This window comes from Tistrella bauzanensis, from assembly GCF_014636235.1.
Classification (GTDB): domain Bacteria; phylum Pseudomonadota; class Alphaproteobacteria; order Tistrellales; family Tistrellaceae; genus Tistrella; species Tistrella bauzanensis.
Window position 1 is genome coordinate 1 of sequence record NZ_BMDZ01000024.1, and the last position, 55,790, is coordinate 55,790.

58 protein-coding genes and 4 tRNA genes (1 of these 62 running past the window's edge) are annotated in these 55,790 nt (G+C 66.6%); 53 read left to right on the plus strand and 9 right to left on the minus strand.

The genetic code is table 11. The features are described 5' to 3' along the window. Positions 1-13 precede the first annotated feature (13 nt). The 8 genes from IEW15_RS11330 to IEW15_RS11365 form a co-directional block, all read right to left on the minus strand. Entirely contained in the window at positions 14-565 is a 552-nt protein-coding gene (locus tag IEW15_RS11330) for an FAD-dependent oxidoreductase (protein ID WP_188577905.1), read from the minus strand. A gap of 16 nt (positions 566-581) precedes the next feature. Then, positions 582-2,084 (minus strand): cryptochrome/photolyase family protein, encoded by a 1,503-nt coding sequence (locus IEW15_RS11335; RefSeq protein WP_188577906.1) that lies wholly within the window; start codon positions 2,082-2,084, stop codon positions 582-584. Positions 2,085-2,192: 108 nt separating this feature from the next. After that, positions 2,193-3,164 (minus strand): DMT family transporter, encoded by a 972-nt coding sequence (locus tag IEW15_RS11340; RefSeq protein WP_188577908.1) that lies wholly within the window; start codon positions 3,162-3,164, stop codon positions 2,193-2,195. A gap of 232 nt (positions 3,165-3,396) precedes the next feature. Further along, positions 3,397-3,570 carry an RSP_7527 family protein gene (locus IEW15_RS11345; RefSeq protein ID WP_188577910.1) on the minus strand — a complete coding sequence of 58 codons (174 nt, stop codon included), beginning with the start codon at positions 3,568-3,570 and terminating at the stop codon, positions 3,397-3,399. Between the two features lie 210 nt (positions 3,571-3,780). Further along, positions 3,781-4,395 (minus strand): hypothetical protein, encoded by a 615-nt coding sequence (locus tag IEW15_RS11350; RefSeq protein WP_188577912.1) that lies wholly within the window; start codon positions 4,393-4,395, stop codon positions 3,781-3,783. After that, a complete protein-coding gene (locus IEW15_RS11355; RefSeq protein WP_372402626.1) occupies positions 4,392-6,326 on the minus strand; it encodes an ABCB family ABC transporter ATP-binding protein/permease in 1,935 nt (644 codons plus the stop codon). Before IEW15_RS11355 ends, IEW15_RS11350 begins: the two co-directional genes overlap by 4 nt. Positions 6,327-6,342: 16 nt before the next feature. After that, positions 6,343-8,847 carry a molybdopterin-dependent oxidoreductase gene (locus tag IEW15_RS11360; protein ID WP_188577914.1) on the minus strand — a complete coding sequence of 835 codons (2,505 nt, stop codon included), beginning with the start codon at positions 8,845-8,847 and terminating at the stop codon, positions 6,343-6,345. Positions 8,848-9,313: 466 nt separating this feature from the next. Beyond that, a tRNA-Thr gene (locus IEW15_RS11365) sits at positions 9,314-9,389 on the minus strand. Positions 9,390-9,637: 248 nt separating this feature from the next. Here IEW15_RS11365 and IEW15_RS11370 point away from each other — a divergent pair. From IEW15_RS11370 to IEW15_RS11380, 3 genes are all read left to right on the plus strand, one after another. Next, entirely contained in the window at positions 9,638-11,206 is a 1,569-nt protein-coding gene (locus IEW15_RS11370; RefSeq protein WP_188577916.1) for a DegQ family serine endoprotease, read from the plus strand. 266 nt (positions 11,207-11,472) lie between these two features. Continuing rightward, positions 11,473-12,225 carry a response regulator transcription factor gene (locus IEW15_RS11375; protein ID WP_229708027.1) on the plus strand — a complete coding sequence of 251 codons (753 nt, stop codon included), beginning with the start codon at positions 11,473-11,475 and terminating at the stop codon, positions 12,223-12,225. Then, the gene (locus IEW15_RS11380; protein ID WP_188577917.1) at positions 12,212-13,855 is read left to right on the plus strand and encodes a sensor histidine kinase; all 1,644 of its coding nucleotides are present in this window, start codon (positions 12,212-12,214) and stop codon (positions 13,853-13,855) included. Before IEW15_RS11375 ends, IEW15_RS11380 begins: the two co-directional genes overlap by 14 nt. Here the strand turns inward: IEW15_RS11380 and rlmB are convergent. Further along, the gene (gene rlmB / locus IEW15_RS11385; protein WP_188577919.1) at positions 13,744-14,670 is read right to left on the minus strand and encodes a 23S rRNA (guanosine(2251)-2'-O)-methyltransferase RlmB; all 927 of its coding nucleotides are present in this window, start codon (positions 14,668-14,670) and stop codon (positions 13,744-13,746) included. The genes IEW15_RS11380 and rlmB overlap by 112 nt on opposite strands. A gap of 247 nt (positions 14,671-14,917) precedes the next feature. On the opposite strand from rlmB, the gene IEW15_RS11390 reads away from it, so the two are divergent. From IEW15_RS11390 to IEW15_RS11635, 50 genes are all read left to right on the plus strand, one after another. Further along, positions 14,918-15,003: transfer RNA gene (locus IEW15_RS11390), tRNA-Tyr, on the plus strand. A gap of 88 nt (positions 15,004-15,091) precedes the next feature. After that, a tRNA-Gly gene (locus IEW15_RS11395) sits at positions 15,092-15,165 on the plus strand. Positions 15,166-15,289: 124 nt separating this feature from the next. Further along, positions 15,290-16,480: an elongation factor Tu gene (tuf, locus tag IEW15_RS11400; RefSeq protein ID WP_188577922.1), complete on the plus strand. Its 1,191-nt coding sequence runs from the start codon at positions 15,290-15,292 to the stop codon at positions 16,478-16,480. Between the two features lie 362 nt (positions 16,481-16,842). Beyond that, positions 16,843-16,917: transfer RNA gene (locus IEW15_RS11405), tRNA-Trp, on the plus strand. 78 nt (positions 16,918-16,995) lie between these two features. Beyond that, entirely contained in the window at positions 16,996-17,193 is a 198-nt protein-coding gene (gene secE, locus IEW15_RS11410; RefSeq protein ID WP_188577923.1) for a preprotein translocase subunit SecE, read from the plus strand. 20 nt (positions 17,194-17,213) lie between these two features. Then, positions 17,214-17,747, plus strand: coding sequence for a transcription termination/antitermination protein NusG (gene nusG / locus IEW15_RS11415; protein ID WP_188577925.1), 534 nt, complete (start codon positions 17,214-17,216; stop codon positions 17,745-17,747). A gap of 183 nt (positions 17,748-17,930) precedes the next feature. Then, complete coding sequence (gene rplK / locus IEW15_RS11420) at positions 17,931-18,359, plus strand: 50S ribosomal protein L11 (RefSeq protein WP_188577927.1); 429 nt, start codon at positions 17,931-17,933, stop codon at positions 18,357-18,359. A gap of 4 nt (positions 18,360-18,363) precedes the next feature. Continuing rightward, positions 18,364-19,089 (plus strand): 50S ribosomal protein L1, encoded by a 726-nt coding sequence (gene rplA, locus IEW15_RS11425; protein ID WP_188577928.1) that lies wholly within the window; start codon positions 18,364-18,366, stop codon positions 19,087-19,089. A 367-nt stretch (positions 19,090-19,456) separates the two neighbouring features. After that, positions 19,457-19,978: a 50S ribosomal protein L10 gene (rplJ, locus tag IEW15_RS11430; RefSeq protein WP_188577930.1), complete on the plus strand. Its 522-nt coding sequence runs from the start codon at positions 19,457-19,459 to the stop codon at positions 19,976-19,978. Between the two features lie 141 nt (positions 19,979-20,119). Next, on the plus strand, positions 20,120-20,491 hold the full coding sequence (gene rplL / locus IEW15_RS11435; protein ID WP_188577932.1) for a 50S ribosomal protein L7/L12: 372 nt from the start codon (positions 20,120-20,122) through the stop codon (positions 20,489-20,491). A gap of 695 nt (positions 20,492-21,186) precedes the next feature. Then, positions 21,187-25,275, plus strand: coding sequence for a DNA-directed RNA polymerase subunit beta (gene rpoB, locus IEW15_RS11440; protein ID WP_188577934.1), 4,089 nt, complete (start codon positions 21,187-21,189; stop codon positions 25,273-25,275). Between the two features lie 119 nt (positions 25,276-25,394). Next, entirely contained in the window at positions 25,395-29,633 is a 4,239-nt protein-coding gene (gene rpoC, locus IEW15_RS11445; protein ID WP_188577936.1) for a DNA-directed RNA polymerase subunit beta', read from the plus strand. A 562-nt stretch (positions 29,634-30,195) separates the two neighbouring features. Further along, the gene (gene rpsL, locus IEW15_RS11450) at positions 30,196-30,567 is read left to right on the plus strand and encodes a 30S ribosomal protein S12 (protein ID WP_014746152.1); all 372 of its coding nucleotides are present in this window, start codon (positions 30,196-30,198) and stop codon (positions 30,565-30,567) included. Between the two features lie 24 nt (positions 30,568-30,591). Continuing rightward, on the plus strand, positions 30,592-31,062 hold the full coding sequence (rpsG, locus tag IEW15_RS11455) for a 30S ribosomal protein S7 (RefSeq protein WP_188577939.1): 471 nt from the start codon (positions 30,592-30,594) through the stop codon (positions 31,060-31,062). A 43-nt stretch (positions 31,063-31,105) separates the two neighbouring features. After that, positions 31,106-33,187 carry an elongation factor G gene (fusA, locus tag IEW15_RS11460; protein ID WP_188577942.1) on the plus strand — a complete coding sequence of 694 codons (2,082 nt, stop codon included), beginning with the start codon at positions 31,106-31,108 and terminating at the stop codon, positions 33,185-33,187. Positions 33,188-33,240: 53 nt separating this feature from the next. Continuing rightward, positions 33,241-34,431, plus strand: coding sequence for an elongation factor Tu (gene tuf, locus IEW15_RS11465; RefSeq protein ID WP_188577943.1), 1,191 nt, complete (start codon positions 33,241-33,243; stop codon positions 34,429-34,431). A 197-nt stretch (positions 34,432-34,628) separates the two neighbouring features. Next, entirely contained in the window at positions 34,629-34,937 is a 309-nt protein-coding gene (gene rpsJ / locus IEW15_RS11470) for a 30S ribosomal protein S10 (RefSeq protein WP_041606294.1), read from the plus strand. 14 nt (positions 34,938-34,951) lie between these two features. Next, positions 34,952-35,668, plus strand: a complete 717-nt coding sequence (gene rplC, locus IEW15_RS11475) for a 50S ribosomal protein L3 (RefSeq protein ID WP_188577945.1) — start codon at positions 34,952-34,954, stop codon at positions 35,666-35,668. A gap of 10 nt (positions 35,669-35,678) precedes the next feature. After that, a complete protein-coding gene (gene rplD, locus IEW15_RS11480; RefSeq protein ID WP_188577947.1) occupies positions 35,679-36,302 on the plus strand; it encodes a 50S ribosomal protein L4 in 624 nt (207 codons plus the stop codon). Continuing rightward, on the plus strand, positions 36,299-36,592 hold the full coding sequence (locus IEW15_RS11485) for a 50S ribosomal protein L23 (RefSeq protein ID WP_188577949.1): 294 nt from the start codon (positions 36,299-36,301) through the stop codon (positions 36,590-36,592). Before rplD ends, IEW15_RS11485 begins: the two co-directional genes overlap by 4 nt. Positions 36,593-36,596: 4 nt before the next feature. After that, on the plus strand, positions 36,597-37,421 hold the full coding sequence (gene rplB / locus IEW15_RS11490; protein WP_188577951.1) for a 50S ribosomal protein L2: 825 nt from the start codon (positions 36,597-36,599) through the stop codon (positions 37,419-37,421). A 19-nt stretch (positions 37,422-37,440) separates the two neighbouring features. Continuing rightward, positions 37,441-37,719 carry a 30S ribosomal protein S19 gene (gene rpsS / locus IEW15_RS11495; RefSeq protein ID WP_188577953.1) on the plus strand — a complete coding sequence of 93 codons (279 nt, stop codon included), beginning with the start codon at positions 37,441-37,443 and terminating at the stop codon, positions 37,717-37,719. Positions 37,720-37,721: 2 nt separating this feature from the next. Beyond that, entirely contained in the window at positions 37,722-38,102 is a 381-nt protein-coding gene (gene rplV, locus IEW15_RS11500) for a 50S ribosomal protein L22 (RefSeq protein WP_188577955.1), read from the plus strand. Beyond that, the gene (gene rpsC / locus IEW15_RS11505) at positions 38,102-38,779 is read left to right on the plus strand and encodes a 30S ribosomal protein S3 (protein ID WP_188577957.1); all 678 of its coding nucleotides are present in this window, start codon (positions 38,102-38,104) and stop codon (positions 38,777-38,779) included. The genes rplV and rpsC overlap by 1 nt, the downstream gene beginning before the upstream one ends. Positions 38,780-38,817: 38 nt before the next feature. Then, a complete protein-coding gene (gene rplP, locus IEW15_RS11510) occupies positions 38,818-39,237 on the plus strand; it encodes a 50S ribosomal protein L16 (protein ID WP_188577959.1) in 420 nt (139 codons plus the stop codon). A 4-nt stretch (positions 39,238-39,241) separates the two neighbouring features. Continuing rightward, positions 39,242-39,445, plus strand: a complete 204-nt coding sequence (gene rpmC / locus IEW15_RS11515) for a 50S ribosomal protein L29 (RefSeq protein WP_188577962.1) — start codon at positions 39,242-39,244, stop codon at positions 39,443-39,445. A gap of 4 nt (positions 39,446-39,449) precedes the next feature. Next, entirely contained in the window at positions 39,450-39,686 is a 237-nt protein-coding gene (rpsQ, locus tag IEW15_RS11520) for a 30S ribosomal protein S17 (RefSeq protein WP_188577964.1), read from the plus strand. A gap of 31 nt (positions 39,687-39,717) precedes the next feature. Continuing rightward, positions 39,718-40,086: a 50S ribosomal protein L14 gene (gene rplN, locus IEW15_RS11525; protein ID WP_188577966.1), complete on the plus strand. Its 369-nt coding sequence runs from the start codon at positions 39,718-39,720 to the stop codon at positions 40,084-40,086. Next, positions 40,086-40,403: a 50S ribosomal protein L24 gene (rplX, locus tag IEW15_RS11530; protein WP_188577968.1), complete on the plus strand. Its 318-nt coding sequence runs from the start codon at positions 40,086-40,088 to the stop codon at positions 40,401-40,403. The genes rplN and rplX overlap by 1 nt, the downstream gene beginning before the upstream one ends. 17 nt (positions 40,404-40,420) lie before the next feature. After that, positions 40,421-40,960 (plus strand): 50S ribosomal protein L5, encoded by a 540-nt coding sequence (rplE, locus tag IEW15_RS11535; protein WP_188577970.1) that lies wholly within the window; start codon positions 40,421-40,423, stop codon positions 40,958-40,960. A 21-nt stretch (positions 40,961-40,981) separates the two neighbouring features. Further along, positions 40,982-41,287 carry a 30S ribosomal protein S14 gene (gene rpsN / locus IEW15_RS11540; RefSeq protein ID WP_188577973.1) on the plus strand — a complete coding sequence of 102 codons (306 nt, stop codon included), beginning with the start codon at positions 40,982-40,984 and terminating at the stop codon, positions 41,285-41,287. A 16-nt stretch (positions 41,288-41,303) separates the two neighbouring features. Next, complete coding sequence (rpsH, locus tag IEW15_RS11545; protein WP_188577975.1) at positions 41,304-41,702, plus strand: 30S ribosomal protein S8; 399 nt, start codon at positions 41,304-41,306, stop codon at positions 41,700-41,702. A gap of 11 nt (positions 41,703-41,713) precedes the next feature. After that, a complete protein-coding gene (gene rplF / locus IEW15_RS11550; protein WP_188577976.1) occupies positions 41,714-42,247 on the plus strand; it encodes a 50S ribosomal protein L6 in 534 nt (177 codons plus the stop codon). A 14-nt stretch (positions 42,248-42,261) separates the two neighbouring features. Further along, a complete protein-coding gene (rplR, locus tag IEW15_RS11555; RefSeq protein WP_188577978.1) occupies positions 42,262-42,621 on the plus strand; it encodes a 50S ribosomal protein L18 in 360 nt (119 codons plus the stop codon). Positions 42,622-42,635: 14 nt separating this feature from the next. Further along, positions 42,636-43,199 (plus strand): 30S ribosomal protein S5, encoded by a 564-nt coding sequence (gene rpsE, locus IEW15_RS11560; protein ID WP_188577980.1) that lies wholly within the window; start codon positions 42,636-42,638, stop codon positions 43,197-43,199. Between the two features lie 5 nt (positions 43,200-43,204). Further along, the gene (gene rpmD, locus IEW15_RS11565; RefSeq protein WP_188577982.1) at positions 43,205-43,399 is read left to right on the plus strand and encodes a 50S ribosomal protein L30; all 195 of its coding nucleotides are present in this window, start codon (positions 43,205-43,207) and stop codon (positions 43,397-43,399) included. A gap of 54 nt (positions 43,400-43,453) precedes the next feature. Beyond that, positions 43,454-43,936, plus strand: a complete 483-nt coding sequence (gene rplO, locus IEW15_RS11570) for a 50S ribosomal protein L15 (protein WP_188577984.1) — start codon at positions 43,454-43,456, stop codon at positions 43,934-43,936. A 242-nt stretch (positions 43,937-44,178) separates the two neighbouring features. Next, positions 44,179-45,522, plus strand: a complete 1,344-nt coding sequence (gene secY / locus IEW15_RS11575; RefSeq protein WP_188577986.1) for a preprotein translocase subunit SecY — start codon at positions 44,179-44,181, stop codon at positions 45,520-45,522. Then, positions 45,519-46,172: an adenylate kinase gene (locus IEW15_RS11580; RefSeq protein ID WP_188577988.1), complete on the plus strand. Its 654-nt coding sequence runs from the start codon at positions 45,519-45,521 to the stop codon at positions 46,170-46,172. The genes secY and IEW15_RS11580 overlap by 4 nt, the downstream gene beginning before the upstream one ends. A 105-nt stretch (positions 46,173-46,277) precedes the next feature. Then, the gene (gene rpsM / locus IEW15_RS11585; protein WP_188577990.1) at positions 46,278-46,646 is read left to right on the plus strand and encodes a 30S ribosomal protein S13; all 369 of its coding nucleotides are present in this window, start codon (positions 46,278-46,280) and stop codon (positions 46,644-46,646) included. A 9-nt stretch (positions 46,647-46,655) separates the two neighbouring features. Beyond that, the gene (gene rpsK / locus IEW15_RS11590) at positions 46,656-47,048 is read left to right on the plus strand and encodes a 30S ribosomal protein S11 (RefSeq protein WP_014746124.1); all 393 of its coding nucleotides are present in this window, start codon (positions 46,656-46,658) and stop codon (positions 47,046-47,048) included. Positions 47,049-47,222: 174 nt separating this feature from the next. After that, positions 47,223-48,239 carry a DNA-directed RNA polymerase subunit alpha gene (locus tag IEW15_RS11595; protein ID WP_188577992.1) on the plus strand — a complete coding sequence of 339 codons (1,017 nt, stop codon included), beginning with the start codon at positions 47,223-47,225 and terminating at the stop codon, positions 48,237-48,239. 226 nt (positions 48,240-48,465) lie between these two features. Continuing rightward, entirely contained in the window at positions 48,466-48,885 is a 420-nt protein-coding gene (gene rplQ, locus IEW15_RS11600; RefSeq protein ID WP_188577994.1) for a 50S ribosomal protein L17, read from the plus strand. 279 nt (positions 48,886-49,164) lie between these two features. Continuing rightward, a complete protein-coding gene (locus IEW15_RS11605) occupies positions 49,165-50,655 on the plus strand; it encodes a Do family serine endopeptidase (RefSeq protein ID WP_188577996.1) in 1,491 nt (496 codons plus the stop codon). A 46-nt stretch (positions 50,656-50,701) separates the two neighbouring features. Then, a complete protein-coding gene (locus tag IEW15_RS11610) occupies positions 50,702-52,048 on the plus strand; it encodes a replication-associated recombination protein A (RefSeq protein WP_188577998.1) in 1,347 nt (448 codons plus the stop codon). Beyond that, positions 52,045-52,440, plus strand: a complete 396-nt coding sequence (gene crcB / locus IEW15_RS11615; RefSeq protein ID WP_188578000.1) for a fluoride efflux transporter CrcB — start codon at positions 52,045-52,047, stop codon at positions 52,438-52,440. The genes IEW15_RS11610 and crcB overlap by 4 nt, the downstream gene beginning before the upstream one ends. Next, positions 52,437-53,465 carry an RluA family pseudouridine synthase gene (locus IEW15_RS11620; RefSeq protein WP_188578002.1) on the plus strand — a complete coding sequence of 343 codons (1,029 nt, stop codon included), beginning with the start codon at positions 52,437-52,439 and terminating at the stop codon, positions 53,463-53,465. Before crcB ends, IEW15_RS11620 begins: the two co-directional genes overlap by 4 nt. Further along, positions 53,465-54,193 (plus strand): HAD-IA family hydrolase, encoded by a 729-nt coding sequence (locus IEW15_RS11625; RefSeq protein WP_188578004.1) that lies wholly within the window; start codon positions 53,465-53,467, stop codon positions 54,191-54,193. The genes IEW15_RS11620 and IEW15_RS11625 overlap by 1 nt, the downstream gene beginning before the upstream one ends. After that, entirely contained in the window at positions 54,190-54,933 is a 744-nt protein-coding gene (locus tag IEW15_RS11630) for an ATP12 family chaperone protein (RefSeq protein ID WP_188578006.1), read from the plus strand. The genes IEW15_RS11625 and IEW15_RS11630 overlap by 4 nt, the downstream gene beginning before the upstream one ends. Before the next feature lie 274 nt (positions 54,934-55,207). Next, positions 55,208-55,790: the 5' end (the start) of an acyl-CoA carboxylase subunit beta gene (locus IEW15_RS11635; RefSeq protein ID WP_188578008.1), read on the plus strand. Its footprint extends 950 nt past the window's final position; 583 of the gene's 1,533 nt are visible here — the first part of the coding sequence; its start codon is at positions 55,208-55,210; the stop codon falls past the right edge of the window.

Here is a 55,790-nt window from a genome sequence, read left to right on the forward strand (position 1 = left end):
AGGACGGGCCGCCTCACGCCGTCCCAGGCGACGGTGACGCTCTAAACCAGCCCGCCGCGCTCATTGCGCGACAGCCTCCCAGGCTCTGGCCGGGCTGCGGCGGCCGCATCCGCGCCTGACGGTTGAAACGGTGCATGTCGCGCAGCATCCGCCAGTGGCCGGGATCGATCAGGTTGCGGGGGGTGACGAACAGCCCGGCCGGGCTGCCGCGATATTCATAAGTGCCGTCGCTCAGGCTGACCGCGAACGACATCTCGCTGGCGGTGGTCTCGGTGCCGATGGCATCGAACAGCCGGACCAGATTGGGGTAGTTGCGCTCGTTATAGACGATGAAGCCGGTATCGACCGGCACCGGATGATCCAGGCCCAGCGCCGGCCCGGCATCCCGCGTGTTGATATGGCCGCCGGCGCGGGGGCAGCGTTCCATCAGCACCACGGGCCGGCCCGAACGGGCCAGCGCCCAGGCCGCGGCAAGCCCGGCCCCGCCGCTGCCGATCACGGCGGTTGCAACCGCAGGGTCGTTGCCGCCGCCGGCGGCACTGGTGTCGCTCAAAGGCTGGTACATGGTCGGGGGCAACTCCTCAGAGCGCTGCGGCCGGTGTGTCGGCGGGGCCGGTGGTGGCGCGCAGGCCCGCGAAGGCCGCAAGGGCACGGTCGCGGGCATGGGCGTGATCGACGATCGGATGGGGATAGGTGGTGCCCAGAGTGACGCCGGCCGCCGTCAGCACGGATGCGGGGGCCGTCCAGGGCTTGTGCAGAAAGCGGTCGGGCAGGCGGGCGAGTTCGGGCACGAAGCGGCGGACATAGCGGCCGTCGGCATCGAATCGCTCGCCCTGAAGCACCGGGTTGAAGATGCGGAAATAGGGGGCGGCATCGGCGCCGGTGCCCGCCACCCACTGCCAGCTGGCGGTGTTGCTGGCCGGATCGGCATCGACCAGCGTGTCCCAGAACCAGGCTTCTCCCGTCGCCCAGTAGATCATCAGATGTTTGACAAGGAATGAAGCGGTGACCATCCGGACGCGATTATGCATCCAGCCGGTCTGCCACAGCTGGCGCATGCCGGCATCGACGATCGGATAGCCGGTCAGACCCCGCTGCCAGGCGGCGAGGCCCGCCGGATCGTCGCGCCAGGGAAAGGCGTCGAACTGGTGTTTCAGATTGCGCGTGGGCAGATGGGGAAAGTGATGCAGCAGGTGATAGGAGAATTCCCGCCAGCCAAGTTCGCCCAGGAAACCCTGCGCCGATGCCCGCGCCGGGCCGGACAGGCCCTCGGCCTCGATCCGATGGTGGACCGCATGCCAGATGGTGCGCGGCCCGATCTCGCCGAAACGCAGATGGGGCGACAGCCTTGAGGTGATGTCGGCGCCGGGGTGGTCGCGATCGGACTTGTAATCGGGCAGATGCCGGTCGAGGAAGTCGCCCAGACGCCTGCGGCCATCGGCCGATCCTGGTGTCCAGTCGCGGGCGATGCCGCCAGCCCAGTCGATGACCGGGGCGAGGCCGAATGCCGCCAACGGCACGCCGGCCGGTGCGGTCCCGGCCATGTCGATCTGCGCGGGCGCCGGCAGCGGTGCCGGCACCTGGCCCAGCGCACGGGCGGCGCGCCAGAACGGCGTGAACACCTGATAGGGCCCACCGGTCCTCGTGCGTACCGTCCAGGGTTCGTGCAGCAGCAGGGCGTTGTGGGACAGAAGCCGCACCCCGCGCGCCGCCAGCCGTTCGGTCAGCATCCGGTCGCGTGCAGCGCCTTCGGGGTCGTAGACCCGGTTGACCAGCACGCAATCGGCACCGGTCCGGTCGATCAGCCGATCGAGTTCGACCGCGGCCGGTCCTTTCAGGTACAGGAGATGCCCGCCGATGGCTCGCAGATCCTGGTCGAGTGCGGCCAGCGCATGATGCAGCCACCAGCGCGCGGCGCCGCCCGGTTTGCGGGGGGATGGCATGCCCTCCACCGCCGGGTCGTCGTCTTCGTGGATATAGACGCAGATCAGCCGGCGGCCGCTGGATGCGGCGCGGTGCAGGGCCGGATTGTCGGCGATGCGCAGATCCTGGCGGAACCAGACGACGGAAGGGCGGTCGTTCATCGGGCCTCGGATGCCGTGTCGGACAAGGGGCACGCCCAGGCATGGGCGCGGGTGGCGGCCGTGATGGCCGCTCCTTGTCCGACTATACGGACGGGCTCCGGCGCCGGATCACCGATCCCGTCGCGGGGCGTCGTCGTGTCGCGCCGGCGGTGCCGGGCGTGCCGACGGCGCCCGGCTGGTCAGCACCAGCCCGGCCAGAATGGCGATACCGCCCACCAGATGATGGACACCCAGCCGTTCCCCCAGGAACAGCATGCTCCACAGCGGCGTCAGGATCGGCATCAGATGCATGAACAGCCCGGCGCGGTTGGGGCCGATCGCCGCCACCGACCAGTTCCACAGGATATAGGCGATGATCGAGGGGAAGATCGCCACATAGGCGACCGCCGCGATGGTGGCAGGCGTGACCACCGGCAGGTGGCCGGCGATCGCCTCCGACGCGGCCAGCGGCGCCAGCGCCAGCATGCCGACCAGCATATTGGCCGCCAGCAGCGCGAAGGGGTGGACATGGGCCGGCTTGAAGCGCAGCGCCACGGAATAGATGCCCCAGCAGACCGTGGCGCCCAGGATCCACAGATCGCCTGCACCGATCTGAAGCGACAGCAGATGGGCAGGGTTGCCGCCGGCGACGATATAGGCGACGCCGCCGAACGACACGGCGACCCCCAACGCCTGGAAGCGGCTCATCCGTTCCACCCCGGCGACCGCGGCCATGATCGCGATCACGATCGGCATGGTGGCGTTGAGCAGAACCGCGTTGATCGCCGTGGTTCGTTCCAGCGCCAGATAGACGAAGGTGTTGTAGCCGGCAACCGAGGTGAGCCCCATCAGAAGCAGCTTGGGCCAGGCGCGGAGCAGCGACGGCCAGTCGCGGCGCAGATGCCGCCAGGCAAAGGGCAGAAAAATCAGCAAGGCGCCCAGCCAGCGCAGGAAAGACAGGGTCAGCGGCGGAATCTCGCCGGCGACGGCCCGGCCGACGACGAAATTGAACGACCAGAAGGTAACCGTCAGCGCCAGCGCCGCCATGGCGCGACGCCGGGTTGTCGCATCGGCGGCGGCGGGACTGGGATGTGCGGACACCGGCTGGAACCTTGGCAGGGGTGGAGGCAGAGATGGACGCGCGCGACTGCGGATGCCTGAACGACATGAGGCGCCGAACCTTAGCGGTTCGGCGCCTCATGGTCGAGTGCGTGCAGGGCTTGTTGCCGCTCGCGGTCGGCGGGCGCGTGGATCGGGTATATTGCGATGCAACATGATGCCGCGGTCCGCGCGAAGCCGGCGCGCCTGACGAGCCAGCCGTCAGCGATGGCGATCAGCGGGCGGCGAGGCCACCATGATGGCCACCGAACAGCCGCCCGATGCGGGCGGTGAGGGCGTCGATGCCGGCGGTGAAGGTCTGGGCGCGCAGCTGGCGGGCGTCGCGAATCAGCTGCTCGATCTCGTCCTGCGTGGGGATCTGGGCGATCTGGGTCTGAGTGTTGGCCATGGGACGGCTCCGGAGGTCGGCACCGGGGTGTCTGCCATGGGGAGGAGGAAGCTGGCAGGCGCCGCACCGGTGCGGGGTGTTTCGATACACCAAAGCTAGGCGCGGTCACCGGGTTTTCCCAATGCGGTTTTTGCAATGCAGCACACGCATTGCAGCGCACGCATGGAAGGCGTGCGGGGGTCGTCGCCGCCGGGCGGGCCGATAGCCCGGTCAGGCGCGCGGATGGCGGGATTTGGAGCGTGTCGCCGGCGCCTTGTCCCGCCCGCCCGCGACACCCGCCGCCGCCAGGGCCGCCGGTACATGGCGATGCATGATCTGGGCGATCAGATACTCGCGGCCGCCGGCGAAGATGTTGGGCAGCGCGATATCGGCTTCGATGCGGCCATCGGGCAGTTGCCGCTGTGGGCTCGGCCTGTGGGGGAACAGGCCGGCCGGGCCGGGCCGGGCGCCATGCACCGCCGGATCGATCCGCACCGCCAGCACGATCCCCATGAACCAGGCGCCCAGTGCCGAGCGCCGCATCTGGACATCCGCCCAGGGGATGGGGCGAGTGCTGCCAAGGAAAGGCGCCACCAGCCCGTCATCGGTCAGCAGCAGCACGGGCCCCGGCCGGCGGGCAAGATCCACCACCGCCCAGACCAGCGCGCCGGCGGCCCCCCCCAGCAGCAGCGCGAAGATCACCAGTGCCGCCGGATCCTCGATCGCGCCGCGCGCGGCCTGGACCACCAGCCACAGACAGGCGCCGATCCAGGCCGCCGAGACCACCAGAAGGCTGGCGATGCGCATCGGGCTCTTGTGGACGGCAACGGCCGGTGTTGCGGTCATGGGATGATCCTGTCGTCGTCATCGTCGGTGCTGGGGGCCGGCGGCTCAGAGGGCGTCGGCTCAGAGGGCGCCGGCTCAGGGGGCGTCTGGGGTTCGGCGCTCTGGCGTGCCCAAAGCCGGGCATAAAGGCCGCCGGCCGCGACCAGCGCCTCATGCCGCCCCTGTTCCACCACCCGGCCATCATCCAGCACCACGATCAGATCGGCATCGACCACGGTCGACAGGCGATGGGCGATGACCAGCATGGTGCGGCCACGGCCGGCGGTTGTCAGCTCATCGCGGATCAGGCCATCGCGGATCAGGGCCTCGGTGCGGGTGTCGAGGGCGGATGTCGCCTCGTCGAAGATCAGGATCGGCGGGTCTTTCAGCAGTGCGCGGGCAATGGCCACCCGCTGCTTCTCGCCGCCTGAGAGCTTCAGCCCGCGTTCACCCACCCGGCTGTTCAGACCATCGGGCAGCGAGGCGACCAGCGGCCCCAGTGCCGCCCGCTCGATCGCGGCCATGATCTCGTCGGTGGTGGCGTCGGGCCGGCCATAGGCGATGTTGTAGCCCAGCGTGTCGTTGAACAGCACAGGGTCCTGCGGCACCATGCCGACCGCATCGCGCAGGCTGGCCTGGGTGACCGCGCGCAGATCCTGGCCGTCGATCAGGATCGCGCCGCCATCCGGATCGAAGAACCGGAACATCAGCCGTGAAATTGTCGACTTGCCGGCGCCTGATGGCCCGACGATCGCGACCGTGGCGCCGGCGGGGGCGGTGAAATCCAGCCCCTTCAGGATCGGCCGGCGCGGGTCATAGCCGAAATCGACCGCCTGGAAGCGGATCTCGCCACCAGCGACCGCCAGCGCCGGGGCATCGGGCCGGTCGGCGACATCCGGCCGCACCGCCGCCAGCGCGAACATGGTTTCCATGTCGGTCAGCGCCTGACGCAACTGGCGATAGACGAAGCCCAGCACGTTCAGCGGCACATAAAGCTGGATCAGATAGGCGTTCACCGCCACGAAATCGCCAACCGTCATCTCGCCATCGGCGATGCCGCCGGCGGCCAGCATCATGATCGACACCAGACCGCCGGCAATGATCACCGCCTGGCCGACATTCAGCGCCGACAACGACAATTGCGACCGCACGGCCGCGACTTCATAAGCCGCCAGTGCCTGATCATAGCGGCCAGCCTCGCGCGCCTCGGCCCCGAAATACTTCACGGTCTCATAGTTCAGCAGGCTGTCCATCGCCCGGCCGCCGGCTTCCTGGTCGCGGGCATTCATCTCGCGCCGATGGATCACCCGCATCTCGGAGACGCGGATGGTGAAGGCCACATAGGTGCCGACGGTGGCCAGGGTAACGGCGGCGAAACGCCAGTCATACAGCCGCCACAAGACGCCAGCGACCAGCAGCATCTCGATCAGGGTGGGCACGATGCTGAACAGCACCGTCGACAGCAGGAACTGGATGCCCTGCACGCCGCGTTCGATGGCCCGCGCCAGCGCGCCGGTGCGCCGTTCCAGATGAAAGCGCAGGCTGAGCCGGTGCAGATGGCGGAAGACATCCAGCCCGGCGGCGCGGGTGGCATGCTGGGCGACGCGCGAGAAGATCGCGTCGCGCAATTCCCCCATCGCCTGCCCGGCAAGGCGGGCGACGCCATAGGCGACGATCAGCCCCACCGGCACCAGAACGGCGGTTGCCGCCGCCCCGCCTTTGGCACCCAGCGCATCGACCGCCTGCTTGTAGAACAGCGGCACGGTCAGCATCGCGGCCTTGGCCAGCAGCAGCGCCAGCACCGCCAGCACCACCCGGATCTTCATGTCGGGCCGGCCGCGCGGCCACAGATAGGGCAGCAGATCGCGGGTGGCGGCGAATTGCGGGCGCTCCACCGGTGTTGGCGGCAGGTCGGCGGGCATGCCGCCGCCGCGGCCCATACCGCGGCTCATGACAACGGGCCTCCGCTCATGCGCGCGGGTCGCTTCGGCGGGCCAAGTCGCGTCCGGGCACCAGGTCGCGTCCGGGCAATGGTGTGGGTCGATCGATCAAGACGGGGATCCTGTACGGGGCCGGGGCGAGCCTGCGCGCCATCTCGGGGGCGACGCGGCGGATCTCGACCAGACAGCTTTGTGCCGAGGGCGCCTGGGCGATCGGCGAGGTGCCGGCGTCCAGCGTCAGCAGATTGGGATTGCCATGGCGGCAGACCGGCCGGCCCTGGGCATCGGTGCCGTCCGGTCCGGCATCGGCCGGCGCCGGGTCGTACCACGCGCCGGTCGGCAGGGCCACAACGCCGGCCATGATGGTGGGGCAGATCCGCGCCGCGGCAAGGCAGGCGCCGCGATCGTTGAACACCATCACGCAATCGCCATCGGCGATGCCGCGCGCCGCCGCGTCGTCGGCATGTATGTCGATCCGCTCGCGCCCGCCCAGCTTCGCATCGGCCGAAGGGGCTGCGTGGTCCATCTGGCTGTGCAGGCGGGTCGCGGGCTGGGGCGAGAGCAGATGGAGCGGGAACCGGGCCACGGCACCGGCCGCACCCAGCCATTCATCGGCGGGCGTGAACACCGGGTGGGACGCCAGCCCCATGGCGGCGATCGCATCGGAGGCCAGCATGATCCGGCCATCGGGCGTGTTCAGGGGAGCTGTGGCCGGATCGGCGCGGAAGCGGGCAAGCCTGCCGGCACGCGTCTGGGCCGGCGCGTGCAAAGGGGCCGGGTCGATCCGGCCAAGCGCGCGCAAGGTGGCGAGATCGGGCAGGCCGGCATCGGCCGCGCGATAGTCCGCCCACAGCCGCTCAAGGGCGGCAGCCGCGGTCTCACCGCCATCGAAGGCGTTGCGGCAGCCCAGGCGGTCGGCGATGGCGGCCAGGATGGCGTGGTCGTCGCGGGCCTCGCCCACCGGTGGATGCCGGGGCTGCATGGCAATGATCGTGGCGCCGTGCAGCCCGCCGCCGATATCGGCGCGCTCCAGCGGGCCGGTCGCCGGCAGCACCAGATCGGCATGGGTTGCAGCCGATGTCCAGGCCATGTCCTGAACGATGATGGTGTCGGGCCTGGCCCAGGCGCGCCGCAGGCGGTTGATGTCCTGATGGTGATGGAACGGATTGCCGCCCGCCCACCAGACCAGCCGGATCTCGGGCAGGGTGATGCGGCGGCCGTCATGAAGGATGCGGCGGCCTGGATCGAGCAGGGCATCGGCGAAACGCGACACCGGAATCTCCATGCCGGCCGGATTGGGCAGGGGGCCGATCAGGCCCGGCCGGCGGCCGTTCTGCGGCATACCGAAGCCGCCGCCGGCACCATAACCGATGCCGACCCCGCCGCCATCCAGGCCGATCTGGCCAAGTGCCGCCGCCAGCGCGATGGCGGCCCAGACCGCCATTTCGCCATGCTGGTGGCGCTGGACCGCCCAGGCCATGGCGATCAGCACCCGGCCATCGGGGGCCGCCGCGGCATCGGCAAGCTGATGGGCCAGCGCCGTGATGGTGCCGGCCGGAATACCGGTGATCGCCGCCGCCCAGTCCGGCGTCTTCGGCGGGGTGCCGTCCTGGCCATGCAGATGGCGGCACAGCACCGGCCAGCCGCTGGTGAGCCTGTCCAGCGCCGGCTCGTCGATCAGGCCACCCACGTCAAGCTCATGCAGCAGAGCCAGGATCAAGGCTGTATCGGTGCCGGGGCGGATGGGCTGCCATGCGGCCTTGCCCGTGACGGCCGCGTCATCGGCGATCGGCGCCACGGTCAGCATCCGCATGCCACGGGCAAACCCCTGGTCGAGGGCGGCACCCACCCGGTGGCTGGCGACGCCACCCCAGTCGAGCTGGGCGTTCTTCAGCGGCATGCCGCCGAAGCTGAGGATCAGTCCGGTGCGGCTGGCGATCTGGTCCCAATCGGGTGCGGCGGCAGCCGCGGCGGCGAAATCCATCCCCAGGACATGCGGGATCATCCGTTCGGCCGCGCCATGGGAATAGGTGCCGGTGCCCATGGTGAAACCGCCGGCGGCGCCGAGCAGCCTGTGCAGATGAACGCGCGCCCGGTTGAACCATCCGGCCGATCCCCAGCCATAGCTGCCGCCATAGATCGCGGTCGGGCCATGAGTCCGGCGGATGCGGGCCAGTTCGGCGGCGGCCAGATCCAGCGCCTCGTCCCAGGGCAGTTCCACGAAGGGCTCGGTGCCGCGCCGGCCATGATGATCGGCACCGCCCTGATCGCCGGCCGCAGCACCCGATGTCCCAGCGCCCGCCCCGGCACCCTCTTCCATCGCCTTCAGCCAGCCGGCGCGTGCGGCGGGCCTGCGAATGCGCACGGCGTGATCGGGCCCGGCCAGCGCCGTACCCAGGATCGTGGGCGCGGGGTCGGCCGGATCGGGTTCCAGCGCCAGGGGCGCATGCGCCGTGGCCGGCCGCACCCGATAGGGGCCGAAATGGGTCATCACCCAGGCGGGGACGGTATCGGTGCCGCTGCTGTCTGTCATGATCGACAGACTAGCCGTGCCGCGATGGCGCCGAAAGAGGCATTGGCATCGGGGCGCCATGCTTTTCCCCCGAATCCGTGGAGAAGTCTGTGGACAACCGCTCCAAGCCCTTGACTCCATCCGTGCCGTTCAGGGTCTGCCCAAGAATCGGGCATTGGTGCCGGCCGTCCGGTCAAAAAAAAGCCTCGCACGGCGCGCGGCCGGCGAGGCTTGTCAAGTTTAGCATCAGCACCAATCGGGTAGGGTTCGTCCGGCACGGGTGACAGACGAACGGGATGCCGGGGAGTGGGAGCTGCCACCGGCATCACGGCTACACAACTCACCTTAGAAATTTCCAGGCAATGATGAAGTGACGGGTGTCACAGCCTCGGCGAAGTTCGCGCATTTTGCGTGATGGGGCCGGCTGCGTGATGGGGCCCGTTGCCTGATGAAGGCGGGCGGGCCGCGCACGGGCGTCAGGGGGCACTGGTGCCGGATGAGGGACTTGAACCCACAACCTTCCGCTTACAAGGCGGGTGCTCTACCAGTTGAGCTAATCCGGCTGGCTGCGCCGCGTCGACACAGGCTCTACATACCGCGTGGCGGCGCGCGCGACAAGACCGGCTGCTGTGAAACATGCGGCGACGGACCGCCCCCCAACATGAACGCCCCCCAACATGAACGCCCCCCAACATGAACGCATGTTCATCTTGGTGACACCGGCCGGTGAGGGCGGCGGTGCTTGAATGGCGATCGGGTCTTCCGCCGGCCCACGGCCCCCGCCGTGGTCATACCAAAGGATCAGCAGCCGATGACCAGTTCCGATCGCTCCCGCACAGCCATCAGCCCCCGTGACTTTTCGGCACGGCCCGTCGGGTCCGGCCGCGGCATCCGGCCGATCCGCCGCCTGGGCGCGGCCCTGATGGCCGGCGCCGCCCTGGCCCTGCCGCTGGCCGGGGTTGGCGGCACCATGCTGGCGCCGATGCCGGCCAGTGCCGCCCCCCTGCCGCAGAGCTTCGCGCCCCTGGCCGAGCAGGTGATGCCGGCGGTGGTGAACATCTCGACCACTCAGGAGGTGGAGCGGCCGGGCGGCCCGCAGGGCCTGCCCTTCGACCTGCCTGAAAACTCGCCGTTCCGCCAGTTCTTCGAGCCGTTCATGCAGAATGCGCCGCGCGATGCGCCGCGGGTGGTGAACGCGCTGGGTTCTGGCTTCATCATCGATCCCGATGGCTATGTCGTGACCAACAACCACGTCATCGACAGCGCCACCGAGATCAAGGTGACGCTGGAGGACAAGAGCCAGTATACCGCCAAGCTGATCGGCACCGATCCGCTGACCGATGTGGCGCTGCTGAAGATCGATGCGGGGCGCAAGCTGCCGGCGGTGAATTTCGGCGACAGCGACGCCGCCCGCGTGGGCGACTGGGTGCTGGCGGTGGGCAACCCCTTCGGCCTGGGTGGCAGCGTGACCGCCGGCATCGTATCGGCCCGCAACCGCAACATTCATGCCGGCCCCTATGACGATTTCCTTCAGATCGACGCCGCGATCAACCAGGGCAACAGCGGTGGCCCGGTGTTCAATGGCAATGGCGAGGTGATCGGCATCAACACGGCCATCGCCAGCCCGAATGGCGGCTCGGTGGGCATCGGCTTTTCGATTCCCGCCAAGATCGCCAGCCGGGTGGTGACCCAGTTGAAGGAGACCGGCAGCATCCAGCGTGGTTGGCTGGGCGTGGAGATCCAGCCGCTGACGCCCGAGATCGCCGAAGCGCTGGGCATGGACGAGCCGGCTGGTGCGCTGGTGGCCCGGGTGCTGCCGGGCAGCCCCGCCGGCGATGCCGGGCTTGAACGCGGCGATGTGGTGACCGGCGTCGATGGTCAGCCGGTGACGGATGCCCGTGATCTGACCCGACGGATCGGCGACATGCCGCCCGATCAGCGGATCACGCTGGATGTCCGCCGGGGCGGCGACAGCCGTCAGATCAAGGTGAAGCTGGGCGAGCGGCCACAAGATATGGCCAGTGTCCGTGGCGAGCCGGGCCAGGGCGGTGGCGCCGGCGAGGCCGTGGCATCGTTGGGCGTGCGGCTGGCGCCGCTGGACGATGCCCTGCGTCAGCGCCTGGGGATCGACCCGTCGGTGAACGGCGTGGCCGTGGTCGACATGCTGGCTCCGGATGCCGGCCCCGGGGGCCGTCCGGGCGGTGACGGTCCGGAGCTGCAGCCCGGCGATGTGATCGAGCAGGTCGGCGGTACCTCGGTCGACCGGCCGTCGCAGGTGACGGCGCTGGTCGACGAGGCGCGCGAGCGCGGCCGCGATCATGTCCTGCTGCTGGTGGCGCGGGGCAATGAGAGCCGCTTCGTGGCCGTGCCCATTCAGTAACCGGTGCATCAGTAACCGGTGCATCAGCCAACCTGGGCATCAGCCGCAGGCCGGCGGCTGAGACGGACGGCCGCAGGTTCCGGATATCGCGCGCATGGCCTTGTGGGGCAGACACAGGGGCCGGCCCGCGGGTGCCGGGGCTTGCGGGCGACGGCGGGCGGGTGCCACCATCGGCACCCGCCCGTTCGTGTTTTTCCGATCCGTCCGGGGTGTCTTCCGATCCGCCCGGCGCGTCTTCCGATCCGTCCGGCAAGGCCCGAGGTATCATGAAGATCCTGATCATCGAGGATGACGACCGCACCGCCGCCCAGGTCGCCCGCGCGCTGACCGAGGCGGGCCATGTCGTCGACCGCGCCGGCGACGGCCGTGACGGGCTGTTTCTGGCGACCGGCGGCGGCCACGACGTGATCGTGCTGGACCGGATGCTGCCGGGACTGGACGGGCTGGCGGTGCTGGGTGCCCTGCGCGGCGCCGGCCAGAGCGTGCCCGTGCTGATCCTGTCGGCGCTGGCCCATGTCGATGAACGGGTGCGGGGGCTGAAGGCGGGCGGCGACGACTATCTGTCGAAGCCCTTCGCGGCCGTGGAACTGGTGGCGCGGGTCGAGGCGCTGGGCCGGCGTCCCGCACAGGCGCAGGCCCGCGATCGGCTGGTGATCGCCGATCTGGACATCGACCTGCGCACCCGCCGCGTGACCCGTGCCGGCCGCGCCATCGATCTGCGCCCGCAGGAATACCGGCTGCTGGAATTCCTGATGCGCCATGACGGCCAGGTCGTGACCCGGGCGATGCTGTATGAGGGGGTGTGGGATTTCCATTTCGAGCCCCAGACCAATGTGGTCGAGGTCCATGTCAGCCGGCTGCGCCAGAAGATCGATCGCGGCTTCGGCCGGCCGCTGATCCGCACCCATCGCGGCGGCGGATATTCGATCGGCCTGACGGATGATGGCCCGGACGATGGTGTCTCCGATGATGGCAACCCGGATGGTGGGGACGCGGCGGCCGGTGGTGACCGTGACTGATGCAGCACAGGGCGGCGGCCTGTTCCGGCGGCTGCGGCGGACCTCGGCCGCGCGGATCGTGGCGCTGTATCTGGCCGTGTTCGTGGCCTCGACCGCGATCGTGCTGGGATCGGTCACCTGGGCGGCGCTGGCGCTGATCGACCGCCAGATCGACCAGACGCTGGATGCCGAGGTGCGCGGTCTTGCCGAGCAATACCGCCTTGAGGGGCTGGGCCGGCTGATCGAGGTGGTGCGGGCGCGGTCGGGTATCCGGTCGTCGGGCATCCGGTCGCCCGCCGGCCCCGGCGATCGTGGCGGCGGTCCCGGCCCCGGCGACAGCGGCATCGGCCTGGGCGGGATCTATCTGCTGGCCGCCCCCGACGGGGTGCCGATCGAGGGTACCTTGAGCGGCTGGCCGCGGGCCGCCGAGCGGGCCGCGGATGGCACGCTGGATGCCGAACTCGCCGATGGCCGCCGCGCGCGGATCCGGGTCTATCGCCTGGCCGGCGGCTTCCGGCTGCTGGTCGGGCGCGACCTGGCCGAGCGCGCCCGGTTCCGGGACCTGGTGGTCGAGGCGTCGTTCTGGTCGCTGGGGCTGGTGCTGGTGCTGGGGTTGTATGGCGGCTGGATCCTGGCGCGCCGGTCGCTGGCGCGGGTGGATGCGATGGCGCTGGCGGCACGCCGGATCGTCGGCGGCGACCTGGATGAACGGCTGCCCCGCGCCGGCAGTGGCGATGAATACGACCGTCTGGCCCAGGCGGTGAACGCCATGCTCGACGAAATCGGCCGGCTGATGACCGCGAGCCGGGTGGCATCGGATGCCATGGCCCATGATCTGCGCGGGCCGCTGGCGCGGGCGCGGGTGACGGTGGAAGCGGTGGCCCTGCGCCAGCCCGACCCGTCGGAGGCGCGTGCCGGGCTGGACGAGGCGCTGGCCGAGATCGACCGGGTGATCGCGACTTTCGAGGCGCTGACCGCGATCGGCCGCGCCGAAAGCGGTGCCGGGCGCACCGCCTGGTCGGATGTCGATCTGAGCGCGCTGGTCACCGAACTGGGCGAGATCTATGACCTGCTGTTCGAGGATGCCGGCCGGGTTCTGGCGGTGCATATCGCCCCGGGCATCGCCCGGCCGGGCGACCGGGCGCTGATGCAGCGGGCGGTTGCCAATCTGCTGGAAAACACCCTGAAGCATGGCGCCGGGCCGGTGGTGCTATCACTCGCCCGAGACGCGCATGATGATGCGATCGTGATCCGGGTCGCCGATCGGGGGCCGGGCGTGCCGGCGGCCGAGCGCGCGCGGGTCGTGGAGCGCTTCGCGCGGCTTGATCCGGCGCGCAGTCTGCCGGGAAGTGGTTTGGGCCTTGCACTTGTCGATGCCGTCACCCGGCTGCATGGCGGGCGACTGGTGCTGATGGACGCTGATGCCGGGACAGCCGGCACCGCCGGCGGCGCCGGGCCGGGGCTCGCCGTGGAGTTGAGGTTGCCGGCCGACGGCGGCGCGCCGCGGCCGGCCGAAAGCGAGCTGACGGCGGCTGGCGGTCAGGCTGACGAGGGCTTGGCGCCAGCCGAGGGCGTGGCGCCAAGCGGGGGCGTGGCGCCAAGCGGGGGCGTGGGGGCCGGCAGCGGCGTGCGGCCGGGGCCGAGCGCATAGAGCGCCACCGCGGTCGCCGTCGCCACGTTCAGGCTTTCCACCTGATCCGAAATCGGCAGCCGCACCAGCAGGTCGCAGGTCTCGCGGGTCAGCCGGCGCAGGCCCGGCCCCTCGGCGCCCATCACCAGCGCCAGCCGGTCGGGCAGGCCGGGCGCGCGGATATCGGCCGTGGCATGGCCGTCCAGCCCCACACACCACCAGCCCAGCCGCTTCAGGTCGTCGAGCGCCCGGGCGAGATTGCCGATCCGGATCAGCGGTACGGTTTCGAGCGTGCCGGAGGCCGCCTTGGCGAGCACAGCACTTTCCGGCGCCGCCCGGCGTTCGGTGGTGACCACGGCGACCGCCCCGAAGGCTGCGGCCGCACGCAGAATGGCGCCGACATTGTGCGGATCGGTAACCTGATCGAGCACCACGACCAGGCCGGTGCCGGAGGGTGCGCCGGCGGTCAGCGTCGCGTCAAGATCACGCTCGGGCAGGGGGGCCAGGTGCAGGGCGATGCCCTGATGGACCGCGTCCTCGCCGAAGCGGCGGTCGATATCGGCCCGCGATACGGCTTCCACGTCCAGGCCACGGCCGCGGGCCAGGGCCGCGAGCTTCGGGTCGCCTGCCGCTTCCGAGCGTTCTGCCACCATCAGACGGTGCAGGCTGCGGGCGGGGTTGGCGAGCGCCGCCTCGACCGCGTGGCGGCCATAGAACCACAGCCCGCCGCCATCGCCGCCACCCCCGCGGGGACGGTTCGGGCCGCTGCCCTGACGGCCCCGGGGGCCTGTGGATGAGCCGCTGCGTGACGGGCGATGACGATCTGGGTTTGACATCGGTCCTCGGTTTGGTTACGAACGCGCTACACCGCGCCGGACACGGCAGGGCACCAGACGAAACGCCGCCTGATCGGGCGATGTTTCGGCCGGAACGCCAGCCGGGTCAGGCTAACCCGCAGCAATGCGGGTCGCGTCGGATCGCCGGAGTGTGTCGATGGATTGCTTGCCCTGCAACATTCCCGTTGACTTCTTCCCGCGAATTTCCATAGTGCCGTCGCCAAGGCGCGGTGCAGGACGCACCCATGGAGGGGTGGCCGAGCGGTCAATGGCAGCAGACTGTAAATCTGCCGGGTTTTCCCTACGTTGGTTCAAATCCAACCCCCTCCACCACTTTTCTCCTGCAGCGCAGCTTGGTCGCGGATGCAGACGCGGGGCGTGCGGACCTCTTCGCCTGAAGGGGCGCGCGTCGCGCGCGGACGCGGGTGTAGCTCAATGGTAGAGCTCCAGCCTTCCAAGCTGGCTATGCGGGTTCGATTCCCGTCACCCGCTCCAAATCCCTGACGTCAGAGCCGCCCTCGCGAACATGTCTCCGGTTTCGATCGGGGGCTGGTTGCGTTTTGGGGGTCGTCTCGCGTCGTCTCAGTCGGTACAGCTCTCAAGTCGGGTTTGAGCAACGATGGGCAAGGAAAAGTTCGAGCGCAGCAAGCCGCACGTGAACATCGGGACGATCGGTCACGTGGACCATGGCAAGACGACGCTGACCGCTGCGATCACGAAGGTTCTGGCGCTGACCGGTGGTGCGACCTACACGTCGTACGACTCGATCGACAAGGCGCCGGAAGAGAAGGAACGCGGCATCACGATCAACACCGCACATGTCGAGTATCAGACGGAGAACCGTCATTACGCGCATGTGGATTGCCCGGGCCATGCCGACTACGTGAAGAACATGATCACGGGTGCGGCGCAGATGGACGGCGCGATCCTGGTCGTGTCGGCGGCGGACGGCCCGATGCCGCAGACCCGCGAGCACATCCTGCTGGCGCGTCAGGTCGGCGTTCCGGCGCTGGTCGTGTTCATGAACAAGGTCGATCAGGTCGACGACGAGGAGCTTCTGGAGCTTGTGGACATGGAAGTCCGCGAGCTGCTGTCGAGCTATGATTTCCCCGGCGACGACATTCCGATCATCATGGGCTCGGCGCTTGCCGCCATCGAAGGCCGTGACCCGGCGATCGGTGCCGACAAGATCCTTGAGCTGATGCGCGCGGTCGACGAATACATCCCGACCCCGGATCGTCCGAAGGATCAGCCGTTCCTGATGCCGATCGAGGACGTGTTCTCGATCTCGGGTCGCGGCACGGTGGTGACCGGTCGTATCGAGCGCGGCATCGTGAAGGTCGGCGAGGAAGTGTCGATCGTCGGTCTGCGTGACACCACGAAGACGACGGTGACCGGCGTCGAGATGTTCCGCAAACTGCTGGATCAGGGCGAGGCCGGCGACAATGTGGGCGTGCTGCTGCGCGGCACGAAGCGTGAGGATGTGGAGCGCGGCCAGGTTCTGGCCAAGCCGAACACGATCACCCCGCACACGGAGTTCGCGGCGGAAGCCTATATCCTGACCAAGGAAGAAGGCGGTCGTCACACCCCGTTCTTCACCAACTACCGTCCGCAGTTCTACTTCCGGACCACGGACGTGACCGGCGTGATCACGCTGCCGGAAGGCACCGAGATGGTCATGCCCGGCGACAACGTGTCGGTCATGGTCAAGCTGATCTCGCCGATCGCCATGGATGAGGGCCTGCGCTTCGCGATCCGCGAAGGTGGCCGCACCGTCGGCGCCGGCGTCGTCGCCAAGGTCATCGCCTGATCGACGGTAAGATTAAGCCCGACAGGCCGTTCGCGGACCGTCGGGCCCTGGTTCTGCGGCCCCTGCCAGGCTTCGTGCCGGGCAGGGGCCGCGGCATTTCGGCGCGGCGGTCCAGGGATGTTCATGGCATGACGCCTGCCGTCGGCATGGCGCGCATTTCCGGGCAAAATGCTGTCGAAAGCCCCTCGACAAGCGGGGCATGACGCGCTAGAAGGATGGCCCGTCCGCACCTGCGGATGACGGTGATCCTTGCCCGGCTGAGACATCTGGTCTGTCGGGTGGGGATCTGTCCTTCGGGCAGGCCGTGATCTTTGAAGGGCGCGATGTGTCCGGGCAACCGGGTGCGATCCGCGCGGCGGTGTAGGAGTGTAGCTCAATGGTAGAGCACCGGTCTCCAAAACCGGGGGCTGGGGGTTCGAGTCCCTCCACTCCTGCCATCCTTGTCGTCCGTGCGTGCGTGCGCCTGACCTCACGGCCGTCGATCTGATCGGCGGCAGATCCGGAACAGAGTAGCCATGGCCAAGACATCCCCCGGCGAATTCGTGCGCCAGGTTCGTCAGGAAGCGCGCCGCGTGACCTGGCCGACCCGCAAGGAAACGCTGATCACCACCGCCACCGTCTTCGTGATGGTGTTCGTCGCGGCGATGTTCTTCTTCGCCGCCGATCAGGTGATCGCCTGGGGCGTGCGGTTGATTCTCGGCCTCGGCGCCTGACCTTCATCGGAGACGGCACCATGGCGAGCAACTGGTACATCATCCACGTCTATTCGGGCTTCGAGAAGAAGGTCGCCCAGTCGATCCGCGAACAGGCTGTCCGCAAGGGCATGGAAGGTCTGCTCGAAGAGGTCCTGGTGCCGTCCGAGGATATCGTCGAAGTCCGCCGCGGCGTGAAGGTCAACACCGAGCGGAAGTTCTTCCCCGGCTATGTGCTGGTGAAGATGGAGCTGACCGACGACACCTGGCATCTGGTCAAGGACACCCCGAAGGTGACCGGCTTCCTGGGCGGCGGCGGCACCCGCCCGGTGCCGATCACCCAGGCGGAAGCCGACCGGATCATCAATCAGGTCAAGGAAGGCGTCGAGCGCCCGAAGCCGTCGATCACCTTCGAGATCGGCGAGCAGGTCCGGGTCTCGGACGGCCCCTTCACCTCGTTCAACGGTGTCGTCGAGGATGTCGACGACGAGCGGTCGCGGCTCAAGGTCGCCGTGTCGATCTTTGGTCGTTCGACCCCGGTGGAACTGGAATTCTCTCAGGTCGAGAAGGTCTGAGGCGAGAGCCAGACAACAAATTTCGGGCGAGGCGGGGCCGCAAGGCGCTGCGTCGCCCGCATCCGTTCGGCCCCGACGGGGCCGGCATCCGTCTGGCCCGCAGGGGCCGGCGGCGACCATCAGCGGGAGGTCCGGCCAGGGCCTGCGACCGCTACCCCTGTCTGACAAGAAGGGTCCAGACACATGGCAAAGAAGATTACCGGCTATGTCCGGCTTCAGGTGCCGGCCGGCAAGGCGAACCCCTCGCCGCCGATCGGCCCCGCGCTGGGTCAGCGCGGCCTGAACATCATGGAGTTCTGCAAGGCGTTCAACGCGCAGACCCAGGGTATGGAAGTCGGCATGCCGATCCCGGTGGTCATCACGGCCTTCCAGGACCGCAGCTTCACCTTCATTATGAAGAAGCCGCCGGTTTCCTACTACATCAAGAAGGCCGCCGGCATTTCCAAGGGCGGTGCCACCCCCGGCAAGGCCGAGGCCGGTTCCATCACTCTGGAGCAGATCGCCAAGATCGCCGAGGAGAAGATGGTCGACCTGAACGCGACCGATCTCGACGGCGCGGTTCAGATGGTGAAGGGCTCGGCCCGTTCCATGGGCCTCGTGGTGGTGGAGTGATCTGATGGCGTTCCACGGCAAGCGACTGAAGCAGGCCCGCGCGACCGTCGACCGTGAGACCCTCTACGGGCTCGACGCGGCGGTGGCGATGGTGAAGGCCAATGCGTCCGCGAAGTTCGACGAGACCGTCGAGGTTGCGGTCGGCCTGGGTGTTGACCCGCGCCATGCCGACCAGATGGTCCGTGGCGTGGTGCTGCTGCCCAACGGCACCGGCAAGAGCGTCCGCGTGGCGGTGTTTGCCCGCGGCGACAAGGCGGAAGAGGCCCGTGCGGCCGGCGCTGACGTCGTCGGTGCGGAAGATCTGGCCGAAGAGATCCTCGGCGGCAAGATCGACTTCGAGCGCGCGATCGCGACCCCGGACATGATGCCGATCGTCGGCCGTCTGGGCCGCGTTCTCGGCCCCCGCGGTCTGATGCCGAACCCGAAGCTCGGCACGGTCACCCCGAACGTCGCCGATGCGGTCAAGGCCGCCAAGGCTGGCCAGGTTGAATTCCGCGTCGAGAAGGCCGGCATCATCCATGGCGGCGTCGGCAAGGCGAGCTTCGACGAGGCCGCCCTGATCCAGAACATCCGCGCCTTCGTGGATGCGCTGGTCAAGGCCAAGCCGACCGGCGCCAAGGGCACCTATCTCCGCCGGGTGGCGCTCAGCTCCACCATGGGCCCGGGTGTCCGTGTCGACGTGGCCAATTTCTCGACCCAGCATGATCCGCGCGGCGGCAACGCCGCCTGATCACGACTGATCTGCCGTGCGGTGGTATCCAGCCCGCCGCACGGCACGCGTTTCCGCCGGCCGTTGATCTTTCGGGATCGGCTGCTGGCGACCAGAGACCGTCCTGTCCGAGACGGCAGGTGCCCCGGGTAACCGGGGCCTAAAGGGGGCGACCCCGCCTGTCCAGACGGCGAGAAATCGATCCGGCACGGCCCGTCTACACGGCCGATCCGGGCGGTTCGCAAACTCGCGGCAGGTGCGGACGGTGCCGCAAGGCACCACCGAGCCGTGATGCAGCCAGCCATGTCACCCCCCGCCGGGCATCTGCCGGGCGGGACGGGGCAGGGGGACGCCGCATCACATGGTAACCCACACGCGGAGACGAACCGTGGATCGTGCAAGCAAGGAAGAGCTGGTCGCCCAACTGCGCCAGTCCTTCACGTCCGCGGGCGTCGTGGTGGTGACCCATTACCGGGGCCTGACGGTGGCTGAGTCCACCCGGCTGCGGCTTGGGATGCGTGAAGTCGGCGCATCCTTCAAGGTCACCAAGAACACGCTCGCCCGCCTGGCACTCCAGGGAACGGCTTTCGAGGACATCACCCCGCTGTTCAACGGTCCGACCGCCATTGCGGTGTCGGCGGATCCGGTGGCAGCGGCCAAGGCCGTGATGAAGTTCGCCAAGACCAACGACAAGCTCGTGGTCGTCGGCGGCGGCATCATCGGTCAGTCCCTCGACGCCGCCGGCATCAAGGCCCTCGCGGACCTGCCGTCGCTCGACGAACTGCGCGGCAAGCTCATCGGTGTGCTTCAGGCACCGGCAAGCCGCATCGTCGGTGTGCTGCAGGCCCCCGGCGCCCAGGTCGCCCGGGTCCTCAAGGCCTATGCCGAGAAGGACCAGGAGGCAGCCTGATTGTCAGGCAGCCTTTCCCCGGACGTACAGACATCATCATGACCAGCCGCCATCACGGCGCATATGGACCGGCAGCCCCGCGGCGCCGGACCCTGGCTCTGACGGCTGGATCACCCGGATCGAAGTTCAGGAGTTACGAAAATGGCCGATCTCAATCGCCTTGTTGACGAGCTGTCCGCCCTCACCGTGATCGAGGCCGCCGAGCTGTCGAAGCTGCTCGAAGAGAAGTGGGGCGTGTCCGCCGCGGCCCCGGTCGCCGCCGTCGCCGCCGTCGCCGAGGCCGCGGCCCCGGTCGAGGAGAAGACCGAGTTCGACGTGATCCTCACCGACGCCGGTGACAAGAAGATCAACGTCATCAAGGAAGTCCGCGCCATCACCGGCCTTGGCCTGAAGGAAGCCAAGGATCTGGTCGAAGGCGCGCCGAAGGCGGTGAAGGAAGCGGTGACCAAGGACGAAGCCGCTGCCATCAAGAAGAAGCTGGAAGAGGCCGGTGCCAAGGTCGACGTGAAGTAATCACGCCGGTTTGCGTACCGCTCCTTCGGAGCGATCCGGCCGCCGGTCTTCATCGACCGGCGGCCGCCGCGCCGCCCGATCCCGGTTCCGGGGCGGGCGGCGTTGCCTTGCCCGCACCTCAGGCCGGCCGAGGCGCCAGCGGCAGATGGCCGTCCCCGGATGTGGTCGCCGGTCCCTTCTTGTGGGGCGGTTGAGGCTTTGCAGAAAATGCTTCCATCCCAGGGGTGGTTCGGGTATGTTTCCAGGCTCGCAAGTAGTGACAGGCAGCTTTGGCACCGCGGCAGGCTGGACTCAAACGGCATCTACTTACGGGTTTCATCGGGCGTCATGCGGGATCCGGCATGGCGCCGCAACCGCTTGCGTATCGGCCAACGGGAAACCGGCGGCGACATGCAGGCGATCGTCCCTCGGCGGAGGACGCGATCCCGTCATGGGCGGGCACGCAACGGGACTTGATGATGGATGGCTGGTCGGCTCATCGCGACGTGCGCATGCATGTCGGCGAGTGCCGGCCGTTTTCGTCAGCCAGGGACTGTCCGACGGTCTGCCCGACGCAGTCCGACTGCCTTAGAGGGCGATGAGTGCTGGATCGACCGATCGGGGATGGCCGGATATATGCCGGGATCCCGCGATCGGGGCGAGCGCATGAATTGACGGCGCTGACGCCGTAGAAAAACGGTTCGAGAGGAACGACGATGGCATACTCGTTTACGGGTCGCAAGCGCGTTCGGAAGAGCTTCGGTCGCATTCCCGAAGTCACGACGCTGCCGAACCTGATCGAGGTCCAGAAGAAGTCGTACGATCAGTTCCTTCAGCTCGACGCCGATCCGGCCCAGCGCCCGGACAGCGGCTTGCAGGGCGTGTTCAAGTCGGTTTTTCCGATCAAGGACTTCTCCGACCGCGCGACTCTTGAGTTTGTGCGGTACGAGCTTGAGACCCCCAAGTTCGATGTCGAGGAATGCCAGCAGCGCGGCATGACCTTCGCCGCGCCGCTGAAGGTGACGCTGCGTCTGGTCGTGTGGGACATCGACGAAGACACCGGCGCCCGGTCGATCCGCGACATCAAGGAGCAGGACGTCTACATGGGCGATATGCCGCTCATGACGGACAAGGGCACCTTCATCGTCAACGGCACCGAGCGGGTCATCGTCAGCCAGATGCACCGGTCGCCCGGCGTGTTCTTCGACCACGACCGTGGCAAGACCCATGCATCGGGCAAGCTGCTCTATGCGGCGCGCATCATTCCCTATCGCGGTTCCTGGCTCGATTTCGAGTTCGACGCGAAGGATCTGGTCTATGTGCGGATCGACCGGCGCCGCAAGCTGCCGTCGACGACGCTGCTGCGCGCGCTCGGCTTCAACAACGAGCAGGTGCTGTCGACCTTCTACAACACCATCGTCTATGAGCGCAGCGCCAAGGGCTGGCAGACTCCGTTCGCCGAAGAGCGGCTGCGCGGCATCAAGCTGGCCCGCGACCTGATCGACGCCGAGACCGGCGAGGTCGTCGCCGAGGCTGGTCGCAAGCTGGCGCCGCGGGTGATCCGCAAGCTGGTCGAAAGCGGTCTGAAGTCGTTCCTGGTGTCGCCGGAAGATCTGATCGGCGCCTATGCCGGCGAAGACATCATCGATGAGAATACCGGCGAAGTGCTGGTCGAGGCGGGCGACGAGCTGACCGCCGAGCATCTGGTGAAGCTGGAAGAGCTGGGCATCACCCGCCTGCCGACGCTGGCGATCGACCACATCAACATCGGCGCCTATATGCGCAACACGTTGATGCTGGACCGCAACGATACCCGCGACGAAGCGCTGATGAACATCTACCGGGTGATGCGCCCGGGTGAGCCGCCGACCCCTGAGACCGCCGAGGCCCTGTTCGAGAGCCTGTTCTTCGACAGCGAGCGCTATGATCTCTCGGCCGTCGGCCGGGTGAAGATGAACATGCGCCTCAGCCTCGATACCGACGACAGCGTCCGGGTTCTGCGTCGCGAGGATATTCTCGCGGTGATCAAGACCCTGGTCGATCTGAAGGACGGCAAGGGCGAGATCGACGACATCGATCATCTCGGCAACCGCCGCGTGCGGTCGGTCGGCGAGTTGATGGAGAACCAGTACCGCATCGGTCTGCTGCGCATGGAGCGGGCGATCAAGGAGCGGATGGGCTCGGTCGATATCGAGTCGGTCATGCCGCACGACCTGATCAACGCCAAGCCGGCCGCCGCCGCGGTGCGTGAATTCTTCGGCTCGTCGCAGCTGTCGCAGTTCATGGACCAGACCAACCCGCTGTCCGAGATCACCCATAAGCGCCGCCTGTCGGCCTTGGGCCCAGGCGGTCTGACCCGTGAACGCGCCGGCTTCGAAGTCCGCGACATTCATCCGACGCATTACGGCCGCATCTGCCCGATCGAGACGCCGGAAGGCCCGAATATCGGTCTGATCAACAGCCTGGCCACCTATGCGCGGGTGAACAAATACGGCTTCATCGAAAGCCCCTATCGCAAGGTGATCGACGGTCGCGTCAGCGACGAGGTCGTGTACCTGTCGGCGATGGAGGAAGGCCGCTACACCATTGCGCAGGCGAATGCGGATCTCGACGACGAGGGTCGTTTCACCAGCGAACTGGTGACCTGCCGCGAGATGGGCGAATTCGTGATGTCGCCGCGTGAACAGATCACGCATATCGACGTCTCGCCCAAGCAACTGGTGTCGGTCGCGGCCTCGCTGATCCCGTTCCTTGAGAACGACGACGCGAACCGCGCGCTGATGGGCTCGAACATGCAGCGTCAGGCGGTGCCGCTGATCCGCTCGGAGGCGCCGCTGGTCGGCACCGGCATCGAGCCGATCGTGGCCCGCGATTCGGGCGTCGCCCTGGCTGCGCGCCGGGGGGGCGTGATCGACCAGGTCGATGCGACCCGTATCGTGATCCGCGTCACCGATGGTGATGGCGCCACGAACGGTGTCGACATCTACAAGCTGTCGAAGTTCCAGCGCTCGAACCAGAACACCTGCATCAATCAGCGTCCGCTGGTGAAGGTGGGCGAGAAGATCATGGCCGGCGACATCATCGCCGACGGCCCGTCGACCGAACTTGGCGACCTCGCCCTCGGCCGGAACGTGCTCGTCGCGTTCATGCCGTGGATGGGCTACAACTTCGAGGACTCGATCCTCATCTCGGAACGCATCGTCTCGGACGATGTCTTCACCTCGATCCATATCGAGGAATTCGAGGTGATGGCCCGTGACACGAAGCTGGGCCCAGAGGAAATCACCCGCGACATCCCGAATGTCGGTGAGGAAGGCCTCCGCAATCTGGACGAGGCCGGCATCACCTATATCGGGGCCGAAGTGAAGGCCGGCGACATCCTGGTCGGCAAGGTCACGCCCAAGGGCGAAAGCCCGATGACCCCGGAAGAAAAGCTGCTGCGCGCGATCTTCGGCGAGAAGGCGGCGAATGTCCGCGACACCTCGCTGCGTGTCCCGCCGGGAGTGACCGGCACAGTCGTCGAGGTGCGGGTGTTCTCGCGTCGCGGCGTCGACAAGGACCAGCGCGCGTTGGCGATCGAGCGTGAAGAGATCGATCGTCTGGCCAAGGACCGCGACGACGAACGCGCGATTCTGGAACGCAACGCCTATCGCCAGCTCCGCGATCTGCTCGACGGTCAGAAGATCGTTGGTGGCCCGCGCGGCATCCGCGCCGGTGAGATTATCACCGATGAGGTGCTGGGCAGCTTCACCCGTGGCCAGTGGTGGCAGATCGCCGTCGCCGACGAGGCGCGGATGGTCGATATCGAGGCGGTGAAGAAGCAGCTCGACCAGCGGGTCGATCTGCTCCAGAAGCGCTTCGAGAACAAGGTCGAGAAGCTGCAGCGCGGCGACGAACTGCCGCCCGGCGTGCTCAAGATGGTCAAGGTCTTCATCGCCGTGAAGCGTAAGCTTCAGCCCGGTGACAAGATGGCCGGCCGTCATGGCAATAAGGGCGTCATCTCGCGGATCATGCCGATCGAGGACATGCCCTATCTGGAAGATGGCGGCAATGTCGACATCGTGCTGAACCCGCTGGGCGTGCCCAGCCGCATGAATGTCGGTCAGATCCTTGAAACCCATCTGGGCTGGGCCTCGGCCGGGCTCGGTCGCAAGATCGGCAAGATCGTCGAGGAAATGGGGCGCGGCAAGACCACCGACGACCTGCGTGGCTATCTCAAGCACGTCTATGAGCGTGAGAGCGATTGCCGCGAGATCGACGACATGTCCGAGCCCGACCTGATGGAGCTGGCCGGCAACCTGAAGCGCGGCGTGCCGATGGCGACGCCGGTGTTCGACGGTGCCAACGAGGCGGATGTGGTGCGCATGCTGGAAGAGGCCGGGCTCGACAGCTCCGGTCAGGTCCAGCTGATCGACGGCCGGACGGGCGAGCCCTTCGACCGCAAGGTCACGGTCGGCTACATTTATATGCTGAAGCTGCACCATCTGGTCGACGACAAGATCCACGCCCGGTCCATCGGCCCCTACAGCCTCGTCACCCAGCAGCCGCTGGGCGGCAAGGCGCATTTCGGCGGTCAGCGGTTCGGTGAAATGGAAGTGTGGGCGCTCCAGGCCTATGGGGCCGCCTATACGCTCCAGGAAATGCTGACGGTGAAATCCGACGACGTTTCCGGCCGCACCAAGATCTACGAGGCGATCGTCAAGGGTGACGATACCTTCGAGGCAGGTATTCCTGAGAGCTTCAACGTGCTCGTCAAGGAAATCCAGGCCCTCGGCCTCGATGTCGAACTGGTCCGGAACGACTGAGGCCATCGGCCCGGCCGATCTCCGGCGCGGCGGATGGATATGGCTGCCATATCCGCCCGTCGCGCCGTCCGCACTCCGCAGATCCTGCGGAAGCCGCGCTAAGGGAGAGCGACTTTCCCATGAACAATGACGTGCTCAATCTGTTCGGCTTCGGTTCGGGGGCGCAGTCCTTCGACGCGATCCGGATCTCCATCGCCAGCCCGGAGAAGATCCGGTCCTGGTCGTATGGCGAGGTCAAGAAGCCCGAGACGATCAACTACCGCACGTTCAAGCCCGAGCGGGACGGCCTGTTCTGCGCGCGCATCTTCGGTCCGATCAAGGACTATGAGTGCTTGTGCGGCAAGTACAAGCGCATGAAGCATCGCGGCATCGTCTGCGAGAAGTGCGGCGTCGAGGTCATTCAGGCCAAGGTGCGGCGCGAGCGCATGGGCCACATCGAACTGGCCTCGCCCGTTGCCCATATCTGGTTCCTGAAGTCGCTGCCGTCGCGCATCGGCCTGCTGCTCGACATGACGCTGAAGGACATCGAACGGGTTCTCTATTTCGAGAATTACGTGGTGATGGAACCCGGCCTCACGCCGCTCAAGCAGCATCAGCTGCTGACGGAAGAGCAGTTCATGCGGGCGCAGGAAGAATACGGTCCGGACAGCTTCCAGGCCGGCATCGGCGCCGAAGCCATCCGCGACATGCTGAAGCAGCTCGATCTCGACCGTGAAAGCGACGAGATGCGGGTGGAACTGGTCGAGACCAGTTCGGAAGCCAAGCGCAAGAAGCTGGTGAAGCGGCTGAAGCTTCTGGAGTCGTTCATCGAGTCGGAAAACCGGCCCGAGTGGATGATTCTTGAGGTCGTGCCGGTCATCCCGCCGGATCTGCGCCCGCTGGTGCCGCTGGATGGCGGCCGCTTCGCGACCTCGGACCTGAACGACCTGTACCGCCGGGTGATCAACCGCAACAACCGCCTGAAGCGGCTGCTGGAACTGCGCGCGCCCGACATCATCGTGCGCAACGAAAAGCGCATGCTGCAGGAAGCGGTCGACGCCCTGTTCGACAACGGCCGTCGCGGCCGCGTCATCACCGGCGCCAACAAGCGGCCGCTGAAGTCGCTGTCCGACATGCTGAAGGGCAAGCAGGGCCGGTTCCGTCAGAACCTGCTCGGCAAGCGCGTCGACTATTCGGGCCGGTCGGTCATCGTGGTGGGCCCGGAGCTGAAGCTCCATCAGTGCGGCCTGCCGAAGAAGATGGCGCTGGAACTGTTCAAGCCGTTCATCTACTCGAAGCTCGAACTCTATGGCCTCGCCACCACCATCAAGGCGGCGAAGCGCATGGTCGAGAAGGAGCGTCCGGAAGTCTGGGACGTTCTCGACGAGGTGATCCGCGAACATCCGGTGTTCCTGAACCGGGCACCGACCCTGCATCGCCTGGGCATTCAGGCGTTCGAGCCGGTGCTGATCGAAGGCAAGGCGATCCAGCTGCATCCGCTGGTGTGCTCGGCGTTCAATGCCGACTTCGACGGCGACCAGATGGCGGTGCACGTGCCGCTGTCGATCGAGGCGCAGCTCGAAGCCCGCGTGCTCATGATGTCGACCAACAACATCCTGAGTCCGGCCAACGGCAAGCCGATCATCGTGCCGTCGCAGGACATCGTGCTCGGGCTCTATTATCAGACCCAGGTCGGCGACAATGAACAGGGCGAGGGCATGACCTTCGCGGATGTGGGCGAGATCGATCAGGCGCTCGACGCCGGCGTGGTCAGCCTGCATGCCAAGATCCGCTGCCGTTATCGCACGGTCGACGACGACAACAACCCGATCACGGTCATCGTGGACGCGACCCCGGGCCGCATGCTGCTGTCCGAGATCCTGCCGCGGAACCCCCGGATCAAGTTCGATCTGATCAACCGGGTTCTGACCAAGAAGGAAATCACCAACGTCATCGATGCCGTCTACCGTCACTGCGGTCAGAAGGAAACGGTGATCTTCTGCGACCGGCTGATGGCGCTCGGCTTCCGCCGCGCGGCGCGCGCCGGCATCTCGTTCGGCAAGGACGACATGATCGTGCCGTCCGAGAAGGCGGAACTGGTCAGTGTCACCACCGAAGAGGTGAAGCAGTACGAGACCCAGTATCAGGAAGGCCTGATCACCAAGGGTGAGAAGTACAACAAGGTCGTCGATGCCTGGGCGAAGTGCACCGATCAGGTCGCGGACGCCATGATGCGGGTCATCTCGGGTCAGGGTCAGGAGGGGCCGGCCAAGAGCCCGCGCCACATGAACTCGATCTATATGATGGCGCATTCCGGTGCCCGTGGCTCGGCGGCCCAGATGAAGCAGCTTGCGGGTATGCGCGGCCTGATGGCCAAGCCCTCGGGCGAGATCATCGAGACGCCGATCATCGCGAACTTCAAAGAGGGCCTGTCGGTTCTCGAATACTTCAACTCCACCCATGGCGCACGTAAGGGCCTGGCCGATACGGCGCTCAAGACCGCGAACTCAGGATACCTCACCCGCCGTCTCGTCGATGTGGCGCAGGATTGCGTCATCACCGAGGAAGATTGCGGCACCGAGCAGGGACTGATGACCCGCGCCGTCATCGACGGTGGCGTGGTGATCGAGACCCTGTCCGATCGAATCCTGGGCCGGACCGCCGCTGAGGCCGTCACCCATCCCTCGACGGGTGCGGTGGTGGTCGCCGCCGGCGAACTGATCGACGAGGCGGTTGTCGAGCGCGTCGAGACCGCCGGTGTCGAGGCGATCCGCATCCGCTCGGTGCTGACCTGCGAGAGCGGGCACGGCGTCTGCGGCGCCTGCTATGGCCGCGATCTGGCCCGTGGCACCAAGGTGAACATCGGTGAGGCGGTCGGCGTCATCGCGGCGCAGTCGATCGGCGAGCCGGGCACGCAGCTCACCATGCGGACCTTCCATATCGGTGGCGCCGCCCAGCGTGGCGCGGTCGTGTCCAGCATCGAGACCAATTACGATGGCCGCGTGCAGGTGGTGAACCGCAACGTGGTCAAGGACAGCCAGGGTGCCCTGGTCGTCATGGCCCGTAACCTCGAAGTGGTGCTGCTGGCCGAGGACGGCCGCGAAAAGGCCCGCCACAAGGTGCCCTATGGTGGCCGTCTGTTCGTCGACGAGGGTCAGATGGTGACCGCCGGCCAGAAACTGGCCGATTGGGATCCGTATACGGTGCCGATCATCACCGAGACGACGGGTGTTGCGCATTACGTCGATCTGGTCGACAGCATCTCGCTGCTGGAACGGATGGACGAAGCCACCGGCATCGCCAACAAGGTGGTGATCGACTGGCGCCAGCAGCCCCGCGGTGCGGATCTGCGGCCGCGTATCACGCTGCGTGACGCGCAGGGTGAGGTTCTGACCCTGCCGAACGGCATGGAAGCCCGCTATTTCATGAGCGTGGATGCCGTGCTGTCGGTCGAGAACGGCCAGAAGGTGAATGCCGGCGACGTTCTGGCGCGTATCCCGCGCGAGAGCAGCAAGACGCGCGACATCACCGGTGGTCTGCCGCGCGTCGCCGAACTGTTCGAGGCCCGCAAGCCCAAGGATCATGCGGTCATCGCGGAAATCCAGGGTAAGGTGGAATTCGGTCGCGACTACAAGAGCAAGCGCCGCATCCTGATCGTGCCGGACGAGGCGGACCAGGAGGCGCGCGAGTATCTGGTGCCGAAGGGCAAGCATCTGACGGTCCAGGAAGGCGACTATGTCCGCCGCGGCGACCTGCTGATGGACGGCAACCCGGTGCCCCACGACATCCTGCGCGTGCTGGGTGTCGAGGAGCTGGCCTCCTATCTGATCAACGAGATCCAGGAGGTCTACCGGCTGCAGGGCGTGAAGATCAACGACAAGCACATCGAGGTGATCGTCCGCCAGATGCTGCAGAAGGTCGAGATCCTGGATCCGGGCGATACCACCTTCCTGCTCGGCGAGCAGGTCGACCGGTTCGAGTTCGACCAGATCAACAACCGCGTCCGCAACCGCAATGCCGAGCGGCTGCTGGGCGAGGGCGGCGAGCGTCTGCCCGACATGCGCGAAGCGCGTGCCGAGCCGGTGCTGCAGGGCATCACCAAGGCCTCGCTGCTGACCCGGTCGTTCATCTCCGCGGCCTCGTTCCAGGAAACCACCCGCGTGCTCACCGAGGCGGCCACGGCCGGCAAGATGGACACGCTGGACGGTCTGAAAGAGAACGTCATCGTCGGCCGCCTGATCCCGGCCGGCACCGGTGCTGCGGTCAATCGGCTGAAGTCGATCGCCGCCAACCGCGACAAGGCGCTGCTGGACAAGCACGGCCCGGAAGACGCCCCGCAGGCGCTGACTGCGGCCGACGTCTCCGGTGCTGCCGAGTGACGCACTGACAGTGACGCACTGACCCGGCCGGAAGGCCCATGACGCCCCGCAAGGGTGCCATGACCTGATCGAGGCGACCCCGCCTGCCCCCGACCCGTTCGGGCGGCCGGCGGGGTCGCTTCATGTGCGGGGCAGGCGCGGGGGCGGCGAAGACCGGGGCGGCGAGGACAGCCTGCATTGCGGATGACGCAGGGGGCGCATGCATCCGGAGGGTTGATGAGGGGGCCGGCGGGATTTATCCGGCGCCATTCCCGCACGATCCCTGAGGATTCCGCCAAGACCCGGAAACCCTTGCAGGTCAAGCCTTTTGGGGTTGACCAATGGAGGGGGCGCAACTAGTATGCGCGCTCACTTCGGGAGCTGGCGTGTGGGCTCCGAAGACGCTGCGTCTCTGACGCGGCACATCATACAGCACCGTCCATGCCGTAGGGGCCGGCGAAGACAGCCCCCGGAAGGCAAAGCCTTTTCCGAGCCGGCATTTGTGCCGTTGGCGGAAAAGAGGCTCTGCCCTCCGATCGTTTTTGTGTGGCCGCAAGGCCAAAAGTTTAGCGGGACCGATTGGATGCCCACAATCAATCAGCTGATCCGCAAGCCGCGCCTGGCGCCGGTGGATCGGAACAAGGTGCCTGCCCTTGAGGCATGCCCCCAGAAGCGTGGTGTCTGCACCCGCGTGTACACCACCACCCCGAAGAAGCCGAACTCGGCGCTTCGTAAGGTGGCGCGCGTGCGCCTGACCAACAGCTTCGAGGTCACGAGCTACATTCCGGGTGAAGGCCACAACCTTCAGGAACACTCGGTCGTGCTGATCCGCGGCGGTCGCGTCAAGGACCTTCCCGGCGTGCGCTACCACATCCTTCGCGGCACGCTGGATACCCAGGGCGTCAAGAATCGTCGTCAGCGTCGTTCGAAGTACGGCGCGAAGCGGCCGAAGTAATCCGGCCCAGGAGAGGTTGATCCCATGTCCCGTCGTCATGCCGCCGAAAAGCGTCAGATTCTTCCGGATCCGAAGTTCGGTGACGCCGTCGTCAGCAAGTTCATGAACGTGCTGATGTACGACGGCAAGAAGTCGGTCGCGGAAGCGATCGTCTACGGTGCCTTCGATCTGATCGAGCAGAAGACCCGCCAGGAAGGCGTGCGCGTTTTCCACGAGGCGCTCGACAATGTGCGCCCCTCGGTCGAGGTGAAGAGCCGCCGTGTCGGTGGCGCCACCTATCAGGTGCCGGTCGAGGTTCGCCCCGATCGCGCCCAGGCCCTGTCCATCCGCTGGCTGATCGCCGCCGCCCGCAATCGTTCCGAGAACACTGCGGTCGAGCGTCTCGCCGGTGAACTGCTCGATGCCGCGCAGAGCCGTGGCACCGCAATCAAGAAGCGTGAAGATACCCACCGCATGGCGGACGCCAACAAGGCGTTCTCGCATTATCGCTGGTAACGGGTCGGCCGTCTCTTAAACCCCCAGTTTCCTGGACGCGAACATGGCACGCACGACGCCCATCGAGGCCTACCGCAACATCGGCATCATGGCGCACATCGATGCCGGCAAGACGACGACGACCGAGCGCATCCTCTATTACACCGGCCGGTCCCACAAGATCGGTGAGGTGCACGAGGGTGCGGCCACGATGGACTGGATGGAACAGGAGCAGGAGCGCGGCATCACCATCACGTCGGCCGCGACGACCTGCTACTGGAACGACCATCGGATCAACATCATCGACACCCCGGGCCACGTTGACTTCACCATCGAGGTGGAGCGTTCGCTCCGCGTTCTCGACGGCGCGGTCGCCGTGTTCGACAGTGTCGCGGGCGTTGAGCCGCAGTCGGAAACGGTGTGGCGCCAGGCGGACAAGTATCGGGTTCCGCGCATCTGCTTCGTCAATAAGATGGATCGGATGGGTGCCAACTTCTACCGCTGCGTCGACATGATGGTCGACCGGCTTGGCGCCGTGCCTCTGGTCCTCAGCCTGCCGATCGGTTCCGAGGCGGAATATGCCGGCATCGTCGATCTGATCAAGATGAAGGCGATCGTCTGGAAGGACGAGAACCTCGGCGCCGAATTCGAAGAGCGCGACATCCCGGCCGACATGGCCGACCGCGCGGAAGAGTACCGGCAGAAGCTGGTCGAAACCGCGGTCGAAGCCGATGACGACGTGATGGAAGCCTATCTTGACGGCAACGAGCCCGACATCGCCACGCTGAAGCGCTGCGTCCGCAAGGGCACACTGGCGCGTCAGTTCGTGCCGGTGATCAACGGGTCGGCCTTCAAGAACAAGGGCGTCCAGCCGCTGCTCGACTCGGTCATCGACTATCTGCCGTCGCCGACCGACGTGCCGCCGGTGACCGGTACCGCCGTGGACGACCCTGAGGTCGTCATGACCCGTGAGAGCCGCGACGATGTGCCGTTCTCGGCGCTGGCCTTCAAGATCATGTCGGACCCCTTCGTTGGCTCGCTGACCTATATCCGGATCTATTCGGGTGTGGTCGAGAGCGGTTCCTATGTGCTCAACACCGTCAAGGGTGACCGCGAGCGCGTCGGCCGCATGCTGCTGATGCATGCCAACAGCCGTGAAGACGTCAAGGAAGCCCGTGCGGGCGACATCGTGGCGCTCTGCGGCATGAAGGGCACCACCACCGGTGACACCATCTGCGCCGCGGACGCCAAGATCATCCTGGAGCGCATGGAGTTCCCGGATCCGGTGATCGAGGTTGCGGTCGAGCCGAAGACCAAGAGCGACCAGGAGAAGATGGGCCTCGCCCTGTCGCGTCTGGCGCAGGAGGATCCGTCCTTCCGCGTGTCGACCGACGAGGAGAGCGGCCAGACCGTGATCAAGGGGATGGGTGAACTCCATCTCGAGATCATCGTCGATCGCATGCGCCGCGAGTTCAAGGTCGAGGCGAATGTCGGTCAGCCGCAGGTGGCCTATCGCGAGCGGTTCGGCCAGGCGGTGGAAGTCGACTACACCCACAAGAAGCAGACCGGCGGTTCCGGTCAGTTTGCGCGGGTGAAGCTGAAGTTCGAGCCGACCGAGGGTGCCGAAGGCTTCGTGTTCACCAACAAGATCGTCGGCGGTTCGGTGCCGCGCGAATACGTGCCCGGCGTCCAGAAGGGCATCGAGTCCTGCCTGGGCAGCGGCGTGATCGCGGGCTTCCCGGTGGTCGACCTGCAGGCTCAGCTGATCGACGGCGCCTATCATGACGTCGACAGCTCGGTGCTGGCCTTCGAAATCGCCGCGCGGGCTGCATTCCGCGAGGCCATGGCGAAGAGCCGCCCGGTGCTGCTTGAGCCGATCATGAAGGTCGAGGTCGTCACCCCTGACGATTACATGGGCGACATCATCGGCGATCTGAACAGCCGCCGTGGTCAGGTCACCAGCATGGACAGTCGCGGCAATGCCCGCGTCGTGAATGCCATGGTGCCGCTGTCCAGCATGTTCGGTTATGTGAACCAGCTGCGCTCCATGTCGCAGGGTCGCGCCCAGTACACGATGCAGTTTGACCATTACGAGCCGGTTCCGCAGCACCTTGCGGACGAAGTGAAGACGAAGTTCGCGGGCTGATCCGCGGCTCATCGACCGGTTTGAGATAGTTTGGAAAGACGGAGACGAAGGCCATGGGTAAGGAAAAGTTCGAGCGCAGCAAGCCGCACGTGAACATCGGCACGATCGGTCACGTGGACCATGGCAAGACGACGCTGACCGCTGCGATCACGAAGGTTCTGGCGCTGACCGGTGGTGCGACCTACACGTCGTACGACTCGATCGACAAGGCGCCGGAAGAGAAGGAACGCGGCATCACGATCAACACCGCACATGTCGAGTATCAGACGGCGAACCGTCATTACGCGCATGTGGATTGCCCGGGCCATGCCGACTACGTGAAGAACATGATCACGGGTGCGGCGCAGATGGACGGCGCGATCCTGGTCGTGTCGGCGGCGGACGGCCCGATGCCGCAGACCCGCGAGCACATCCTGCTGGCGCGTCAGGTCGGCGTTCCGGCGCTTGTCGTGTTCATGAACAAGGTCGATCAGGTCGACGACGAGGAGCTTCTGGAGCTGGTGGACATGGAAGTCCGCGAGCTGCTGTCGAGCTATGATTTCCCCGGCGACGACATTCCGATCATCATGGGCTCGGCGCTTGCCGCCATCGAAGGCCGTGACCCGGCGATCGGTGCCGACAAGATCCTTGAGCTGATGCGCGCGGTCGACGAATACATCCCGACCCCGGATCGCCCGAAGGATCAGCCGTTCCTGATGCCGATCGAGGACGTGTTCTCGATCTCGGGTCGCGGCACGGTGGTGACCGGTCGTATCGAGCGCGGCATCGTGAAGGTCGGCGAGGAAGTGTCGATCGTGGGTCTGCGTGACACCACGAAGACGACGGTGACCGGCGTCGAGATGTTCCGCAAGCTGCTGGATCAGGGCGAGGCCGGCGACAATGTGGGCGTGCTGCTGCGCGGCACGAAGCGTGAGGATGTGGAGCGCGGCCAGGTTCTGGCCAAGCCGAACACGATCACCCCGCACACCGAGTTCGCGGCGGAAGCCTATATCCTGACCAAGGAAGAAGGCGGGCGTCACACCCCGTTCTTCACCAACTACCGTCCGCAGTTCTACTTCCGGACCACGGACGTGACCGGCGTGATCACGCTGCCGGAAGGCACCGAGATGGTCATGCCCGGCGACAACGTGTCGGTCATGGTCAAGCTGATCTCGCCGATCGCCATGGATGAGGGCCTGCGCTTCGCGATCCGCGAAGGTGGCCGCACCGTCGGCGCCGGCGTCGTCGCCAAGGTCATCGCCTGATCAACAGCGAGATGTGCAGCCGGTACAGCCGTGGCGGTATGTAGGCCGCGATGGCGCACCGGCTGCCAGTTCCCTGACGCCACGAGCGCCCGGCCGGTCCGCCCGGCGGGCCGGTCTCTTGTAAGGACGCGCGGCGCTGCGGCACCCCGGACTCATCCGGCAGGTCGCACCGCCGAGGCCAAGGTAAGAAGCCCATGATGGAAGGCCAGAACATTCGCATCCGCCTGAAGGCGTTCGATCATCGCGTGCTCGATCAGTCGACCCGCGAGATCGTGAACACCGCCAAGCGGACCGGCGCGAGCGTGCGGGGCCCGATCCCGCTGCCCACCGAGATCGAGCGCTTCACGGTTCTCCGTTCGCCGCACATCGACAAGAAGTCGCGCGAGCAGTTCGAGATCCGGACGCACAAGCGCCTGCTCGACATCGTCGAGCCGACCCCGCAGACCGTCGATGCTTTGATGAAGCTCGACCTTGCGGCCGGCGTCGATGTCGAGATCAAGCTCTGAGGGGGTAACGCCAGATGCGTACTGGAGTCATCGCCCGCAAGCTCGGGATGACGCGCGTTTTCGACCAGGCCGGCATTCACATTCCCGTGACCGTTCTGAAGCTCGACAACGTCCAGGTCGTCGCACACCGCACCGAGGCAACTGACGGCTACAACGCCGTTCAGGTCGGTTACGGTGCGGCGAAGGTCAAGAACGTTTCCAAGCCGCAGCGCGGCCATTTCGCCAAGGCGAAGGTCGAGCCCAAGCTGAAGCTCGCCGAATTCCGGGTCACGGGCGACGCCCTGCCGGATGTCGGCGCCGAAATCGGTGCCAACCACTTCGTTCCCGGCCAGTTCGTGGACGCGGTCGGCACCTCGGTCGGTAAGGGCTTCGCCGGCGCCATGAAGCGTCACAATTTCGGCGGTCTTCGCGCCACCCACGGCGTGTCGGTCTCGCACCGCTCGCATGGTTCGACCGGTAACCGTCAGGATCCGGGCCGTACCTTCAAGGGCAAGAAGATGGCCGGCCATATGGGCGCGCGCCGCGTGACCGTGCAGAATCTGCGCGTCACCGTCGTCGACGCCAACCGGGGCCTGGTGCTGGTTGAAGGCGCCATCCCGGGTTCGGCCGGTTCCTATGTGCTGCTGCGCGACGCCGTCAAGAAGGCGCTGCCCGAGAGTGCGCCGTTCCCGGCGGGCCTGAAGGTTGCGTCTCCGGTGGCCGAGGCGGCTGCCGAGACCACGGAAGGCTGAGGGCCGAGCGATGGATGTGAAGGTCATTACCCTCGATAACGAGGACGCCGGCACGATCGCGCTGGCAGACGAGGTGTTCGGTCTCCCGGCCCGCGTCGATATCCTGCACCGGATGGTGCGCTACCAGCTCGCCAAGCGGCGCGCCGGTACGCATCAGGTGAAGACGATCTCCGATATCGCCGGGTCGACGGCGAAGATCTATCGCCAGAAGGGCACCGGCCGCGCGCGGCACGGCGCCAAGCGGGCGAATATCTTCCGCGGCGGTGCGACGGTTCACGGTCCTGTGAATCGCAGCCACGCCCACGACCTGCCGAAGAAGGTGCGTCGCCTGGCGCTGAAGACCGCGCTGTCGGTGAAGGCCATGGGTGGCAAGCTGGTGGTGGTCGACGACCTGAAGGCCGACGACGCCAAGACCAAGGCCCTGGTGGCACGTCTCGAGAAGGCCGGTCTCTGCCACTCGACGCTGTTCATCGGCGGCACCGAGGTCGACCAGGGCTTCCGCCTTGCGGCCCGCAACCTGATCGGCATCGATGTGTTGCCGAGCCAGGGCGCGAATGTTTACGACATCCTGCGCCGCGACACCCTGGTGCTGTCGCGCGCCGCGGTCGAGAGCCTGGAGGCGCGGCTGAAATGAACCCGGAGCGGATGTACGACATCATCCTGAGCCCGGTCGTCACCGAGAAGTCGACCATGGGTTCAGAGCATGATCAGGTGACGTTCCGCGTCACCCTGGATGCGACCAAGCCCGAGATCAAGCAGGCCGTCGAACACCTGTTCAATGTCAAGGTGAAGGCGGTCAACACCCTGGTTCAGGCCGGCAAGGCCAAGCGGTTTCGCGGCCGTCCGGGGCGTCGCTCGGATTTCAAGAAGGCGATCGTCACCCTGGTCGAAGGCCAGCAGATCGATCTGACGGCGGGGATCTGAACCGATGGCTTTGAAGGCATACAAGCCGACTTCGCCCGGCCGGCGTCAGCTGGTTCTGGTCGATCGCTCGGAACTCTGGAAGGGCAAGCCGGTCAAGGCATTGACCGAAGGCCTGACCAAGTCGGGCGGCCGTAACAACACCGGTCGCATCACCTCGTTCCAGGTTGGCGGCGGCCACAAGCGCCGCTATCGTCTGGTCGACTTCAAGCGTCGCAAGTGGGACGTCGAGGCGACCGTCACGCGCCTGGAATATGACCCGAACCGGACCGCGTTCATCGCGCTGGTCGAGTACACCGACGGCGAGCAGGCCTATATCCTGGCCCCGCAGCGCCTGAAGGTGGGCGACAAGGTCGTCGCCGGCTCGAAGGTCGATGTGCGCCCGGGCAATGCGATGCCGCTGACGTCGATCCCCGTCGGCACGATCGTTCACAATGTCGAGCTGAAGGCCGGCAAGGGTGGACAGATCGCGCGCTCGGCCGGCACCTATGTGCAGGTCGTCGGCAAGGACGGCAACTACGTCATGCTGCGCATGGCGTCGGGCGAGCAGCGCATGGTTCGCGCCGAATGCATGGCCACCATCGGTGCCGTGTCGAACCCCGACCATCAGAACATCAGCTTGGGCAAGGCCGGTCGTTCGCGGTGGATGGGTCGTCGTCCGGTCGTCCGTGGTGTGGCGATGAACCCGGTTGATCATCCCCATGGTGGTGGCGAAGGCCGCACCTCGGGTGGTCGTCATCCGGTCACCCCGTGGGGCAAGCCGACCAAGGGCAAGCGCACCCGCAATAACAAGGCGACGGACAAGTTTATCGTCCGCCGTCGTAAGCCTTAAGGTCTGGAGGAGTACGACTGTGCCCCGTTCGGTTTGGAAAGGCCCGTTTGTCGACGGGTACCTGCTGAAGAAGGCCGACACGCTGCACACCTCCGGCCGCAAGGAGGTGATTCGCATCTGGTCGCGCCGCTCGACCGTCCTGCCCCAGTTTGTGGGCTTGACCTTTGGGGTCTATAACGGGCACAAGTTCCTGCCCGTGCTTGTCTCCGAGGACATGGTCGGTCATAAGTTCGGCGAGTTCGCGCCCACCCGCACGTTCTACGGCCACGCCGCGGACAAGAAGGCCAAGAGGAAGTAACCATGGGCAAGCCAAGTGCCGAGCGTCGGGTGTCCGACAACGAGGCGCGCGCGGTGTCGGCGATGCTGCGCGTGAGCCCGCGCAAGCTCAACACCGTTGCCGAGCTGATCCGTGGTCGGAGCGTCGAGTCGGCGCTGGCTGCGCTGACCTTCTCGCGCCGCCGGATCTCGAACGACGTGATGAAGACCCTGCAGTCGGCCGTCGCCAACGCGGAAAACAATCACGAGCTGGACGTCGACCGTCTGTTCATCGCCGAAGCCTTCGTTGGCAAGGCGCTGGTCATGAAGCGTTTCAGCGCCCGCGCCCGCGGTCGAGTGGGACGGGTCGAGAAGCCTTTCAGCCAGCTGACCGTGGTGGTCCGTGAGCGCGAGGAGCAGGACTAATGGGTCATAAGGTCAATCCCATCGGGCTCCGGCTCGGGATCATCCGTACCTGGGATAGCCGCTGGTACGCTGATGACAATTATGCGGATCTGCTTCAGGAAGACCTGCGCCTGCGCAAGTACCTGAAGAACCGCCTGAAGAACGCCGGCGTGTCGGGCATCGTGATCGAGCGTGCTGCGCAGAAGGTGCGCATCACCCTCAACAGCGCGCGGCCCGGCGTGATCATCGGCAAGAAGGGCGCCGATATCGACAAGCTGAAGGCCGATGTCGGCAAGCTGGTCAAGGGCGAGGTTCATCTGAACATCGCCGAGGTCCGCAAGCCCGAACTCGACGCCACCCTGGTGGCGGAGAACATCGCCCAGCAGCTGGAACGCCGCGTGGCGTTCCGCCGGGCAATGAAGCGTGCCGTGCAGTCGGCGATGCGTCTGGGTGCCGAAGGCATCCGCATCACCTGCAGCGGCCGCCTGGGCGGCGCAGAGATTGCCCGCACGGAATGGTACCGCGAAGGTCGGGTGCCGCTGCATACGCTGCGCGCCGACATCGATTATGGCCAGGCGACCGCCTTCACCACCTATGGCACATGCGGTGTCAAGGTCTGGGTGTTCAAGGGCGAAGTGCTGAGCCGCGATCCGCTGGCGGCGGAAGCCGAGCGTCGTGAGACGCGGGCGTCCCGCTGATCCGGCGGCGATCAGCTTAGTGAGAAAGGCTGGAACTTATGCTGAGTCCGAAGCGGACGAAATATCGCAAGGCGCATAAGGGCCGCATCCACGGTGACGCCAAGGGCGGTACGGCGCTGAATTTCGGCGCCTATGGCCTGAAGGCGATGGAGCCCGGTCGGTTGACGGCGCGGCAGATCGAGGCGACCCGTCGCGCGATCACCCGCCACATCCGCCGTGTCGGTCGCGTGTGGGTGCGTGTGTTCCCCGACGTGCCGGTTTCGAAGAAGCCGGCCGAGGTGCGCATGGGTAAGGGTAAGGGCGCTCCGGAATTCTGGATGGCCCGCGTGAAGCCTGGTCGCGTGATGTTCGAACTGGACGGTGTCCCCGCCGAGCTGGCCCGTGAGGCCTTCGAGCGTGGTGCCGCGAAGCTGCCGATCCGCACCCGCGTGATCCAGCGCATCGGTGTGGAGGGCTGAGGCCATGAAGGCTGAGGAACTGCGCGTGAAGTCGGGCACCGAGCTTTCGACCATGCTGCTGCAGCTGAAGAAGGAGCAGTTCAATCTGCGCTTTCAGCAGGCGGGCGGTCAGCTCGACAACACTGCCCGGGTGCGCGAGGTCCGTCGCGACATCGCCCGGATCAAGACCGTGATCGGCCAGCAGGCCGCATCTGCGGCGAAGGAGTGATCAGATGCCCAAGCGTATCCTCCAGGGCGTCGTGGTAAGCGACAAGGGCGACAAGACGATCATCGTCAAGGTCGAGCGTCGCTTCCAGCACCCGATCTACAAGAAGTTCATCCGCCGCAGCAAGAAGTACGCCGCGCATGATGAGGACAACCGGTTCAAGGCCGGCGACAACGTCCGCATCATCGAGTCGGCGCCGATCTCCAAGCGGAAGCGCTGGACGGTCGTCGTCGAAGGCGAATGAGCCCGGCCCCTGCTGATTAAGGAACGGTCCTGTGATCCAGACCGAAACCAATCTGGAAGTGGCGGACAACAGCGGCGCCCGGCGTGTGCAGTGCATCCGCGTGCTCGGCGGTTCCCGCCGCCGCGTTGCCCGTGTCGGCGACGTGATCGTCGTCTCCGTGAAGGAGGCGATTCCGCGTGGTAAGGTGAAGAAGGGCGACGTCCACCGTGCGGTGGTCGTTCGTACCGCCAAGGAGCTTCGTCGTCCGGACGGCACCGCCATCCGCTTCGACCGCAATGCCGCCGTGCTGATCAACAAGCATGGCGAGCCGATCGGGACCCGTATCTTCGGCCCGGTTACCCGCGAGCTCCGCGGCAAGAAGTTCATGAAGATCATCTCTCTGGCCCCCGAGGTCCTCTAATGGCAGCCAAGATCAAGAAAGGCGACAACGTCGTCGTTTTGACCGGGCGCGACAAGGGCAAGGCCGGGACGGTGACGCGGGTTCTCCCCAAGGAGGACCGCGTCTATGTCCAGGGCGTGAACCTCGTCAAGCGGCACACCGCTCCGAAGCCGGGTAGCCCCGGCGGTATTCTGGAGAAGGAAGCCGCGCTGCACCTGTCGAACGTCGCGATCGCCGACCCCAAGGACGGCAAGCCGACCCGCGTCGGTTTCTCCACGCTCGAAGATGGACGCAAGGTGCGAGTCGCCAAGCGTTCCGGCGAGCAGATCGATCGTTGACGGCGGAGCAGCCCAGCATGGCACGCTTGTACGAGTATTATGTGAATGAGGTTCGCGGCCAGCTGCGTGAGCAGTTCGGTTACGCGAACGTCATGGAGATCCCCCGTCTCGAGAAGATCGTCCTGAATGTGGGCGTCGGCGAGGCGGTGTCGGATCAGAAGAAGATCACCGGCGTCGTGACCGACCTGACCAAGATCACGGGTCAGCGGCCGGTCGTGACCCGCGCGAAGAAGTCGATCGCCGGCTTCAAGCTGCGCGAGGACATGGCGGTTGGCGTGAAGGTCACCCTTCGCCGCGACCGCATGTACGAGTTTCTTGATCGTCTCGTCACCATCGCTCTGCCGCGCGTCCGCGACTTCCGCGGGCTGAACGGCAAGTCGTTCGACGGGCGTGGCAACTATGCCATGGGCCTCAAAGAGCAGATCGTCTTCCCGGAAATCGAGTACGACAAGGTCGATACCGTCCGGGGTATGGACATCGTCTTCGCGACGACGGCCAAGACGGATGCCGAGGCGAAGGCGCTTCTTGCCGCCTTCCAGATGCCCTTCGTGAACTGAGCAACGGCAAGCGAGGCGATTATGGCCAAGACCAGTGCCGTCCAGAAGAACAAGCACCGCGAGCAGCTGACCAAGCGCTTTGCCGCAAAGCGCGCCGCTCTCAAGTCGGTGGTTGATAACCGCAGCCTGTCTCCCGAGGAGCGGTTTGCTGCTACCCTGAAGCTGGCGGAGATGCCGCGCAACGGCTCCAAGACCCGTATCCGGAACCGGTGCGCGTTGACGGGCCGTCCGCGGGCCGTGTACCGCAAGCTCAAGCTGTGCCGTGTGGCGCTCCGCGACCTGGCGTCGTCCGGGCAGATCCCCGGCATGACCAAGTCGAGCTGGTAAGAGAGGAGGACCGGAAATGTCCATGACCGATCCCCTCGGCGATATGATCACCCGTATCCGCAACGCCCAGATGGCGCGCAAGGGCACGACCCTTTGCCCTGCGTCGAAGCTGCGCGGCTGGGTTCTCGACGTGCTGACCCGTGAGGGCTATATCCGCGGTTACGAGCGGAATGAGCCTGCGGAAGGAAAGCCGGTGTTCGAGATCGCGCTGAAATATGTGGACGGCGAGCCCGCCATCCGCGAAATCGGCCGCGTCTCCCGTCCGGGCCGTCGTGTGTATTCGTCGATCAAGGCACTGCCGAAGCATTACAATGGCCTCGGCATCCAGATCCTCTCGACCCCGCGCGGCGTCATGTCCGATGCAGAGGCCCGCACCGCCAATGTCGGCGGTGAAGTGCTCTGCAAGGTGTTCTGAGGAGACGTCCTATGTCGCGTATCGGTAAGAATCCGGTGGCGGTGCCGCAGGGCGTCGAGGTTGCAGTGGACGGGAACACCGTTCGCGTCAAGGGCAAGCTCGGCGCTCTTGAACGCACGCTGCCGTCGGATGTGAATGTTACGCTGAACGACGGTCAGATCGTCGTTCAGCCCGCCAATGACGACCGTCGCGCCCTGTCGATGTGGGGTCTGTCGCGCACGCTGGTGGCCAACATGGTCCAGGGCGTGTCGGTGGGCTTCACCGTGAAGCTGGAGATCAACGGCGTGGGTTACCGCGCCGCTGTCGACGGCAAGCTGCTCACCTTGCAGCTCGGCTTCAGCCACGACATCAAATACGCCGTTCCGGCGGATATCGACATCAAGGCCGAGAAGCCGACTGCGCTTGCGATCTCTGGGATCGACAAGCAGCGGGTCGGTCAGATCGCGGCCGAGATCCGGTCCTTCCGCGGCCCCGAACCCTATAAGGGCAAGGGTGTCAAGTACGAGGGCGAGGTTATCGTCCGCAAGGAAGGCAAGAAGAAGTAAGGAGCCGCACGGGCATGAACGCGAATCTGCTCTTCGAGCGGCGCAAGCGGCGCGTGCGTACGCAGCTGCGCAAAAAGTCGCACGGCCGTCCGCGGCTGAGCGTCTACCGCTCCAATCTGAACATTTATGCTCAGATCATCGACGATGTTGGCGGGCAGACGCTCGCCCAGGCATCGACCCTCGACACGGATCTGAAGGGCCAGCTCAAGAACGGCGCTGGCGTGGAAGCCGCCAAACTGGTCGGCCAGCTGATCGCTGCGCGCGCACTTGAGCACGGCGTGACCGAGGTCGTCTTCGACCGCGGGGGCTACATTTATCATGGCCGCGTGAAGGCGCTGGCCGACGCCGCCCGTGAGGGCGGATTGTCGTTCTGATGGGGGCCGCACGCATGGCACGCACGGACAACGAGCGCAAGCCTCGCGAGGAAGAAGGCGAGTTCATCGACAAGCTCGTTACCATCAATCGCGTCGCGAAGGTGGTTAAGGGTGGTCGCCGGTTCGGTTTTGCCGCACTGGTGGTTGTTGGTGACGGCCGCGGCCGGGTTGGCTTCGGCCAGGGCAAGGCCCGCGAGGTTCCCGAAGCGATCCGCAAGGCCACCGAGAAGGCGAAGCGCGGCATGATCCGCGTTCCGCTGCGCGAGGGCCGCACGCTTCATCATGATATCGACGGGCATTTCGGTGCCGGCCGGATCCTGATGCGCGCCGCCCCTCCGGGCACCGGCATCATCGCCGGCGGCCCGATGCGCGCGGTGCTGGAGAGCCTGGGCGTCGCCGACGTCGTGGCGAAGAGCCACGGCACGTCGAACCCGTATAACCTGATCAAGGCGACCTTCGACGGCCTCAAGGCCGTTCAGTCGCCGCGTGAGGTTGCGCGGCGCCGCGGTCGCAAGGTCAGCGACATCATCGGCCGCCGCGACGGCCAGGCGGCCGCCGCCGCCGCTGGCAAGGAGTGATCCTGATGTCGGAGGCGAAGAAGCAGGTGAAGGTCACCCAGCTGGGCAGCCCGATCGGGCGTCCCGACTATCAGCGTCAGACGCTGATCGGCCTGGGTCTCAACAAGCGGCATCGCAGCCGCGTGCTTGAGGATACCCCGTCGGTCCGTGGCATGATTGCCAGGGTGGCTCATCTCGTGGTCGTGGAGGAGGTGGCCTGAGGGTGACCCCGGGCCTCCTGCACCAAACACACGAACGCAAGGAACAGCGGTGTCATGAAGCTCAATGAGCTCAGGGACAATCCTGGTGCGACCAAGGCGCGCAAGCGCATTGGTCGCGGCCCCGGCTCGGGGACCGGCAAGACCGCCGGCAAGGGCCATAAGGGTGCCAAGGCGCGCGCAGGCGTGGCGATCAAGGGCTTCGAGGGCGGTCAGATGCCGCTGCATCGTCGCCTTCCGCGCCGTGGTTTCACCAACGCGCCCTTCCGTAACGATTTCGTTCATGTCAATCTGGGTCGCATCCAGAAGGCGATCGATGCCGGCAAGCTCGGCACCGACATCACCGAAGCGACCCTGGTTGAAGCCGGCCTGCTGCGTCGCGTTCGCGACGGTGTGCGCCTGCTTGCCAAGGGCGAGATCACCACGGCCGTGACCATCCACGTGTCCGGCGCCTCCGAGGCGGCGGTTGCGGCGGTTGAGAAGGCCGGCGGCAAGGTCGAGTTGCCGGCGGTGCCGGCAGCGGACGAGGCTCAGGCCTGATCTCTGGCCTGAGCTTGCGTCGTGCAGGCTTAGACGGGCGACCGTCCGCCGGTTCAGACCGGGGGATGGTTGCCCGCGCTCGCATTGCCGAAGCCGTCTGGGTGTGTCCCGGAGCGGCGGGGGCGACGCTGAGCGCCGGGCCCGCCCTGACGACGACAGACTGATCCAGGTGTTCTGGCCGGCCCCGCCGGCTCAGGACATGCCTTCGAGATCCCCCTCTTCAAGCCGGGAGCGCATCCGCGATGGCGTCCTCCGCCGATCAACTTGCGGGCAGCCTGAATTTCGGGGCCTTCGGCAAGGCCACCGAACTGAAGAAGCGGCTCTGGTTCACCCTGGGCGCGCTGCTGGTCTATCGACTTGGCACCTATATCCCGGTGCCGGGGATCAATCCCGCCGTGCTTGCCGAGGTGTTCAACCAGAATGCCGGCGGCATTCTCGGTATGTTCAACGTGTTCGCCGGCGGTGCGCTGGGGCGCATGACCATCTTTGCGCTGACCGTGATGCCCTACATCTCGGCCTCGATCATCGTGCAGCTGCTGACCGCAGTGCTGCCGAGCTTCGCGGCCTTGAAGAAGGAGGGCGAGAGCGGGCGCAAGCTGCTGAACCAGTACACCCGCTTCGGTACGGTGGGGCTGGCGATCGTTCAGGCCTATGGCATTTCGGTGGGGCTTGAGAGCCTGCAGGCGGGCTCTGTCGCCGCGGTCGCCGATCCTGGTCTTTATTTCCGCGCCGCGACCGTGATCACACTGGTCGGCGGCACGATGTTCCTGATGTGGCTGGGCGAGCAGATCACCGCCCGCGGCGTCGGCAACGGCATCTCGCTGATCATCTTCACCGGCATCGTCGCTGAACTGCCCGGCGCACTCGCCCGGATGCTGGAACTGGGCCGGACCGGCGCGTTGTCGACCGGCTTCATCCTGTTCCTGCTGATCATGTCGGTGGCGGTGATCGCGTTCATCGTGTTCATGGAACGCGCCCAGCGGCGCATCGTGGTTCAGTACCCGAAGCGCCAGGTCGGCAACCGGATCTATGGTGGTGAAAGCTCGCATCTGCCGCTGAAGCTGAACACGGCCGGCGTGATCCCGCCGATCTTCGCAAGCTCGATCCTGCTGCTGCCGACCACCATCGCCAGCTTCAACGCGACCGGCGGACCGGCCTGGGTGACCTGGCTGACCACCAATCTGGCTCATGGCGAGCCCCTGTATCTGGGGCTGTACATCGCGGCCATCCTGTTCTTCTGCTTCTTCTATACCGCGATTGTGTTCAATCCGGAGGAGACGGCGGACAATCTGCGCAAACATGGCGGGTTCATTCCCGGCATCCGGCCCGGCGCGAAGACCGCTGAGTATCTGGATTATGTGCTGACCCGGCTGACGGCGATCGGCGCGATCTATATCGCTGCGGTCTGCGCCCTGCCTGAACTCCTGATCAGCGAGTATGCGGTCCCGTTCTACTTTGGTGGCACCAGCCTGCTGATCGTGGTCAACGTCACCATCGATACCGTGGCCCAGATCCAGTCCCACCTGCTGGCGCACCAGTATGAGGGGCTGATCAAGAAGGCCCGACTCAAAGGACGGCGGTCGTGATCCTGATCCTTCTCGGACCTCCCGGTGCCGGCAAAGGCACACAGTCGCAGCGCCTGGTCGACGCCTATGGCATCGTGCAGCTGTCCACAGGGGACATGCTCCGCGCCGAGGTGAAATCGGGCAGCGAGCTTGGCAATCGCGTCAAGGCGATCATGGACAGCGGAAAGCTGGTGCCGGATCAGGCGATCATCGATATGATCGCCGGCCGCATCGGTCTGGATGACTGCCGCAACGGCTTCATCCTCGACGGCTTTCCCCGCACCGTGGCCCAGGCCGAGGCGCTGGACGGCATGCTGGCCTCCCGCGGGCTTCATCTGGATCATGTGATCGAGATGAAGGTCGATGATGCGGCACTGGTCGAGCGGATCACCGGACGTTTCGCCTGCGCCAGATGCGGCGCCGGCTATCATGACACTTTCCAGAAGCCCAAGGTTGCGGGCGTCTGTGATGTGTGCGGGTCGACTGAGTTCACCCGCCGCAAGGACGACAATGCCGAGACGGTGACGAGCCGGCTCGAAGCCTACCATGCGCAGACCGCGCCGCTGCTGCCCTACTATGAGACGAAGGGCCTTTTGCGGACGGTGGACGGCATGGCCGACATCGATGATGTGACCCGGGCGTTGAAAGCCATCCTCGGCAGCGGGTCGTAACTTCTGAGTGGTTGACTTGAGCGACGGTCATCCTATAATCGCGCCCCTCCGCGCCGAGTGGGCGCGTGCGGGCGCAGACCGTCGGTCGACGAAGGAGAATCAAGCGTGGCGCGTATTGCAGGTGTGAATATCCCGACCGCGAAGCGAGTCGAGATCGCGCTGACCTACATTCACGGCATTGGCCGGTCGAAGTCGCAGGAAATCTGCGGCAAGGTGGGAATCCCGACCGAGCGGCGCGTGAACGAACTGTCGGATGCCGAAGTGATCCGCATCCGTGAAGTGATTGACAGCGATTATGCGGTCGAGGGTGACCTCCGCCGCGAAGTCGCGATGAACATCAAGCGCCTGATGGACCTCGGCTGCTACCGCGGCCTGCGGCATCGTCGTGGCCTGCCGGTGCGCGGTCAGCGCACCCACACCAATGCGCGGACCCGCAAGGGCCCGGCGAAGCCGATTGCGGGCAAGAAGAAGTAAGGACGCACCATGGCCAAGGATACGGGTGCTCGTCTGCGCCGCCGCGACAGGAAGAATATCACTTCCGGTGTCGCGCACGTGAACGCGAGCTTCAACAACACCATGATCACCATCACCGACGTGCAGGGGAACACCATCTCCTGGTCGTCCTCGGGGACCATGGGCTTCAAGGGTTCGCGCAAGTCTACCCCTTACGCGGCGCAGGTCGCTGCCGAAGACGCCGGCCGCAAGGCCGCCGAACACGGCATGCGCACCCTGGATGTCGAGGTCAAGGGTCCGGGCTCGGGCCGGGAATCGGCTCTGCGTGCCCTGCAGGCGGCGGGTTTCGCGATCACCTCGATCCGCGACGTGACCCCGATCCCGCATAACGGCTGCCGCCCGCCCAAGCGGCGCCGCGTCTGACGTCAAGGACCGCACGCGCCCCCGCCGGTCGGACGCGATAGCCCGGGAGGGCGCCGCGCCGGCCGGCTTCAGCCTGTCCGGTTCCGCGTCGCCGGCGCGGCGGGCAAGAGCGCCCGCCGGATCCCCGCAACGACCGGCACCCCATCGCGGCGCGAGCAACGAGAGGTCGTTCACGTGATCCATAAGAATTGGCAGGACCTGATTAAGCCGACCAAGCTCGAGATCGAGCCGGGGGCCAATCCGGCCCGGCAGGCGACCGTCGTCGCCGAGCCGCTCGAACGCGGCTTCGGCATGACGCTCGGCAATGCCCTGCGCCGGGTGCTGCTGTCGTCGCTTCAAGGCGCCGCAGTTACGGCGATCAAGATCGACGGCGTTCTTCACGAGTTTTCATCGGTCCCCGGTGTCCGCGAGGACGTGACGGATATCGTGCTGAACGTGAAGACCATGTCGCTGACCATGCATGCCGAAGGCCCCAAGCGCATGGCGCTGAAGGCCACCGGCCCCTGCGAGGTCAAGGCATCGATGATCCAGACCGGTCCTGATATCGGGATTCTGGATCCGGACCTGGTTCTGTGCACGCTGGATGACGGCGCGGTGCTGAACATGGAATTCGTGGTGAACACCGGCAAGGGCTATGTCCCGGCCTCGGCCAACCGCCCCGAAGACGCGCCGATCGGTTTGATCCCGGTCGATGCCCTGTACAGCCCGATCAAGAAGGTCTCGTACAAGGTCGAGAACAGCCGCGTCGGTTCCTATACCGATTTCGACCGGCTCTCGCTCCATGTCGAAACCAACGGCGCCATCACCCCGGAAGATTCGATCGCGCTTGCCGCCCGGATCCTCCAGGACCAGTTCCAGCTCTTCATCAACTTCGAAGAGCCGGAGATGCCGACCGAGCGTGAAGAGCATGACGAGCTGCCCTTCAACCCGAACCTCCTCCGCAAGGTCGAGGAACTGGAACTGTCGGTGCGTTCGGCGAACTGCCTGAAGAACGACAACATCGTGTATATCGGCGATCTGGTCCAGAAGACCGAGGCCGAGATGCTGCGGACGCCGAACTTCGGTCGCAAGTCGCTGAACGAGATCAAGGAGGTTCTGTCCTCCATGGGTCTGAAGCTCGGCATGCAGATCAGCAACTGGCCGCCGGAGAATATCGAAGAGCTGGCCAAGAAGCTGGAAGAGCCCTATTGATCGGCCGGCGGGGCAGCCGGAAGGCCCATGCCCCGCGCCGCCGATATCGGGTTCCGACGACCGCCCGCGTCATGCGGGCGACTACCTCACGGGGTGGATTGTGCCTGCGCACGTCGGCCCCTTTGAAAATCGCATCGCGGCGCGCGACAGGGATGGCAACGCCCCGACGCGCGCCACAGTGCCCGGATACCGGGCACGGATGATGCCCGAGCAGGAGTAAACTGTCGTGCGCCATGGAATGAGCGGTCGCAAGCTGAACCGCACCAGCGCCCATCGCAAGGCGATGTTCGCCAATATGGCCGTGGCTCTGCTGAAGCATGAGCAGATCAAGACCACCCTGCCGAAGGCGAAGGAACTGCGCCCGGTTGTGGAGCGCCTGATCACGCTGGGCAAGCGCGGTGATCTGCATGCCCGCCGCCAGGCCGCGGCACGCCTGCCGGACGACGTGATCGTCCGCAAGCTGTTTGCCGAACTGGCCGAGCGCTATCAGGGCCGCGCCGGTGGCTATACCCGCGTGCTGAAGGCGGGCTTCCGCTATGGCGACAATGCGCCGATGGCGATCATCGAGCTGGTCGACCGCAACCCCGCCGCCAAGGGCCAGGATTCGGGCCCGAAGCAGGTTGCCGAGGACGACGCCGAGGATTGATCGCCCGTTCCGGCTGTGAACGCCCCTTGCCCGTCGGCGCGGACGGGCCAGGGGATCATGGCCCCGGAACACGGTGCATCGGTGACGAGGACGGGCAGCACGCCACATGGTGTGCTGCCCGTTTTCCGTTGGGGCGGGTTTCCTTTGGCGGCTGGGCGTGGGCGTGCGGCGGTGCTTGTCGGCTGAGACGCCGGCGTTATGCTGTGAGCCGGCGGCGACGGGACGCCCAAGGATCAGGACCGGGGATCGTGACCGGCCGGGAAGATGAAGGTGTGCGGGATGTCGAAGCGGGTGATCGACCGGAACAGGTGCGCCGCCGCCCTGGCGGCGGGGTGGCTGCATGTGCGGGGGCTGGCGGTGGCCTGGACGATCGCGGTCGTCGTGCTGGCAGGTGCGGCGCCGGTGATGGCGGCCGATGATGCGGCGGCCAGGCGCGTGCCGGAAACCCGGACCGAGATGCAGCTGTCATTTGCGCCGGTGGTGCGGGCGGCGGCGCCGGCTGTGGTGAACATCTACACCCGCCGGACCGTGGTGGTGCAGCAACGCTCGCCCTTCTTCGACGATCCGTTCTTCCGCCGGTTCTTTGGCGACCGCATGGGATTGGGCCGGCCATCGGAGCGGGTGCAGAACTCGCTGGGGTCAGGGGTGATCGTCGACGGCCGCGGCTTCGTCGTGACCAACAACCATGTCATCGACGGCGCCGAGCAGATCACGGTGGTTCTGAACGACCGGCGCGAGTTTCCGGCCGAGGTGGTGCGTCTCGATGCCCAGACCGATCTGGCGGTGCTGAAGATCGATCCTGAGGGGGTTGAACTGCCCGCGCTGACCTTCGGCGACAGCGATGCGGTCGAGGTGGGTGACCTGGTGCTGGCGATCGGCAATCCGTTCGGCGTGGGCCAGACCGTCACCAGCGGCATCGTGTCGGCATTGGCCCGGACCATGGTCGGGGTCTCGGATTTCCAGTCGTTCATCCAGACCGATGCCGCGATCAACCCCGGCAATTCCGGCGGTGCGCTGGTGACGCTGGATGGCCGGGTGGTGGGCATCAACACCGCGATCTTCAGCCGGTCGGGCGGATCGAACGGCATCGGCTTCGCGATTCCGGCAACCCTGGTGCGGACGGTCGTGCAGGCAGCGATCGAGGGCCGGCCGGTGGCGCGGCCCTGGCTTGGCGCACGCGGCCAGCCGGTGACCGCGGATATCGCCGAAAGCCTGGACCTGCCGCGGCCATCTGGCGTGGTGGTCAGCCATGTTCATCCGGACGGACCGGCGGCCGGGGTGCTGAAGCGCGGCGACGTGATCCTGGAGATCGGCGGCCGGGTGGTCGACGATCCGCGGGCGTTGCGCTTCCGGCTGGCGGCCGCCGGCATCGGCGGCGATACCGAGGTGACGATCTGGCGCGATGGACGCCGGCAGACCGTGTCGCTGCCGCTGGTGGCGGCACCTGAGACGGTGGCGCGCGATGAACGCGAGATCAGCGGCGCCAACCCGCTGGCGGGGGCGAAGATCGCCAATCTGTCACCGGCACTGGCCGAGGAACTGGGCCTGGACGGGTTCGAGGAAGGGGTGATCGTGATCGACATCGCCCGCGGATCGCCGGCGGCGGCGATCGGCCTGCGCCCCGGCGACATGATCGTGGCGATCAACGGCGCGAAACTGAACCGCGCGGCCGATGTGGTGTCAAGGCTTGCGGCCGTGCGGGGCGAACGACGCTGGCGGCTGACCTTGCGCCGCGAGGGGCGCGAACTCACCTTGGAGCTTGTGCGCTGAACCGGACCGGGCCGGCGCCTTCAGAGCGGGAGGCTGCATAATTCCCATGGCGACGCTGTTCGATGCCGCAGCCCCACGCCCCCTGGCCGACCGGCTGCGACCGGCGCGGATCGAGGACATCGTGGGCCAGGACCATCTGTTCGGCCCCGACGGGCCGGTGACGCGCATGGTCCAGGCGCGGCGACTGGCATCGCTGGTGCTGTGGGGGCCGCCGGGAACCGGCAAGACGACGCTGGCGCGCCTGCTGGCCGAGGCCACGGGCATGCGGTTCGCGGCGCTCTCGGCGGTGTTCTCAAGCGTCGGCGACCTGCGCAAGGCTTTTGCCGAGGCGGCGGCGCTGCGCGATACCGGGCGCCAGACGCTGCTGTTCGTGGACGAGATCCACCGCTTCAACCGTGCGCAACAGGACAGTTTTCTGCCCTATGTCGAAGATGGCACCGTCACGCTGATTGGCGCCACCACCGAGAACCCGTCCTTCGAGCTGAACGGCGCGTTGTTGTCGCGCACCCAGGTGCTGGTGCTGCGACGGCTGGACGAGGCGGCCCTGACCGAGCTTCTGATCCGCGCCGAGGCAGCCGAGGCACGGCCGCTGCCGGTTGACAGCGAGGCGCGGGACGCGCTGGTGGCGATGGCGGATGGCGATGGCCGCTTCCTGCTGAACATGGCCGACATGCTGTATGCGCTGCCCGAGGGCGAGGTGCTGGACACAAGCCGCCTGGGCCAGTTGCTCCAGCGCCGGATGCCGCTCTATGACAAGGCGCAGGAAGGCCATTACAACCTGATCAGCGCGCTGCACAAATCGCTGCGCGGATCGGATGTCGACGCGGCGCTCTATTGGTTCGCGCGGATGCTGGAGGGCGGCGAGGATCCGCTTTATGTCATCCGCCGGCTGATCCGCTTCGCGGTCGAGGATATCGGCATGGCCGATCCGCGGGCCCTGGAACAGGCGCAGGCGGCCCATGCGGCCTATGAGACGCTGGGCAGCCCGGAAGGCGAACTCGCCATCGCGCAGGCCGTGGTCTATCTTGCGACGGCACCCAAATCGAACGGCGTGTATGTGGCCTATAAGGCCGCCCGGCGGCTGGCGAAGGAAACCGGATCGCTGATGCCGCCGATGCATATCCTGAACGCGCCGACGAAGATGATGAAACAGCTTGGCTATGGCCATGGCTATGACTACGACCATGATGCGCCGGACGCGTTTTCGGGCCGCGATTACTGGCCGGAGGCGATGGGCGCACGGGTGATTTATGAGCCACGTCCACGCGGGTTCGAGCGGGACATCGCCAAGCGGCTGGAGTATTGGGCGAAGCTGCGTGCCGAGCGTCAGGCGGAGATGCGCGCGGCCGAACGGGCAGGCAAGGCCAGGGACGGGAAGGGCGAGACGTCATGACCGCATTCGCACCGGTGACGCTGGTGGTGATCGCCGCCGGCGGTGCGGCAGGGGCCCTGGCACGTCACAGTGTCAACAGCTGGGCGGCAGCGGCGTTCGGCCTGGGCTTTCCCTGGGGCACGGTGATCGTGAACATCGCCGGATCGTTCCTGATGGGGCTGCTGGCGGGGGCCGCGGCACATGGCCTGCCGATGTTTCCCCACGCCCGGACCCTGATCGCCACCGGATTTCTTGGCGCCTTCACCACATTCTCGACCTTTTCGCTGGATGCGGTGAGCCTGTGGCAGCGGGGCGAGACGGTGGTCGCGGCGCTGTATGTGGGCGGATCGGTGGCTTTGGGGGTTCTGGGCCTGCTGGGCGGGCTGATGGTGGCAAGGATGGTGGCCGGATGACCGGTTCCGCGCAAGGGACAGGCGGTGGCCACCAGCCATTGCATCTGAATGTGAGCGATGACGAGGACGGCCAGCGGCTGGACCGCTGGCTGCGCCGGCGGCTGCCGGGGCTGGGCTTTGCCGAGGCGCAACGCTGGAGCCGCACCGGCCAGGTGCGGGTGGATGGCAAGCGCGCCAAGCCCGATCTGCGGCTGACGGCCGGTGCCACGGTTCGCCTGCCGCCGCTGGCCCTGCCGATGCTGGACGCGGCGGCGGAAGGCCGCGTGGCGCAACGCGCGAGCGGCGCCGAGGATGCGGCCTTCCTGCGGGGCCGGGTGCTGGTCGAGACCGACGACCTGATCCTGATCGACAAGCCGTCCGGGCTGGCGGTGCAGGGCGGCAGCGGCACCGACCGGCATCTGGACGGCATGCTCGACGGGCTGGCCCGTCCGGGTGACGTTGAGCGGCCACGGCTGGTGCACCGCCTGGACCGCGACACCTCGGGCGTGCTGCTGCTGGCCCGCAATGCCCGCGCCGCCGCCTGGGCGACCCGGGCGTTCCGCGAGCGGACCACCACCAAGATCTATTGGGCGGTCACCCTGGGCGTGCCATCGCCACAGCGCGGCGTGATCGACCTGCCCCTGGCCAAACGACCGGTGGAACGCGGCGGGGAACGGATGGTGGCGGTGGATGAGGGCGAGGACGGCCAGAGCGCGATCACCGAATACGAGGTGATGGCAACCGGCGGCCCCTGCGCGCTGGTGGCGCTGAAGCCGCTGACCGGCCGCACCCACCAGCTGCGCGCCCATCTGGCGGCGATCGGCACGCCGATCGTGGGCGACCTGAAATATGGCGGGGCCGCGGTGGATCTGCGGCGGATCGGCCTGCCGAAGCGGCTGCACCTGCATGCCCGTCGCCTGACCCTGACCGGGCCGGATGGCCGGCGGATATCGGCGGCAGCACCCCTGCCACCCCATATGGCCGCCAGCTTCGCGCGGCTTGGTCTGGACTTGGGGATGGGCCTGAACCTGGAGATCGACGGATGATGGCAGAGGAGACGGGCATCGGGCTGGTGGTGTTCGATTGCGACGGCACCCTGGTCGACAGTGCCGGGGAGATCACAGACACCATGGGCGACTGCTTCGTCGCGGCCGGGCTGGCGGCACCGGCGCTGGCCGATGTGTCGCGGATCATCGGCCTGTCGCTGCCGGTCGCGATCGGCCGGCTGCTGCCGGATCTGGGCGAGGCCGACTGCATGATGCTGGCCGACGGCTATCGCACCGCCTATCGCCGCCGGCTGGCCGCCGGGCAGATGGGCGACGAACGGTTGTTCGACGGCGTGGACGCGGTTCTGCGCCGGCTGGACCGCGCCGGCTATCTGCTGGGCATGGCCACCGGCAAATCGATCCGTGGCGTGGAGCGCACCGTGGCCCAGTTCGGCTTCGAGCGGATGTTCGTGACCATCCAGACCGCCGATACCCATCCGAGCAAGCCGCATCCGGCGATGATGCTGGCGGCGATGGCCGAGACCGGTGCCGCGCCGGCGCGCAGCGTGCTGATCGGCGACACCAGCTATGACATGGAGATGGCTCGGGCGGCGGGCGCGCGGGCGATCGGCGTCGCCTGGGGCTGTCATGCGCCGGAGGAGCTGATCGCCGCCGGCGCCGAGCATGTGGTGGAAAACGCGGCGGCGCTGGACGCGGCGATCCTGGCACTGATCGGCGCGCCGCCCGCGATGGCCATCGAGACGATCGAACGGAGGATCGGGGCATGAGCGATGCACCGAAGGGCGCCGGCCGTGCCGGGCCCGATCTGCGCAAGCGCTTCTACAAGGGCGCCGACATCACCCCCGTCGAGGGCGGATGGTCGGTGGTGCTGGACGCGCGCCCCCTGCGCACCCCGGCCAAGGCACCGCTGGTTGTGCCGCGCCAGAGCCTGGCCCGGCTGATCGCCGATGAGTGGGCAGGCCAGGGTGAGCGCATCGACCCCGAGACCATGCCGGCGACGAGGCTGGCCAATGTGGTGGTCGACCGGGTGGTGCCGCATCAGGCGCTGATCGCCGCGGAACTGGCCGGCTATATCGGCACGGATCTGGTGTGCTATCGCGCCGAGACCCCGACCGGGCTGGCGGCGGTGCAGTGCGAACACTGGGATCCGATGATCGACTGGGCGCGGCGGCGCTTCGACATCCATCTGGTCACCACCACCGGGCTTCTGGCGGTGGACCAGCCGCCCGAGACGGTGGAGCGGCTGACCCGTGCGATCGAGGCCGTCGATCCCTGGCAGCTTGCGGTGCTGCACGGCGCCGTGACCACCGCCGGATCGGTGATCATCGGCCTGGCACTGTTCGAAGGCGCGATCGATGCCGAGACGGCGTGGGCAGCCTCGCAGGCCGATGAGCATTACCAGATCAGCCGCTGGGGCGAGGATGCCGAGCAGACCGAGCGGATGGCTTTCCTGAAACGCGATCTGGCCGATCTGGCCCGCATCCGCGACGCCATCAACGCGGGGTAGCGGGGGGCGTGCAGGTTACCCGTGGGTCGGTTTGCGCAATCTTGCGCAGCCGGCCGTGCGATCACGCACAGCTTTCGCAAGCCCCCCCATAAACTGCCAATACCTTGCGGATCTTCAGGCTTTCGCGGCAAAGGGTGTGGCGCGACCGGGTCCGTCATGCTATCAGCACAGGCGAACAAGGGATACGCCGTGTAGGGTGCTTTGCGCGCCGTCGCAGCCGGGATCGGCCGCGGCAGGCCGGCGCCAGACCATTCGAGGAAGAAGAAGACCGGAGATGCAGGCGATACTCGAAGAGCTTGAGAAGCGTCGTCAGGCTGCCCGGATGGGTGGCGGCGAGCGCCGGATCGATGCCCAGCATGCCAAGGGCAAGTTGACCGCACGCGAGCGGATCGAGCTGCTGCTCGATGCCGGGTCGTTCGAAGAATACGACATGTTCGTCGAACACCGCTGCACGGAATTCGGGATGGAGAACACCCGGGTGCCCGGCGACGGCGTGGTCACCGGCCGCGGCACGATCAACGGCCGGCTGGTCTTCGTGTTCAGCCAGGATTTCACGGTGTTCGGCGGCGCTTTGTCGGAAGCGCATGCCGAAAAGATCTGCAAGGTCATGGACCAGGCGGTGCAGGTCGGCGCCCCGGTGATCGGCCTGAACGATTCGGGCGGCGCCCGCATCCAGGAAGGTGTCGCCTCGCTTGCCGGCTATGCCGATGTGTTTCTGCGCAATGTGGAAGCCTCGGGCGTCGTGCCGCAGATCTCGATGATCATGGGCCCCTGCGCCGGCGGTGCGGTGTATTCCCCGGCGATGACCGACTTCATCTTCATGGTGAAGGACACGTCATACATGTTCGTCACCGGCC

What these genes read in the sequence shown, in the direction of transcription:
- IEW15_RS11330 (WP_188577905.1), bottom strand. Translation starts at nt 565, where the DNA reads ATGTACCAGCCTTTGAGCGACACCAGTGCCGCCGGCGGCGGCAACGAC.
- IEW15_RS11335 (WP_188577906.1), bottom strand. Translation starts at nt 2,084, where the DNA reads ATGAACGACCGCCCTTCCGTCGTCTGGTTCCGCCAGGATCTGCGCATC.
- IEW15_RS11345 (WP_188577910.1), bottom strand. Translation starts at nt 3,570, where the DNA reads ATGGCCAACACTCAGACCCAGATCGCCCAGATCCCCACGCAGGACGAG.
- IEW15_RS11350 (WP_188577912.1), bottom strand. Translation starts at nt 4,395, where the DNA reads ATGACCGCAACACCGGCCGTTGCCGTCCACAAGAGCCCGATGCGCATC.
- IEW15_RS11355 (WP_372402626.1), bottom strand. Translation starts at nt 6,326, where the DNA reads ATGAGCCGCGGTATGGGCCGCGGCGGCGGCATGCCCGCCGACCTGCCG.
- IEW15_RS11360 (WP_188577914.1), bottom strand. Translation starts at nt 8,847, where the DNA reads ATGACAGACAGCAGCGGCACCGATACCGTCCCCGCCTGGGTGATGACC.
- IEW15_RS11370 (WP_188577916.1), top strand. Translation starts at nt 9,638, where the DNA reads ATGACCAGTTCCGATCGCTCCCGCACAGCCATCAGCCCCCGTGACTTT.
- IEW15_RS11375 (WP_229708027.1), top strand. Translation starts at nt 11,473, where the DNA reads ATGAAGATCCTGATCATCGAGGATGACGACCGCACCGCCGCCCAGGTC.
- rlmB (WP_188577919.1), bottom strand. Translation starts at nt 14,670, where the DNA reads ATGTCAAACCCAGATCGTCATCGCCCGTCACGCAGCGGCTCATCCACA.
- tuf (WP_188577922.1), top strand. Translation starts at nt 15,290, where the DNA reads ATGGGCAAGGAAAAGTTCGAGCGCAGCAAGCCGCACGTGAACATCGGG.
- secE (WP_188577923.1), top strand. Translation starts at nt 16,996, where the DNA reads ATGGCCAAGACATCCCCCGGCGAATTCGTGCGCCAGGTTCGTCAGGAA.
- nusG (WP_188577925.1), top strand. Translation starts at nt 17,214, where the DNA reads ATGGCGAGCAACTGGTACATCATCCACGTCTATTCGGGCTTCGAGAAG.
- rplK (WP_188577927.1), top strand. Translation starts at nt 17,931, where the DNA reads ATGGCAAAGAAGATTACCGGCTATGTCCGGCTTCAGGTGCCGGCCGGC.
- rplA (WP_188577928.1), top strand. Translation starts at nt 18,364, where the DNA reads ATGGCGTTCCACGGCAAGCGACTGAAGCAGGCCCGCGCGACCGTCGAC.
- rplL (WP_188577932.1), top strand. Translation starts at nt 20,120, where the DNA reads ATGGCCGATCTCAATCGCCTTGTTGACGAGCTGTCCGCCCTCACCGTG.
- rpoB (WP_188577934.1), top strand. Translation starts at nt 21,187, where the DNA reads ATGGCATACTCGTTTACGGGTCGCAAGCGCGTTCGGAAGAGCTTCGGT.
- rpoC (WP_188577936.1), top strand. Translation starts at nt 25,395, where the DNA reads ATGAACAATGACGTGCTCAATCTGTTCGGCTTCGGTTCGGGGGCGCAG.
- rpsL (WP_014746152.1), top strand. Translation starts at nt 30,196, where the DNA reads ATGCCCACAATCAATCAGCTGATCCGCAAGCCGCGCCTGGCGCCGGTG.
- rpsG (WP_188577939.1), top strand. Translation starts at nt 30,592, where the DNA reads ATGTCCCGTCGTCATGCCGCCGAAAAGCGTCAGATTCTTCCGGATCCG.
- fusA (WP_188577942.1), top strand. Translation starts at nt 31,106, where the DNA reads ATGGCACGCACGACGCCCATCGAGGCCTACCGCAACATCGGCATCATG.
- tuf (WP_188577943.1), top strand. Translation starts at nt 33,241, where the DNA reads ATGGGTAAGGAAAAGTTCGAGCGCAGCAAGCCGCACGTGAACATCGGC.
- rpsJ (WP_041606294.1), top strand. Translation starts at nt 34,629, where the DNA reads ATGGAAGGCCAGAACATTCGCATCCGCCTGAAGGCGTTCGATCATCGC.
- rplC (WP_188577945.1), top strand. Translation starts at nt 34,952, where the DNA reads ATGCGTACTGGAGTCATCGCCCGCAAGCTCGGGATGACGCGCGTTTTC.
- rplD (WP_188577947.1), top strand. Translation starts at nt 35,679, where the DNA reads ATGGATGTGAAGGTCATTACCCTCGATAACGAGGACGCCGGCACGATC.
- IEW15_RS11485 (WP_188577949.1), top strand. Translation starts at nt 36,299, where the DNA reads ATGAACCCGGAGCGGATGTACGACATCATCCTGAGCCCGGTCGTCACC.
- rplB (WP_188577951.1), top strand. Translation starts at nt 36,597, where the DNA reads ATGGCTTTGAAGGCATACAAGCCGACTTCGCCCGGCCGGCGTCAGCTG.
- rplV (WP_188577955.1), top strand. Translation starts at nt 37,722, where the DNA reads ATGGGCAAGCCAAGTGCCGAGCGTCGGGTGTCCGACAACGAGGCGCGC.
- rpsC (WP_188577957.1), top strand. Translation starts at nt 38,102, where the DNA reads ATGGGTCATAAGGTCAATCCCATCGGGCTCCGGCTCGGGATCATCCGT.
- rplP (WP_188577959.1), top strand. Translation starts at nt 38,818, where the DNA reads ATGCTGAGTCCGAAGCGGACGAAATATCGCAAGGCGCATAAGGGCCGC.
- rpmC (WP_188577962.1), top strand. Translation starts at nt 39,242, where the DNA reads ATGAAGGCTGAGGAACTGCGCGTGAAGTCGGGCACCGAGCTTTCGACC.
- rpsQ (WP_188577964.1), top strand. Translation starts at nt 39,450, where the DNA reads ATGCCCAAGCGTATCCTCCAGGGCGTCGTGGTAAGCGACAAGGGCGAC.
- rplX (WP_188577968.1), top strand. Translation starts at nt 40,086, where the DNA reads ATGGCAGCCAAGATCAAGAAAGGCGACAACGTCGTCGTTTTGACCGGG.
- rplE (WP_188577970.1), top strand. Translation starts at nt 40,421, where the DNA reads ATGGCACGCTTGTACGAGTATTATGTGAATGAGGTTCGCGGCCAGCTG.
- rpsN (WP_188577973.1), top strand. Translation starts at nt 40,982, where the DNA reads ATGGCCAAGACCAGTGCCGTCCAGAAGAACAAGCACCGCGAGCAGCTG.
- rpsH (WP_188577975.1), top strand. Translation starts at nt 41,304, where the DNA reads ATGTCCATGACCGATCCCCTCGGCGATATGATCACCCGTATCCGCAAC.
- rplF (WP_188577976.1), top strand. Translation starts at nt 41,714, where the DNA reads ATGTCGCGTATCGGTAAGAATCCGGTGGCGGTGCCGCAGGGCGTCGAG.
- rplR (WP_188577978.1), top strand. Translation starts at nt 42,262, where the DNA reads ATGAACGCGAATCTGCTCTTCGAGCGGCGCAAGCGGCGCGTGCGTACG.
- rpsE (WP_188577980.1), top strand. Translation starts at nt 42,636, where the DNA reads ATGGCACGCACGGACAACGAGCGCAAGCCTCGCGAGGAAGAAGGCGAG.
- rpmD (WP_188577982.1), top strand. Translation starts at nt 43,205, where the DNA reads ATGTCGGAGGCGAAGAAGCAGGTGAAGGTCACCCAGCTGGGCAGCCCG.
- rplO (WP_188577984.1), top strand. Translation starts at nt 43,454, where the DNA reads ATGAAGCTCAATGAGCTCAGGGACAATCCTGGTGCGACCAAGGCGCGC.
- secY (WP_188577986.1), top strand. Translation starts at nt 44,179, where the DNA reads ATGGCGTCCTCCGCCGATCAACTTGCGGGCAGCCTGAATTTCGGGGCC.
- rpsK (WP_014746124.1), top strand. Translation starts at nt 46,656, where the DNA reads ATGGCCAAGGATACGGGTGCTCGTCTGCGCCGCCGCGACAGGAAGAAT.
- IEW15_RS11605 (WP_188577996.1), top strand. Translation starts at nt 49,165, where the DNA reads ATGTCGAAGCGGGTGATCGACCGGAACAGGTGCGCCGCCGCCCTGGCG.
- IEW15_RS11610 (WP_188577998.1), top strand. Translation starts at nt 50,702, where the DNA reads ATGGCGACGCTGTTCGATGCCGCAGCCCCACGCCCCCTGGCCGACCGG.
- crcB (WP_188578000.1), top strand. Translation starts at nt 52,045, where the DNA reads ATGACCGCATTCGCACCGGTGACGCTGGTGGTGATCGCCGCCGGCGGT.
- IEW15_RS11620 (WP_188578002.1), top strand. Translation starts at nt 52,437, where the DNA reads ATGACCGGTTCCGCGCAAGGGACAGGCGGTGGCCACCAGCCATTGCAT.
- IEW15_RS11625 (WP_188578004.1), top strand. Translation starts at nt 53,465, where the DNA reads ATGGCAGAGGAGACGGGCATCGGGCTGGTGGTGTTCGATTGCGACGGC.
- IEW15_RS11630 (WP_188578006.1), top strand. Translation starts at nt 54,190, where the DNA reads ATGAGCGATGCACCGAAGGGCGCCGGCCGTGCCGGGCCCGATCTGCGC.